Source organism: Pseudomonas sp. Z003-0.4C(8344-21) (genome assembly GCF_900104975.1).
Taxonomy (GTDB): Bacteria; Pseudomonadota; Gammaproteobacteria; order Pseudomonadales; family Pseudomonadaceae; genus Aquipseudomonas; species Aquipseudomonas granadensis.
This window is the reverse complement of record NZ_LT629756.1, coordinates 172647-229080: the sequence shown is the minus strand read 5'-3', so window position 1 is coordinate 229080 and position 56434 is coordinate 172647. Positions and strand designations below refer to the sequence as shown.

General features: G+C 60.5%; 54 protein-coding genes (2 of these 54 only partly in view). 30 read left to right on the top strand and 24 right to left on the bottom strand.

Annotation, left to right across the window (positions count from 1 at the left end):
* The 3 genes from tag to BLU24_RS01015 all read left to right on the top strand — a co-directional run.
* A protein-coding gene (gene tag, locus BLU24_RS01025; protein WP_093096444.1) for a DNA-3-methyladenine glycosylase I crosses the window boundary here: on the top strand, positions 1-283 show its 3' portion. It extends 275 nt beyond the left edge of the window; only the last 283 of its 558 coding nucleotides appear in the window; its start codon lies off the left edge, out of view; its stop codon occupies positions 281-283.
* Between the two features lie 41 nt (positions 284-324).
* Positions 325-1212: a lysophospholipid acyltransferase gene (locus BLU24_RS01020; protein WP_093096440.1), complete on the top strand. Its 888-nt coding sequence runs from the start codon at positions 325-327 to the stop codon at positions 1210-1212.
* 79 nt (positions 1213-1291) lie between these two features.
* A complete protein-coding gene (locus BLU24_RS01015) occupies positions 1292-1531 on the top strand; it encodes a PilZ domain-containing protein (RefSeq protein ID WP_093096436.1) in 240 nt (79 codons plus the stop codon).
* 3 nt (positions 1532-1534) lie between these two features.
* Here BLU24_RS01015 and BLU24_RS01010 read toward each other — a convergent pair whose 3' ends face one another.
* The 5 genes from BLU24_RS01010 to def form a co-directional block, all read right to left on the bottom strand.
* Positions 1535-1852: a tetratricopeptide repeat protein gene (locus BLU24_RS01010; RefSeq protein ID WP_172833305.1), complete on the bottom strand. Its 318-nt coding sequence runs from the start codon at positions 1850-1852 to the stop codon at positions 1535-1537.
* A 147-nt stretch (positions 1853-1999) separates the two neighbouring features.
* Entirely contained in the window at positions 2000-3376 is a 1377-nt protein-coding gene (gene trkA / locus BLU24_RS01005) for a Trk system potassium transporter TrkA (protein ID WP_007911861.1), read from the bottom strand.
* A gap of 22 nt (positions 3377-3398) precedes the next feature.
* Positions 3399-4709 carry a 16S rRNA (cytosine(967)-C(5))-methyltransferase RsmB gene (gene rsmB / locus BLU24_RS01000; protein WP_093096430.1) on the bottom strand — a complete coding sequence of 437 codons (1311 nt, stop codon included), beginning with the start codon at positions 4707-4709 and terminating at the stop codon, positions 3399-3401.
* Positions 4706-5665 (bottom strand): methionyl-tRNA formyltransferase, encoded by a 960-nt coding sequence (gene fmt / locus BLU24_RS00995; RefSeq protein WP_093096423.1) that lies wholly within the window; start codon positions 5663-5665, stop codon positions 4706-4708. The genes rsmB and fmt overlap by 4 nt, the downstream gene beginning before the upstream one ends.
* A 58-nt stretch (positions 5666-5723) precedes the next feature.
* The gene (gene def, locus BLU24_RS00990) at positions 5724-6230 is read right to left on the bottom strand and encodes a peptide deformylase (RefSeq protein ID WP_090287876.1); all 507 of its coding nucleotides are present in this window, start codon (positions 6228-6230) and stop codon (positions 5724-5726) included.
* A 161-nt stretch (positions 6231-6391) separates the two neighbouring features.
* Here def and BLU24_RS00985 point away from each other — a divergent pair, with 161 nt between their 5' ends.
* The 4 genes from BLU24_RS00985 to BLU24_RS00970 all read left to right on the top strand — a co-directional run bounded on the left by BLU24_RS00985 (position 6392) and on the right by BLU24_RS00970 (position 10124).
* Positions 6392-7417: a LysM peptidoglycan-binding domain-containing protein gene (locus BLU24_RS00985; RefSeq protein WP_093096418.1), complete on the top strand. Its 1026-nt coding sequence runs from the start codon at positions 6392-6394 to the stop codon at positions 7415-7417.
* 79 nt (positions 7418-7496) lie between these two features.
* Entirely contained in the window at positions 7497-8597 is a 1101-nt protein-coding gene (gene dprA, locus BLU24_RS00980; protein ID WP_442965760.1) for a DNA-processing protein DprA, read from the top strand.
* 54 nt (positions 8598-8651) lie between these two features.
* Positions 8652-9209, top strand: a complete 558-nt coding sequence (locus BLU24_RS00975; RefSeq protein WP_090287880.1) for an L-threonylcarbamoyladenylate synthase — start codon at positions 8652-8654, stop codon at positions 9207-9209.
* A 240-nt stretch (positions 9210-9449) separates the two neighbouring features.
* A complete protein-coding gene (locus tag BLU24_RS00970) occupies positions 9450-10124 on the top strand; it encodes a hypothetical protein (protein ID WP_093096414.1) in 675 nt (224 codons plus the stop codon).
* A 64-nt stretch (positions 10125-10188) separates the two neighbouring features.
* Here BLU24_RS00970 and BLU24_RS00965 read toward each other — a convergent pair whose 3' ends face one another.
* A complete protein-coding gene (locus BLU24_RS00965) occupies positions 10189-11166 on the bottom strand; it encodes an NADPH:quinone reductase (RefSeq protein WP_093096410.1) in 978 nt (325 codons plus the stop codon).
* Between the two features lie 153 nt (positions 11167-11319).
* Between BLU24_RS00965 and hemF the strand changes: the two genes are divergently transcribed.
* Both hemF and aroE read left to right on the top strand, forming a co-directional pair.
* Entirely contained in the window at positions 11320-12234 is a 915-nt protein-coding gene (hemF, locus tag BLU24_RS00960; protein ID WP_093096405.1) for an oxygen-dependent coproporphyrinogen oxidase, read from the top strand.
* Positions 12235-12243: 9 nt separating this feature from the next.
* Positions 12244-13065, top strand: coding sequence for a shikimate dehydrogenase (aroE, locus tag BLU24_RS00955; RefSeq protein WP_093096401.1), 822 nt, complete (start codon positions 12244-12246; stop codon positions 13063-13065).
* Positions 13066-13180: 115 nt separating this feature from the next.
* Here the strand turns inward: aroE and BLU24_RS00950 are convergent, their stop codons facing one another.
* The 3 genes from BLU24_RS00950 to betC form a co-directional block, all read right to left on the bottom strand.
* The gene (locus BLU24_RS00950; protein WP_093096397.1) at positions 13181-14749 is read right to left on the bottom strand and encodes a SulP family inorganic anion transporter; all 1569 of its coding nucleotides are present in this window, start codon (positions 14747-14749) and stop codon (positions 13181-13183) included.
* Between the two features lie 269 nt (positions 14750-15018).
* Positions 15019-15939, bottom strand: a complete 921-nt coding sequence (gene choX / locus BLU24_RS00945) for a choline ABC transporter substrate-binding protein (protein ID WP_090287891.1) — start codon at positions 15937-15939, stop codon at positions 15019-15021.
* A gap of 15 nt (positions 15940-15954) precedes the next feature.
* A complete protein-coding gene (betC, locus tag BLU24_RS00940; protein ID WP_093096393.1) occupies positions 15955-17469 on the bottom strand; it encodes a choline-sulfatase in 1515 nt (504 codons plus the stop codon).
* A gap of 114 nt (positions 17470-17583) precedes the next feature.
* Between betC and BLU24_RS00935 the strand changes: the two genes are divergently transcribed.
* Complete coding sequence (locus tag BLU24_RS00935) at positions 17584-18534, top strand: choline sulfate utilization transcriptional regulator (RefSeq protein WP_093096387.1); 951 nt, start codon at positions 17584-17586, stop codon at positions 18532-18534.
* Between the two features lie 4 nt (positions 18535-18538).
* Here the strand turns inward: BLU24_RS00935 and BLU24_RS00930 are convergent, their stop codons facing one another.
* On the bottom strand, positions 18539-19201 hold the full coding sequence (locus BLU24_RS00930; protein WP_093096382.1) for an NAD(P)-dependent oxidoreductase: 663 nt from the start codon (positions 19199-19201) through the stop codon (positions 18539-18541).
* A gap of 80 nt (positions 19202-19281) precedes the next feature.
* Here BLU24_RS00930 and BLU24_RS00925 point away from each other — a divergent pair, with 80 nt between their 5' ends.
* From BLU24_RS00925 to BLU24_RS00865, 13 genes are all read left to right on the top strand, one after another.
* Positions 19282-19608: a DOPA 4,5-dioxygenase family protein gene (locus BLU24_RS00925; protein WP_093096378.1), complete on the top strand. Its 327-nt coding sequence runs from the start codon at positions 19282-19284 to the stop codon at positions 19606-19608.
* Between the two features lie 397 nt (positions 19609-20005).
* Positions 20006-21313 (top strand): CitMHS family transporter, encoded by a 1308-nt coding sequence (locus tag BLU24_RS00920; RefSeq protein ID WP_093096375.1) that lies wholly within the window; start codon positions 20006-20008, stop codon positions 21311-21313.
* An 85-nt stretch (positions 21314-21398) separates the two neighbouring features.
* On the top strand, positions 21399-22148 hold the full coding sequence (locus BLU24_RS00915) for a TerC family protein (RefSeq protein ID WP_090287902.1): 750 nt from the start codon (positions 21399-21401) through the stop codon (positions 22146-22148).
* 262 nt (positions 22149-22410) lie between these two features.
* Positions 22411-22908 carry a PAAR domain-containing protein gene (locus tag BLU24_RS00910; protein ID WP_093096372.1) on the top strand — a complete coding sequence of 166 codons (498 nt, stop codon included), beginning with the start codon at positions 22411-22413 and terminating at the stop codon, positions 22906-22908.
* 17 nt (positions 22909-22925) lie between these two features.
* Positions 22926-24086: a DUF2515 family protein gene (locus tag BLU24_RS00905; protein ID WP_093096368.1), complete on the top strand. Its 1161-nt coding sequence runs from the start codon at positions 22926-22928 to the stop codon at positions 24084-24086.
* Positions 24083-24736, top strand: coding sequence for a hypothetical protein (locus BLU24_RS00900; protein ID WP_231990180.1), 654 nt, complete (start codon positions 24083-24085; stop codon positions 24734-24736). The genes BLU24_RS00905 and BLU24_RS00900 overlap by 4 nt, the downstream gene beginning before the upstream one ends.
* A 316-nt stretch (positions 24737-25052) precedes the next feature.
* Positions 25053-26711, top strand: a complete 1659-nt coding sequence (locus BLU24_RS00895) for a Na/Pi cotransporter family protein (protein WP_090287905.1) — start codon at positions 25053-25055, stop codon at positions 26709-26711.
* A gap of 165 nt (positions 26712-26876) precedes the next feature.
* Positions 26877-28268: a M16 family metallopeptidase gene (locus tag BLU24_RS00890; RefSeq protein ID WP_093096363.1), complete on the top strand. Its 1392-nt coding sequence runs from the start codon at positions 26877-26879 to the stop codon at positions 28266-28268.
* Positions 28269-28459: 191 nt separating this feature from the next.
* Positions 28460-29488, top strand: coding sequence for a DUF5924 family protein (locus BLU24_RS00885; RefSeq protein WP_093096359.1), 1029 nt, complete (start codon positions 28460-28462; stop codon positions 29486-29488).
* 54 nt (positions 29489-29542) lie between these two features.
* Positions 29543-30691, top strand: coding sequence for an ABC transporter permease (locus BLU24_RS00880; RefSeq protein WP_093096355.1), 1149 nt, complete (start codon positions 29543-29545; stop codon positions 30689-30691).
* Positions 30688-31491 (top strand): ABC transporter ATP-binding protein, encoded by an 804-nt coding sequence (locus BLU24_RS00875; RefSeq protein ID WP_093096351.1) that lies wholly within the window; start codon positions 30688-30690, stop codon positions 31489-31491. Before BLU24_RS00880 ends, BLU24_RS00875 begins: the two co-directional genes overlap by 4 nt.
* Position 31492: 1 nt before the next feature.
* A complete protein-coding gene (locus tag BLU24_RS00870; protein ID WP_090287914.1) occupies positions 31493-32431 on the top strand; it encodes an MlaD family protein in 939 nt (312 codons plus the stop codon).
* Entirely contained in the window at positions 32428-33051 is a 624-nt protein-coding gene (locus tag BLU24_RS00865; protein ID WP_093096348.1) for an ABC-type transport auxiliary lipoprotein family protein, read from the top strand. The genes BLU24_RS00870 and BLU24_RS00865 overlap by 4 nt, the downstream gene beginning before the upstream one ends.
* Positions 33052-33168: 117 nt before the next feature.
* On the opposite strand, the gene BLU24_RS00860 is transcribed toward BLU24_RS00865, so the two are convergent.
* The 5 genes from BLU24_RS00860 to BLU24_RS00840 form a co-directional block, all read right to left on the bottom strand.
* Positions 33169-34398 carry a nucleoside recognition domain-containing protein gene (locus tag BLU24_RS00860; protein WP_093096343.1) on the bottom strand — a complete coding sequence of 410 codons (1230 nt, stop codon included), beginning with the start codon at positions 34396-34398 and terminating at the stop codon, positions 33169-33171.
* A gap of 201 nt (positions 34399-34599) precedes the next feature.
* The gene (gltP, locus tag BLU24_RS00855) at positions 34600-35931 is read right to left on the bottom strand and encodes a glutamate/aspartate:proton symporter GltP (RefSeq protein WP_090287919.1); all 1332 of its coding nucleotides are present in this window, start codon (positions 35929-35931) and stop codon (positions 34600-34602) included.
* Positions 35932-36636: 705 nt separating this feature from the next.
* The gene (locus tag BLU24_RS00850) at positions 36637-37101 is read right to left on the bottom strand and encodes an inhibitor of vertebrate lysozyme family protein (protein ID WP_090287921.1); all 465 of its coding nucleotides are present in this window, start codon (positions 37099-37101) and stop codon (positions 36637-36639) included.
* A gap of 2 nt (positions 37102-37103) precedes the next feature.
* The gene (locus BLU24_RS00845; RefSeq protein ID WP_003177151.1) at positions 37104-37268 is read right to left on the bottom strand and encodes a DUF1328 domain-containing protein; all 165 of its coding nucleotides are present in this window, start codon (positions 37266-37268) and stop codon (positions 37104-37106) included.
* A 74-nt stretch (positions 37269-37342) separates the two neighbouring features.
* Positions 37343-37630 (bottom strand): hypothetical protein, encoded by a 288-nt coding sequence (locus tag BLU24_RS00840; protein ID WP_093096338.1) that lies wholly within the window; start codon positions 37628-37630, stop codon positions 37343-37345.
* A gap of 429 nt (positions 37631-38059) precedes the next feature.
* On the opposite strand from BLU24_RS00840, the gene algB reads away from it, so the two are divergent.
* Both algB and BLU24_RS00830 read left to right on the top strand, forming a co-directional pair.
* Complete coding sequence (gene algB, locus BLU24_RS00835) at positions 38060-39406, top strand: sigma-54-dependent response regulator transcription factor AlgB (protein WP_093096334.1); 1347 nt, start codon at positions 38060-38062, stop codon at positions 39404-39406.
* A 10-nt stretch (positions 39407-39416) separates the two neighbouring features.
* The gene (locus tag BLU24_RS00830; protein WP_093096328.1) at positions 39417-41207 is read left to right on the top strand and encodes an ATP-binding protein; all 1791 of its coding nucleotides are present in this window, start codon (positions 39417-39419) and stop codon (positions 41205-41207) included.
* Between the two features lie 27 nt (positions 41208-41234).
* On the opposite strand, the gene BLU24_RS00825 is transcribed toward BLU24_RS00830, so the two are convergent.
* The 7 genes from BLU24_RS00825 to BLU24_RS00790 all read right to left on the bottom strand — a co-directional run bounded on the left by BLU24_RS00825 (position 41235) and on the right by BLU24_RS00790 (position 48544).
* Positions 41235-42848: an EAL domain-containing protein gene (locus tag BLU24_RS00825; protein WP_172833231.1), complete on the bottom strand. Its 1614-nt coding sequence runs from the start codon at positions 42846-42848 to the stop codon at positions 41235-41237.
* Between the two features lie 76 nt (positions 42849-42924).
* On the bottom strand, positions 42925-43707 hold the full coding sequence (locus BLU24_RS00820) for an N-acetylmuramoyl-L-alanine amidase (RefSeq protein ID WP_093096315.1): 783 nt from the start codon (positions 43705-43707) through the stop codon (positions 42925-42927).
* Between the two features lie 101 nt (positions 43708-43808).
* Positions 43809-45866, bottom strand: a complete 2058-nt coding sequence (locus BLU24_RS00815; RefSeq protein WP_093096310.1) for a GGDEF domain-containing protein — start codon at positions 45864-45866, stop codon at positions 43809-43811.
* Positions 45863-46741, bottom strand: coding sequence for an endonuclease/exonuclease/phosphatase family protein (locus BLU24_RS00810; RefSeq protein WP_093096303.1), 879 nt, complete (start codon positions 46739-46741; stop codon positions 45863-45865). The genes BLU24_RS00815 and BLU24_RS00810 overlap by 4 nt, the downstream gene beginning before the upstream one ends.
* A gap of 14 nt (positions 46742-46755) precedes the next feature.
* On the bottom strand, positions 46756-47397 hold the full coding sequence (locus BLU24_RS00805; RefSeq protein WP_090287938.1) for a thiol:disulfide interchange protein DsbA/DsbL: 642 nt from the start codon (positions 47395-47397) through the stop codon (positions 46756-46758).
* Between the two features lie 199 nt (positions 47398-47596).
* Entirely contained in the window at positions 47597-48208 is a 612-nt protein-coding gene (locus tag BLU24_RS00795) for a c-type cytochrome (RefSeq protein ID WP_090287941.1), read from the bottom strand.
* Positions 48209-48238: 30 nt separating this feature from the next.
* Positions 48239-48544, bottom strand: coding sequence for a c-type cytochrome (locus BLU24_RS00790; RefSeq protein ID WP_016772347.1), 306 nt, complete (start codon positions 48542-48544; stop codon positions 48239-48241).
* 191 nt (positions 48545-48735) lie between these two features.
* On the opposite strand from BLU24_RS00790, the gene yihA reads away from it, so the two are divergent.
* Positions 48736-49383, top strand: coding sequence for a ribosome biogenesis GTP-binding protein YihA/YsxC (yihA, locus tag BLU24_RS00785; protein ID WP_093096291.1), 648 nt, complete (start codon positions 48736-48738; stop codon positions 49381-49383).
* 401 nt (positions 49384-49784) lie between these two features.
* Here yihA and polA read toward each other — a convergent pair whose 3' ends face one another.
* Positions 49785-52589 (bottom strand): DNA polymerase I, encoded by a 2805-nt coding sequence (gene polA / locus BLU24_RS00780; RefSeq protein ID WP_093096288.1) that lies wholly within the window; start codon positions 52587-52589, stop codon positions 49785-49787.
* A 74-nt stretch (positions 52590-52663) separates the two neighbouring features.
* On the opposite strand from polA, the gene BLU24_RS00775 reads away from it, so the two are divergent.
* The 3 genes from BLU24_RS00775 to BLU24_RS00765 all read left to right on the top strand — a co-directional run bounded on the left by BLU24_RS00775 (position 52664) and on the right by BLU24_RS00765 (position 55231).
* Positions 52664-52954: a DUF2782 domain-containing protein gene (locus BLU24_RS00775; protein ID WP_090287949.1), complete on the top strand. Its 291-nt coding sequence runs from the start codon at positions 52664-52666 to the stop codon at positions 52952-52954.
* A 58-nt stretch (positions 52955-53012) separates the two neighbouring features.
* Positions 53013-53966 (top strand): homoserine kinase, encoded by a 954-nt coding sequence (locus tag BLU24_RS00770; protein WP_093096283.1) that lies wholly within the window; start codon positions 53013-53015, stop codon positions 53964-53966.
* A 317-nt stretch (positions 53967-54283) separates the two neighbouring features.
* Entirely contained in the window at positions 54284-55231 is a 948-nt protein-coding gene (locus tag BLU24_RS00765) for an IS110 family transposase (protein ID WP_093096277.1), read from the top strand.
* A 43-nt stretch (positions 55232-55274) separates the two neighbouring features.
* Here the strand turns inward: BLU24_RS00765 and znuA are convergent, their stop codons facing one another.
* Positions 55275-56195: a zinc ABC transporter substrate-binding protein ZnuA gene (gene znuA / locus BLU24_RS00760; protein ID WP_093106346.1), complete on the bottom strand. Its 921-nt coding sequence runs from the start codon at positions 56193-56195 to the stop codon at positions 55275-55277.
* Between the two features lie 66 nt (positions 56196-56261).
* Here znuA and BLU24_RS00755 point away from each other — a divergent pair, with 66 nt between their 5' ends.
* Positions 56262-56434, top strand: partial view of a Fur family transcriptional regulator gene (locus tag BLU24_RS00755; protein ID WP_090287953.1) — the 5' portion only. Its footprint extends 310 nt past the window's final position; 173 of the gene's 483 nt are visible here — the first part of the coding sequence; its start codon is at positions 56262-56264; the stop codon falls past the right edge of the window.

The window sequence follows — 56434 nt, the reverse complement described above, 5'->3', positions numbered from 1 at the left end:
CAATGCCGCGCGGCGTAACGCGCAGGCCTGGCTGGCGCTGGAAGACCCGGTGGCGTTGCTCTGGTCGTTCGTTGGCGGTCAGCCGATCGTCAATCATTTCAAGGATCGCAGCGAAGTCCCGGCGATTGCCCCCGAAGCGCTGGCGATGAGCAAGGCCCTGAAAAAAGCCGGGTTCACCTTCGTCGGCCCGACCATTTGCTACGCGTTGATGCAAGCCTCGGGCATGGTCATGGACCACACCCAGGACTGCGACCGCTACGCGCAGTTGGTCAACGCCGGGTAGAATGCCCGCCTCGCGCACAGCACAAAGATCAGGAGTGACCTGTGGAAAAGTTTAAAGGCGCCTTGCTGGTAGGCGCTCTGCGGCTGTTTGCCCTGCTGCCATGGCGGGCCGTGCAGGCCGTGGGTTCGGCGATTGGCTGGATCATGTGGAAGACCCCCAACCGTTCCCGCGACGTGGTGCGGATCAACCTCGCCAAATGTTTTCCAGAGATGGACCCGGCCGAACGCGAGCGTCTGGTCGGTCAGAGCCTGAAGGACATCGGCAAGTCGCTGACCGAAAGTGCCTGCGCGTGGATCTGGCCGGCTCAGCGCTCGATCGATCTGGTTCGTGAAGTTGAAGGACTCGACGTTTTGAAAGAGGCGCTGGCCTCAGGCAAAGGCGTGGTCGGCATCACCAGCCACCTGGGTAACTGGGAAGTGCTCAACCACTTCTATTGCAGCCAGTGCAAACCGATCATTTTCTACCGCCCGCCCAAGCTCAAGGCGGTGGATGAACTGCTGCGCAAACAGCGCGTGCAACTGGGCAACAAAGTGGCCGCATCGACCAAGGAAGGCATCCTCAGCGTCATCAAGGAAGTGCGCAAAGGTGGTGCAGTGGGCATTCCTGCCGACCCGGAACCGGCCGAATCCGCCGGGATCTTCGTGCCGTTCTTCGCCACCCAGGCGCTGACCAGCAAGTTCGTGCCGAACATGCTCGCCGGTGGCAAAGCAGTCGGCGTGTTCCTGCATGCCCTGCGTCTGCCCGACGGTTCTGGCTACAAGGTGATCCTCGAAGCTGCGCCCGAGGCCATGTACAGCACCGATACCGCTGAGTCCTGCGCGGCGATGAGCAAAGTGGTCGAACGCTACGTTGCGGCGTATCCAAGCCAGTACATGTGGAGCATGAAGCGCTTCAAAAAGCGTCCACCGGGTGAAGCACGCTGGTACTGAGTAACCGACGAAATTGGCATGATCTGTGGATAACCAATCACTGAAGTTATCCACAATCGTTCATTCAAGGGCGCAGCAGATGTCCGAACAGCGCAAATCGTTTCGTATCAAGATCACCCACGACAGCCTGGGCGAATGCCTCGGGCAGACGCGCAATCTGTCGCCCACCGGCGTTTACGTTCAGCATCCGCGTCTGGCGTCGTTGCCCGAAGGGGCGGTGGTGTATGGTCAGGTGCAGGACTTACCCACAGGTGCGCCGCGGGTGCGTATGGAAGTGGTCACGGTGGATGCTGAAGGCATCGGCTTGCGCTATTTGTAAGATTTACCGGGCCTGACGCTCGAGCTTCTTCAGAAACACCGACATTTCCTTTTCGGCCTGCTTGTCGCCATGGGCGCTGGCCGCTTCCAGCCCCTGTTCCCAGGCTTTCCGCGCGGCAGCAGAATCACCCAGCGCCAATCGGGCCTTGCCCAATAATTTCCATGCCGCCGAATATTTCGGATCGAACGCCACGCAGTGCTGAAAATGCTCGGCGGCCTTGGTATGTTCGCCCATATCCAGATAACCCTTGCCCAGGCCAAAGCGCAGCAGAGCGTTATCCACACCCTTGGCGAGCATTTTTTCCAGAGATTCAAGCATCAGTGGATTCCTTTTCAGAGACTGTCAGCTATTGATGAGTGGACGCTGGAACGCCATCGCTAGCAGCTAGCTCCCACAGTTGGAATGCGTTTCACCTGTGGAAGCTAGCCTGCTAGCGATGGCGCCAGTCTGATCAGCCGATAATCCGGATCAGAAGAAGCTCAACCCCACATGAAACAGCTTCTCCACATCGCGAATATGCTTTTTATCCACAAGGAACAGAATCACGTGGTCGCCCGCTTCGATCACCGTGTCGTCGTGGGCAATGATCACTTGTTCATTGCGGATCACCGCGCCGATGGTGGTGCCCGGTGGCAGGCCGATTTTTTCGATCGGTTTACCGATGACCTTGCTCGACTTCGCATCGCCGTGGGCGATGGCCTCGATGGCTTCCGCCGCGCCGCGCCGCAATGAGTGCACGCTGACGATATCGCCACGGCGCACGTGCGCCAGCAAGGTTCCGATGGTCGCTAGCTGCGGACTGATCGCGATGTCAATATCGCCACCCTGGATCAGGTCGACGTAGGCCGGGTTGTTGATGATCGTCATGACTTTTTTCGCGCCGAGCCGTTTGGCCAGCAGCGAAGACATGATGTTGGCTTCGTCATCGTTGGTCAGAGCAAGGAAGATATCCGCGTCGGCGATGTTCTCTTCCAGCAGCAGGTCGCGGTCCGAAGCGCTGCCCTGCAGCACCACGGTGCTGTCGAGCGTGTCGGAGAGATAACGACAGCGCGCCGGGCTCATCTCGATGATCTTCACCTGATAACGGCTTTCGATGGCTTCGGCCAGGCGCTCGCCGATCTGCCCGCCTCCGGCGATGACGATGCGTTTGTAGGTTTCGTCGAGGCGGCGCATTTCGCTCATCACCGCGCGAATGTTCTCACGGGCGGCGATGAAGAATACTTCGTCGTCGGCCTCGATCACCGTGTCGCCCTGCGGCAGGATCGGCCGGTCACGGCGGAAAATCGCGGCGACGCGGGTTTCGACGTTCGGCATGTGCTCACGCAATTGGCGCAATTGCTGACCGACCAGTGGTCCGCCGTAATAGGCGCGCACCGCCACCAGTTGCGCTGCGCCTTCGGCAAAGTCGATCACCTGCAAGGCACCCGGATGCTGGATCAGGCGCTTGATGTAGTTGGTCACCACCTGCTCGGGGCTGATCAGCACGTCGACCGGAATCGCCTCGTTCTGGAACAGTTGTTCTTCGCGATTGAGATACGACGCTTCGCGCACCCGGGCGATTTTCGTCGGGGTGTGGAACAGCGTGTGGGCGACCTGGCAGGCGACCATGTTGGTCTCGTCACTGTTGGTCACCGCCACCAGCATGTCGGCGTCGTCGGCACCGGCCTGACGCAGCACCGAAGGCAGCGAGCCACGGCCTTGCACGGTGCGGATGTCGAGGCGATCGCCGAGGTCGCGCAGGCGCTCGCCGTCGGTGTCCACCACGGTGATGTCGTTGGCCTCGCTGGCCAGATGTTCTGCCAGCGAACCGCCGACCTGTCCTGCACCGAGGATGATGATTTTCATCCAGTCACTCCGTTGATTCCGTTTAGCCGCGCGCGGCAGCGATCTTGATCAGCTTGGCGTAGTAGAACCCGTCATGCCCGCCTTGCTGGGCCAGCAGTTGGCGACCATGGGGCTGTTTGATGCCGGCCGCAATGGCCAGATCCAGCTCCCGGGCTCCGGGCGTGCGCTCGAGAAACGCAGCAATCACTTCAGTATTTTCGGTCGGCAGCGTCGAGCAGGTGGCGTACAGCAGGATGCCGCCGATGTCGAGGGTTTGCCACATCGCGTCGAGCAGTTCGCCTTGCAGTTGCGCGAGGGCGGCGATGTCGTCGGCTTGCCGCGTCAGCTTGATGTCCGGATGACGGCGGATCACCCCGGTGGCCGAGCACGGTGCGTCGAGCAGAATGCGCTGGAACGGTTTGCCATCCCACCATTTCGCCGTGTCGCGGCCATCGGCGGCGATCAGCTCAGCGCTGAGGCCGAGGCGTTCAAGGTTTTCCTTCACCCGCACCAGACGCTTGGCTTCCAGATCCACCGCCACTACGCCGGCCAGCGCCGGTTCGGCTTCGAGAATATGGCAAGTCTTGCCGCCGGGCGCGCAGCAGGCGTCGAGCACGCGTTGGCCCGGCGCCAGATCGAGCAGGTCGGCGGCCAGTTGCGCGGCTTCGTCCTGCACGCTGATCCAGCCCTCGGCGAAACCCGGCAGGCTGCGTACATCAGCGGCGGCTTCGAGGACGATGCCGTCGCGGCTGTATACGCAGGGCGTTGCGGCAATCCCGGCCTCAGTCAGTAGGCCAAGATAGGCATCGCGGCTGTGATGACGGCGGTTGACCCGCAGGATCATCGGCGGATGTGCGTTGTTTGCCGCGCAAATCGCTTCCCATTGCTCAGGCCAGAACGCCTTGAGGGATTTTTGCAGCCAGCGCGGGTGAGCTGTGCGCACCACCGGGTCGCGCTCCAGTTCGGCGAAAATCGTTTCGCTTTCGCGCTGGGCATTGCGCAGCACCGCGTTGAGCAGGCCTTTGGCCCAGGGCTTTTTCAGCTTGTCGGCGCAACCCACGGTTTCGCCGATGGCGGCATGGGCTGGCACGCGGGTGTAAAGCAGTTGGTAGAGACCGACCAGCAGCAACGCCTCGACATCGGCGTCGGCGGCCTTGAACGGTTTCTGCAACAGCTTCTCTGCCAATGCCGACAGGCGTGGCTGCCAGCGCGCGGTACCGAAGGCCAGATCCTGAGTGAAACCGCGATCGCGGTCCTCGACCTTGTCCAGTTGCGTGGGCAGCGAACTGTTCAGCGAAGCCTTGCCGCTGAGCACGGCGGCAAGTGCCTTGGCGGCGGCCAGACGCGGGTTCATTGTGCGTCCACCGCAGCACCGAGCACGGTGCCGACGGCGAATTTCTCGCGACGGCTGTTGAACAGGTCACTGAAATTCAGCGCTTTGCCGCCGGGCAGTTGCAGGCGGGTCAGGCAAAGGGCCTGTTCGCCGCAGGCAACGACCAGACCGTCCTTGCTGGCGCTGAGGATTTCACCCGGCGCGCCTTTGCCTTCGGCGAGATTCGCCGCCAGCACTTTCAGCGCTTCACCGTTGAGGGTGCTGTGGGTGATCGGCCATGGATTGAAGGCACGCACCAGACGTTCCAGTTCAACCGCCGGACGGCCCCAGTCGAGGCGTGCCTCATCCTTGTTCAGCTTGTGGGCATAGGTGGCGAGTTCGTCGTTCTGCACTTCGCCTTCCAGGGTGCCGGCAGCGAGACCAGCAATGGCCTGGATCACAGCGGGCGGGCCCATTTCGGCGAGGCGGTCATGCAAAGTGCCGCCGGTGTCTTCGGCGCTGATCGGCGTGACGACCTTGAGCAGCATCGGCCCGGTGTCGAGCCCGGCTTCCATGCGCATCACCGTCACGCCGCTTTCTGCATCACCGTGTTCCACGGCACGTTGAATCGGCGCCGCACCGCGCCAGCGTGGCAGCAGCGAGGCGTGGCTGTTGATGCAGCCCAGACGCGGAATATCCAGCACCGCTTGCGGCAGGATCAGGCCGTAAGCGACTACCACCATCAGGTCCGGCTTCAGCGCAGCCAGTTCAGCCTGAGCATCGGCATTGCGCAAGGTCGGCGGCTGCAACACCCGGATATGGTTTTCCAGGGCGAGCTGTTTGACCGGGCTCGGCATCAGTTTCTGCCCGCGACCGGCCGGACGATCCGGCTGGGTGTACACCGCAACGATCTCGTACGGGCTGTTCAGCAAGGCCTTGAGGTGTTCGGCGGCGAATTCCGGGGTGCCGGCAAAAACGATGCGCAATGGCTCAGTCATGAAGGGCGTCTCATAAAATGAAAAAAGGCTTGCCGCAGCAAGCCTTTGAAGAGGGGCATCAAGCGTTCTGGCGGTGCAGCTTTTCCAGCTTCTTCTTGATCCGGTCGCGTTTGAGCGTGGACAGGTAGTCGACGAACAATTTGCCGTTGAGGTGGTCGCATTCGTGCTGGATGCACACTGCAAGCAGGCCTTCGGCGATCAGCTCATAGGGCTTGCCGTCGCGGTCCAGCGCCTTGATCCTGACCTTTTGCGGGCGATCGACGTTTTCGTAGAAACCGGGTACCGAGAGGCAGCCTTCCTGGTATTGGTCCATGTCCTCGGTCAACGGTTCGAACTCGGGGTTGATGAACACCCGTGGCTCGGTCCGGTCTTCGGAGAGGTCCATCACCACGATGCGTTTGTGCACGTTGACCTGGGTCGCGGCAAGGCCGATGCCCGGCGCTTCATACATTGTTTCAAACATGTCATCGACCAACTGACGCACTTCGTCGTCCACTACAGCCACAGGCTTGGCGATAGTGCGCAGACGCGGGTCCGGGAATTCGAGGATGTTTAAAATGGCCATAGGCTTTGATTGCTGCACACGTTGAGTAAAGTCGGGTCGATGGCCTGGCAGGTCCGAAGATGCAGGCTACCGTTGTGAAGCGTAGCTTGTGCAGTTTGCCCAAGCGAGCCACGGGGGCTCTGACGGTTCACGCGAACGCATATGATAAAGGGATTCACGGCATGAGGAAAACACTACTCGCCCTGCTGCTTCTGGCTTCGGCCGGCGCTGCGCAAGGGCAAGTGCAACTCAGGGATGGTTTTCCACAGCAATACACGGTGGTTTCAGGGGATACGCTCTGGGACATTTCCGGCAAATACCTGCGCGAGCCCTGGCAATGGCCGCAACTGTGGCGGGCCAACCCGCAGATCGATAACCCCAACCTGATCTATCCCGGCGACACGCTGACGCTCAGCTACGTCAACGGCCAGCCACAACTGAGCGTCAACCGCGGCGAGTCGCGCGGCACCATCAAGCTCTCGCCACGCATTCGCACCAGCCCGGTGGCCGAGGCGATTCCGAGCATTCCGCTGAAGTCCATCAACAGTTTTCTGTTGAGCAACCGCATCGTCGACAAGGCCGAAGATTTCGACAAGGCACCGTACATCGTCGCCGGCGATGCCGAGCGCGTGCTCAGTGGCACCGGTGACCGCATCTTTGCCCGTGGCCATTTCGACCCGGAACAACCGGTGTACGGCATCTTTCGTCAAGGCAAGGTCTACACCGACCCGCAGACCCAGGAGTTTCTCGGGATCAACGCCGACGACATCGGCGGCGGCGAAATCGTCGCGACCGAGGGTGACGTCGCCACCCTCGCGCTGCAACGCACCACCCAGGAAGTGCGCCTCGGCGACCGTTTGTTCAGCGGCGAAGAGCGCTCAATCAACTCGACTTTCATGCCCAGCGCCCCCGCCCGCGACATCAACGGGGTGATCATCGACGTACCGCGCGGCGTGACGCAGATCGGCGCGATGGACGTGGTTACGTTGAACAAGGGCAAACGCGACGGCCTCGCCGAGGGCAATGTGCTGGTGGTGATGAAAACCGGCGAAACCGTGCGCGACCGCATCACCGGCCAGCCGCTGAAAATTCCCGACGAACGCGCTGGGTTGCTGATGGTGTTCCGCACCTACGACAAACTCAGCTATGGCCTGGTACTCAGCGCATCGCGCTCACTGGCGGTGCTCGACAAGGTGCGTAATCCGTAGCTTGCTCAACAAGTTACCAACAGAGTTATCCACAGCTTGTTCCGAAAGGTTCGGGCCTTATAACGATCAAGGATGATCCATGATGTCCCCTGTCTGTACGCCAGTTTCCCCGGCAGAACTGGAAGCGCGTCTGCGCCTGCACCGCATGCCGGATATCGGTCCCAAGCGCTTCGCCAAATTGCTGGAGGCCTTCGGCTCGGCCTCCAAAGCCATCAGCGCGCCGGCCAGCGCCTGGCGCTCGCTGGGTCTGCCGGCGGCGTGCGCCGAGGCGCGGCGTTGCCCCACGGTTCGCGACGGCGCCAGCCACGCAATGCGCTGGCTAGAGCGGCCGGGCCAGCATTTGCTGATGTGGGACCAGGCGGATTATCCGGCGCTGCTGGCGCAGATTCCGGATCCGCCACCCTTGTTGTTCGTCGCCGGCGATGTGCAGATTCTGGAAAAACCGCAACTGGCGATGGTCGGAAGTCGCCGCGCTTCCCGTCCGGGCATGGACACCGCCGCAGCGTTTTCCCGCAGCCTCGCCGGGGCCGGTTTTGTCATCACCAGCGGGCTGGCACTGGGCATCGATGCGGCTGCCCATCAGGCGGCGCTGGACGTTGGCGGGCTGACCGTCGGGGTACTCGGCACCGGCCTGGAAAATTTTTATCCACAGCGCAATCAGCAGCTGGCCGAGGCGATGATGGCGTCCGGCAGCGCGGTGCTTTCCGAGTTTCCGCTGGACGCCGGGCCGACCCCGAGCAACTTTCCGCGGCGCAACCGGATCATCAGCGGTTTGTCGCTGGGCGTGCTGGTGGTCGAAGCCAGCGTCGCCAGTGGCTCGCTGATCACCGCTCGCCTGGCGGCGGAACAGGGGCGCGAGGTTTATGCGATTCCCGGGTCGATTCATCATCCGGGCGCACGCGGCTGTCATCAGTTGATCCGCGATGGCGCGGTGCTGGTCGAAACCATCGAACACATCCTCGAGGCCCTGCGGGGCTGGCAGCATGTGTCGCCGTCCACTGATTCAGCGAACGCCGACCATCCTTTGCTCGCCCTGCTCCACGCCGCCCCGCACACCAGCGAAGCGCTGGCCGGCAGCAGCGGCTGGGCCTTGCCCAAAGTACTGGCGGCGCTGACCGAACTGGAAATGGACGGCCGGGCGGTGTGCGAAAACGGTCGTTGGCTGGCCAGGACACGCTAGGTTTTACCAACAAGATCGGTAAACTGCGCGAAACCTGATTGCGGAGATTTTTTCATGGTCAACAGTTGGCGTGTGCAACAAGCCGCGCGAGAGATTCGCGCCGGGGCGGTGATTGCCTATCCAACCGAAGCCGTCTGGGGGCTGGGCTGCGACCCGTGGAACGAAGAGGCGGTCGACCGGCTGCTGGCGATCAAGAATCGCTCGGTGGTCAAGGGGCTGATTCTGGTCGCCGACAACATTCGCCAGTTCGACTTCCTCTTCGAAGATTTCCCGCAGGAATGGATCGACCGCATGGCCAGCACCTGGCCGGGGCCGAACACCTGGCTGGTGCCGCACCAGGGCTTGCTGCCCGAATGGGTGACGGGCATCCACGACACCGTGGCGCTGCGGGTCAGTGATCATCCGCAAGTGCGCGACCTGTGTTCACTGGTCGGGCCGCTGATTTCCACGTCGGCCAACCCGCAGGGTCGCCCGGCCGCGCGCACGCGGTTACGGGTCGAGCAGTATTTCCGTGGGCAGATCGACCTGGTGCTCGGCGGGCAACTGGGTGGACGCAAGAACCCCAGCGTGATCCGCGACCTGGCGAGCGGCAAGGTCATTCGTCCCGACTGATCCGCCTCCAAACATCAAAAGATGTACGTACTCCTCGGCGTGATGACGAGGAGTACTACGCATGCCTGCGATTAGTCCTGCAACGGGGCTGCTCATCGTGTCGGAAAAGTCGCCAACTACCCGGATTGATTGACTTTTCCCACCTGATTATCAGACCGCCTGGCGTGGCGGAATCGCCAAAAGCAACCATCCTTTCCCTGCACTCGAAACACTTCGATAAGTAAAGGACGCGGAGAAAGAATGGACACTACGGATTTACAACTCACGGATTACCTGCAAACGCTTCAAGCGACGTTAAAGAGTCATCACGAAGGTTGCCGTATCGTGACGCTTGAAGCGGGATCGGATACTCAGGATTTCGATCGGTTCATCGATCGGCAATTTCGGCTGCGGCTGCAGCATTACATGCTGTCCTCACGTGCGCGGCTGCTCGAAACGCAACTGGCGATCAAGTCGCGCAGTACGCACTTTCTGCTGTACCGGCACGATCAACTGCTGGCGGTATTGCGTGCCACTCCGGCACCGTTCGAATGGGCGTTGCTGGCGCAACAACATGTGTCGCCCACGGTGGCGCTGTCACGGCATGTCGAATTCAGCCGTTTGATCTCGTACACGACCCATCAACTGCCCATCGCGGTCAACGGTCTGTTGGCCGCCGCTGCCGAGTGGGCGATCAGGAATGGCTACCAGGGCGTCACCGCACTGTGCCGGTCGCAACAGCTGCGTTTTTACCAACGCTTCGGCCTGATGCCGATCGCTTCCAATGCCTTGCACATCGACCATCGCGCACGCGGCGATTACTGGGTGTTGTCAGCCGAGTGGCGGCAGATCCTCGCGGCGGTGCAACAGCCGGATCAGGCTATGGTCAGCCATGTGGTGCAGAAGCCGATGGAGTGTCATCCGCCAGGTTTCTGAAGAGGTTCGCACGTCTCGCCAGCCATGGCGCCAAGCCCTGGCTGGCGAGACGCCGATGGGTTTGTCAGGGCAGCAGGACGGTGGAGCCGGTGGTGCGCCGCGCCGACAGTTCGGTTTGCGCTTTCGCCGCCTCGGCCAGTGGATAACGCTGGCTGACGTCTACCTTCAGTTTGCCGCTGCTGATCATCTCGAACAGCTCGTCGGCCATGCGCTGCAGGTTTTCGGCGTTGTTGGCGTAGGTCGCCAGGGTCGGCCGGGTGACATACAGCGAGCCTTTGGCAGAAAGTATGCCCAGGTTCACCCCGTCCACCGCGCCGGAAGCGTTACCGAAACTGACGACCAGGCCCCGTGGCGCGGCGCTGTCGAGGGACGTTAGCCATGTGTCCTTGCCGACACCGTCATAAACCACCGGGACTTTTTTGCCGTCGGTCAATTCCAGCACGCGCTGGGCAACGTTCTCGTGGCTGTAATCGATCGTTGCCCAGGCGCCATTGGCTTTGGCCAGTTCGGCTTTTTCTTTGGAGCTGACCGTACCGATCAGCTTCACGCCAAGCGCTTTGGCCCACTGGCAGGCCAGCGAGCCGACGCCACCGGCCGCAGCGTGAAACAGAATGGTTTCGCCACCCTTGAGTTCATAGGTCTGGCGCAGCAGATACTGCACGGTCAAGCCTTTGAGCATGACGCCGGCAGCCGTTTCGAAGCTGATGTCCTCTGGCAGGTGCACCAGATTGTCCTGGGGCAGCACGTGCAACTCGCTGTAGGCGCCGAGCGGTCCGGTGCCGTAGGCCACGCGATCGCCGACCTTGAAGCGGGTGACGTCGCTGCCCACTGCATCAACGATGCCCGCACCTTCAGCGCCCAGTCCGGACGGCAACGCCGGCGGCGGATACAGGCCGCTGCGGAAATAGGTATCGATGAAGTTCAGGCCGATGGCCTTGTTCGCCACCCGTACCTGATTCGGGCCGGGTGCGGCGGGTTCGTAATCTATATATTCGAGCACTTCGGGACCGCCGTGGGCGCGGAACTGGATACGCTTTGCCATCTGCCTGCTCTCCTTGGGGCTTTTTGTAAGCCCCCTATCCAACTCCCATGCTTGATCTTCGTCAACTGCGGCGCGCCGTTCTGCGATGGTATGCTACGCGCCCATTTGCGCCGCCCCGCCTGCCGGGGGCGCCGCCCGATTCAAGGTGAAGCCATGACGACCCGCACCGACGCCGTAAAGGCCTATCTGCTCGACCTGCAAGACCGCATCTGCGCCGCTCTGGAAACCGAAGACGGCGGCACGCGCTTCGTCGAAGACGCCTGGACCCGGCCCGCCGGCGGTGGCGGTCGTACCCGGGTGCTGGAGAACGGCGCGCTGGTCGAAAAGGGCGGGGTCAATTTTTCCCATGTCTTTGGCAGCGGTTTGCCACCCTCGGCCAGTGCTCACCGGCCGGAACTGGCCGGCCGCGGTTTTGAAGCCCTCGGCGTATCGCTGGTGATCCACCCGCACAACCCGCACGTACCGACCTCCCACGCCAACGTGCGGTTTTTTATCGCCGAGAAAGAAGGCGAAGAGCCGGTCTGGTGGTTCGGCGGCGGCTTTGACCTGACCCCGTATTACGGCAATGAACAAGACTGCATTCATTGGCATCGCGTTGCCGAACAGGCGTGTGCGCCGTTCGGTGCTGACGTGTACCCGCGTTACAAGGCCTGGTGTGACACCTACTTTCATATCAAGCATCGTCATGAGCCGCGCGGCATTGGCGGGCTGTTTTTCGATGACCTGAACGAATGGGACTTCGACACCAGCTTCGCCTTCATGCGCGCAATCGGCGACGCCTATATCGAGGCGTATCTGCCGATCGTGCAGCGCCGCAAGAATGATCCGTTCACCGCCCAGCAGCGTGAGTTCCAGGAATTCCGTCGTGGCCGCTACGTCGAGTTCAATCTGGTGTACGACCGCGGCACGCTGTTCGGTCTGCAATCGGGTGGGCGTACCGAATCGATTCTGATGTCCCTGCCGCCGCAAGTGCGCTGGGCTTACGACTGGAAGGCCGAGCCTGGCAGCGAAGAAGCGCGCCTGACCGAGTACTTTCTGCAAGACCGCGACTGGCTCGCCGAAGCCTGAGGACCTTTGATGGATCGTTACGTCGTTTTCGGCAACCCGATCGGCCACAGCAAGTCGCCGATGATTCACCAACTGTTCGCGCAGCAGACCGGCGAGCAGCTTGAATACCGCACCTTGCTGGCCCCACTCGATGACTTTGTCGGCTGCGCCATGGCGTTTTTTCAAGAAGGCCGCGGCGCCAACATCACTGTGCCATTCAAGGAAGACGCCTATCGCCTGGCCGATAGCCTGACCGCCCGAGCGCAACGCGCCGGTGCGGTAAATACCTTGAGCAAACTGGCCGATGGCACGCTGCTCGGTGACAACACCGATGGTGCCGGGCTGGTGCGCGATCTGACGGTGAATGCCGGCTTCAGCCTGGCGGGCAAACGCATCTTGCTGCTGGGTGCCGGTGGCGCAGTGCGCGGTGCGCTGGAGCCGCTGCTGGCGGAGAAACCGGCGTCGCTGATCATTGCCAATCGCACCGTGGACAAGGCCGAGCTGCTGGCCGAATCGTTTGGCGATCTGGGCCCGGTGTCGGCCAGCGGTTTCGACTGGTTGCGCGAGTCGGTCGACGTGATCATCAACGCCACCTCGGCCAGCCTCACCGGTGACGTGCCGCCGATTGCCGCGAGCCTCATCGAACCGGGCAAGACCCTGTGCTACGACATGATGTACAGCAAGGAGCCCACCGCATTCTGCCGTTGGGCGAGTGAACATGGCGCCGCGCTGTCGATGGATGGTCTGGGGATGCTGGCAGAGCAGGCCGCCGAGGCGTTTTACCTGTGGCGCGGTGTGCGCCCGGACACGGCGCCGGTTTTAGCTGAGTTGCGCCGCCAGCTGACGCAGTGACCTCTGTAGGAGTGAGCCTGCTCGCGATAGCGGAGTATCAGTCAATACATGGGTGTCTGAAAAATCGCTATCGCGAGCAGGCTCACTCCTACAGGGGGACGCGGTGTTTGTTTGATCAGTCTTCAAAGCGGATCGGGCACTTCTCCGCACCTTCAAGCTTCCTCAATTCCTCCACCACCTGCGGCCGCGCGCCACGCAAGGTCAGGCTGCGGTTCTGGCGCAGCAGGCGTCGCGCCTCCTGGTGCAGCATTTCCACCCCTGAGTAGTCGATGAAGTTGATCTGCTGCGCTTCGACCACTACCCGTTCGCCGTGCATGCGTTGCAGGCGCACTTGCAGGTAATGGCTGGCGCCGAAAAAGATCGACCCGCCCACCCGCAGCACATCGTCTTCGCCGTCGCGCCAGTGTTGCACGCGTGGTTGCGAGGTGCGCTTGAGGTAGAAGAACAGCGAAGCCAGCACGCCGGCATAAATGGCGGTCTGCAATTCCAGCAGCAACGTGGCGAGGCAGGTCAGGGCCATGACGACGAATTCGGCGCGGCTGACCCGCAGCAATGCCCGAATGGCGCGATGGTCAATCAGGCCCCAGGCAATCAGCAGAATGCTCCCGGCCATCGCCGGGATCGGAATGTGCGCGATCAGCCCGGCGCCAAAGATCGCGAATAATGCCACCCACAGTGCCGAAAACACCCCGGCCAGCGGCGAGCAGGCGCCCGCCTCATAACTCAGGCCTGAGCGGGTAAACGAGCCGGCGGACAGCGAGCCAGAAAAAAACGCGCCGACGATATTCGACAAGCCCTGTGCACGGACTTCCTGGTTGGCATCGAGCAACTGTTGCGACCGCGCGGAAATCGAGCGCGCGATCGACAGGCTGGTGACCAGGCCAAGCATGCCGACTGCCACGGCGCTGGGTAGCAGACGCAAAATCAGATCGAGGTCCAGTGGCAAGGCACTGAACGGCGGCAAACGCCCGACGAAGGCGCTGACCAGATGCACATGGCCGAACATCGCCGGCCACAGCCAGACCAGCACACTGGCCATTACGAGGGTGATCAGCAGCGTCGGCCAGCGCGGCAGCCAGCGTTTGAGCACGATGCCGACCAGCGCCGTGGCCACGCCCAGTACCAGCGAAGGTTCATCCACAGCCCGCAGATGCTCAAGCAGATCCATCAGGCTTGCCAGCGCTGTGGTATTGGCGGGCAATTCCAGCCCCAGCAGGTTGGGCAACTGGCCGATAGCAATCACTACCGCCGCGCCGAGGGTGAAACCCAGCACGACTGAATGCGAAACGAAATTCACCAGCGCGCCGAAGCGCAACAGACCGAGCAGCCACTGGAAGATTCCGGCGAGCAAGGTCAGCAGCAGAATCAGCGTAATGTAGTCCTGCGATGCCGGCACGGCCAAGGGACTGACGCTGGCAAACAGCACAATCGAAATCGCTGCGGTCGGGCCGCAGATCAGATGCCAGGACGAACCCCACAGACAGGCAATCAGCACCGGGACAATCGCTGCATACAAACCGTACTCCGGCGGCAGGCCGGCGATCAGCGCATAGGCAATTGACTGGGGTAACGCCAGAATCGCCCCGCTGAGCCCGACGATCAGATCCCGTCCGACGCTGGCGCGGGTTTGCCGTGGCAGCCAGGTGAGGAAAGGGAAGAGAGAGTGGCGGCTGGGGAAGGCCATGGGTCCTCGCGGTTGGGGTTTTGTTCAAGGTTATCAGGGTGTCAGGGAGAAGGCCCTCACCCTAGCCCTCTCCCAAAGGGAGAGGGGACTGACCGAGGTGTTTGGACTGGCTACATCGACCTGAGGAATCAGCGTCGAACTCATGTCTCGAATCAAACAACGATAGGCTCCCTTTCCCCCTCGCCCCCCTGGGGGAGAGGGCTGGGCGGGCGGCGTTCCGATGAGGGGGCAAAGATCTCGAGCTGATCACTGATCCAGCAACCCCTCGATCAAAGCTTCGCCTTCACCGCCGCCAACGCATCCTTGCCATCCGCCGTCTTCACCCCATCCAGCCATTTGTCCAGCACCGCCGGGTTGGCCTTGATCCACGCCTTCGCCGCCTCGGCATTGCTGATCTTCTTGTTCACCACCTCGGCCATGATGCTGTTTTCCATGTCTTGAGTGAACGCCAGGTTGGTCAGCAACTTGCCCACATTCGGGCAGGCTTCGGCGTAACCTTTGCGCGTCAGCGTGTAAACACTGCCGGTGCTGCCGAAGTACTTCTCGCCGCCCTTCAGGTAATGCATTTTCAGCTGCACGTTCATCGGGTGTGGGGTCCAGCCGAGGAAGGTGACGAACTTCTGCTTCTTCACCGCGCGCGAGACTTCCGCGAGCATCGCCTGTTCGCTGGACTCGATCAGCTTCCACTGGCCCATGTCGAAGTCATTTTTCTTGATGATTTCCTGCAGCGAAATATTTGCCGGCGCACCGGAGCCGATGCCGTAGATCTTGCGGTCGAACTTGTCGGCGTGTTTGTTCAGGTCAGCAAAATCATGCACACCGGCATCCCACACGTAATCCGGCACGGCGAGGGTGAACTCGGTGCCTTCGAGGTTCTTCGCCAGTTGCGTGACATCACCGGTGGCGACGAATTTGTCGTAGAAGCCCTGCTGAGCCGGCATCCAGTTGCCCATGAACACATCGACCTGGCCGTCCTTCAGACCGCCGAAGGTGATCGGTACGGCGAGGGTGTCGACCTTGGCCTTGTAACCCATGCCGTCAAGCAGAAACCCGGTGATGGCGTTGGTCGCTGCGATGTCGCTCCAGCCCGGATCGGCCATTTTCACCGTGTCGCAGCTTTGCTCGGCAAACGCCGAGGCGCTGCTCAATGCGATCAGGCCAACCGTCACAACTGTGGATAACTTGCCCATGGACTTCCCCTTACATTATTGGTTTTGGCAGGGTTGTGGATAACGTGCTTTGCGTTCCAGATCATCGAGGTCGATGTGGTTGCGCATGTACTGCTGACTGGCGTCCACCAGCGGCTGGTGATCCCAGCTCTTCAGCTTGCCGAGGGTCAGGGCTTGCGCGACGAAACGGCGGCGGCGCTGACTGGCGAGCACTTGGCCGTGGATCGTCGAAATGTCCCATTTGGCCCGCGCTTCGGCGAGAAAGTCTTCGAACAGTTGACGATGTGCCGGCGACTGGCTGAGTTCTTCCAGTTCGCGCGGATCGTTGTCTACGTCGAAGAGTAGGCAAGGGTCGCTTTCGCTGTAGATGAATTTGTAGGCGCCGCGACGGATCATCATCAACGGGCTGACGGTGCCTTCGGCCATGTATTCGCCGAACACTTCATCGTGACCGCCCTGCCGTTGCAGGTGCGAAACCAGCGAGCGGCCATCCAGCGGCAGGCCCGGTTCGAGTGTGCCGCCGGCCAGTTCGACAAACGTCGGCAGCAGGTCGGCGGTCGACACCGCGGCGCTGACCCGGCCGGGATCGAACAACCCCGGTGCGCTGATCAGCAGCGGCACACGGGCAGCCATCTCGTACCAGTGCATTTTGTACCAGAGGCCTTTCTCGCCAAGCATGTCGCCATGGTCGCCGGAGAACACCACGATGGTGTCATCCAGCAAACCGGTATCTTCGAGGGTTTGCAGCAGTTTGCCGACGTTGGCATCGATATAGCTGCACGCACCGAAGTAAGCGCGGCGCGCATCGCGAATCTTGTCCACAGGCAAAGGCTTGTCCCACAGGTCGTACACCTTGAGCAGGCGTTGCGAATGTGGATCGAGTTCGTGCTGGTCCGGCGTCGCGGGCAGCGGGATATCGGCATCGTCGTACAAATCCCAGAAAGGCTTGGGAATCGTGTACGGGTCGTGGGGGTGAGTCATCGAAACGGTCAGGCAGAACGGCTGTTCGCCGTCCTCGCGAATGTGATCGAACAGATATTGCTGAGCCTTGAACACCACTTCCTCATCGAAATCGAGCTGGTTGGTGCGCACGCAGGGCCCGGCCTGCAGGACCGACGACATATTGTGATACCAGGTCGGCCGTACATCTGGCTCGTCCCAGTTCACGGCCCAACCGTAATCGGCCGGGTAAATATCGCTGGTCAGGCGTTCTTCATAGCCGTGCAATTGATCCGGGCCGCAGAAATGCATCTTGCCCGACAGAGCGGTGCGATAGCCGAGGCGGCGCAGGTAGTGGGCGTAGGTCGGGATGTCAGCGGGGAAATCGGCAGCGTTGTCGTAAGCGCCGATCTTGCTCGGCAACTGGCCGCTGACCAAGGTGAAGCGCGACGGTGCACACAATGGGCTGTTGCAGTACGCGGCATCGAACACCACGCCTTGTTCGGCGAGGCGCGACAAATTCGGCAGTTTGATCGGCGACGGGCCGTAGAACGGCAACATTGGCGCGGCCATTTGATCGGCCATGATGAAAAGAATGTTCTTGCGCTTCATGTGATCGCGGCATTCCATAGTGAATATTTATGCGACATTGCTGCAATCGAGCATGGAGTCCATGCTCTGTTCGGTAAAGCCTGCGCCAGACAATGACTAGGATAAGCACAGCTTATGTATGAAGCTCTCGGGGACTTGTCGCTTGACCTGTTGCGCGCCTTCGAGGCGGCTGCTCGACATCGCAGCTTTACCGCTGCGGCGGTCGAGCTCGGCACCACGCAACCGGCAATCAGTCAGCAGATCAAAAGGTTGGAGGAACAGCTCGGCACACGCTTGTTCGATCGCATCTATCGCGGCATCGAGCTGACGGAGGTCGGCGTGATCCTGTTCGAGCAGGTCAGCCTTGGCTTGCAAAACATCGATGCCGGGTTGAGCGCGATCAGCACGCAGCAGCAACACGAGGTGCTGCAAGTCGCCACGGACTTCGCCTTCGCCGCGTATTGGCTGATGCCACGCCTGCATCGTTTCCACGAAGCCAACCCACAGATCGATGTCAGCCTGGTGACCAGCGAGCGCAACCACAACATGCTGCGCACCGACATCGACGTGGCGGTTCTGTTTGGTGACGGGCGTTTCAAGCAGGGCGAAAGCCATTGGCTGTTCAGCGAAGAAGTGTTTCCGGTGTGCAGCCCGCTGTTGCTCAAGGGGCGCCCGCTACCGTTGCCCGCGCCGGCATTGCTGGAGTTTCCGCTGCTGCACTTGCGTGGCGAGAACAGCAGCAACTGGTTTGACTGGAGTGGCCTGTTTCGCGAGCTGGGCCTGGCCACCGCGCCGGCGCCGGGACAATTGCGTTTCGACAATTACACGCTGCTGATTCAGGCAGCGATCGGTGGCCAAGGCGTGGCGATCGGCTGGCGCCACCTTGTGGATAACTTGCTGACGCAAGGTTTGCTGTGTCGACCGCTCGCCGAAACCACCCTGTCACGCCTTGGTTATTACGTGGTGCTGCCGCCACGCAAACGCCGAAGTGCGTTGATTCAGTTATTTGTCGATTGGCTGATGGCTGAGCAGGCCAGCAGCGCTGCCTCGTTCAACGGACTGGCACTGCCTTCGATTGCCATCTGAAGCGCTAGTCCGACGCTGCGACAAAATTCACATGCTCGCGGATATGCAGATTCAGCCTTAACTCGTCGGCAATCCCCACCGCCACGCGATTCAAGCGCTCCAGCGGCTCGGCCAGGCCCGGCTCGAGATTGCCGCCAACCTGACTGAAATGCTCAATGGTCAGCCCCGCTACCCCGTGGGGCGCGTTGACCAGTGTCCAATGCAGCGAACTGCTTTGCAGCGCCTCGCGAATTTCTTCCGCAGCGTGGCGTTGCAGGCGATCGTCGACGTCTGCCTCGTCGAGCACGGCAAAGTCACCCACCAGAAACAACCGCTCAACACTGGCCAGTTGCAAGCCATCGATCAGCGCATCCACCGCCAGCACTTGCTCGACCGGGCCGAGTACCACCGAGCGCTCGACGTGATCGCTGCTGAACGGCAACCCCGGCGCATCCAGTAGACAGATGACCGCGGTGCTGCCGGCCACGCTCTGATTGACCCGCTCCGGGTCGAACAGATCACCGGTTTTGGTGCGCAAACCCGGGCGTGGCGCCAGTGCGGTGAGATCGTCGAGAATGGCAATCACTTCGTGCTGGCGCCGCAGCAGTTCAGCCATCAACGCGCTGCCCAGGCTACTCATGGCACCATAGAGCACCACTTTTACCGCCGGGGTTTCGGCATTCTTCATGGCTGTTTTCCTTGTTCTGGGCCCATATGGCCTGTGACGGTGGAAAACCCCGAGGGTTCGAACCGATCAGAGGATTTGCGATGCACGCGATCAAGGGTTATCACGCCCACGTCTATTTCGACGCCGATACCATCGACCAGGCGCGCGCCTTGTGCGAAGAAGCCGCGCAGACGTTTGCCTTGAAAATGGGCCGCGTCCACGAGCGCCCGGTGGGCCCGCACCCGGACTGGAGCTGCCAGTTGGCCTTCGGCCCGGAATTGCTCGGCGATGTCCTGCCGTGGCTGGCGCTCAACCGCCACGGCCTGGTGGTGTTTCTGCACCCCGATACCGGCAATGATTTGCTCGACCACAGCGACCATGCGATCTGGATGGGCGCGATGCGGCCGTTGGATTTGTCGGTTTTTTGAACAGCACCGATTGCAGCTAAAACATCAGCGGATGTGTCGGCAGTGGCAGTCGCTGCTGTGCGAGAAACGGCGCTTCAAATGCCCTTCCCCCGTGTTTATTGGCTCAGAGTCCACTTCAGCGGGCGAATGACCGTTCATTCATAGCTTTGCCCAGCGAAAGGTAGCTGAAAGCTTCCCCGATTAGGATCGCCCCACTCCCGGCAACAGACCGGTTGGCCAACGCCTGCGATGACCCGCTCGCCCCGGCCCATTTAACAACAACAATTGGTGATTCTGATGTCTTCTGCAACCCGCCTCTTCGCTGTCACTCCGCCCGTACGTTTCGCGTTTGCCGTTCTGCGCTGATCGCGCCTGATCCGCTCACCCAACTCGCCGCGCTACGCCTGGAGTATTTCCCATGCTGACTTTCCTTGGCTTTGCCATGGTCATCACGTTCATGTTCCTGATCATGACCAAGCGCCTGTCTGCGCTGATCGCGCTGATCATCATCCCGATCCTGTTCGCCCTGTTCGGCGGTTTTGCGCCGAAGATCGGCCCGATGATGCTCGAAGGCATCACCAAGCTGGCGCCGACCGGCGTGATGCTGATGTTTGCCATTTTGTATTTCGCCCTGATGATCGACTCCGGCCTGTTCGACCCGGCCGTGCGCAAGATCCTCAAACTGGTCAAGGGCGACCCGCTGAAAGTTTCGGTCGGCACCGCCGTACTGGCGCTCGTCGTTTCCCTCGATGGTGACGGCGCGACCACTTATATGATCTGCGTGGCCGCCATGCTGCCGCTGTACAGCCGCATCGGCATGAGCCCGCGGATCATGGCCGGTCTGATCATTCTCGCCGGTGGCGTGATGAACATGACCCCATGGGGCGGCCCGACTGCCCGCGCCGCGAGTGCGCTGCATGTCGATCCGTCGGATATTTTCGTGCCGATGATTCCGGCGATGGCTGCCGGTGTAGTGGCGATCCTGCTGATTGCCTATTTTTACGGCAAGCGTGAGCGTGCGCGCCTTGGTGAGCTGCATCTGGTTGGCGACGAGATCGATCACAGCGAAATCAGCGTCTCGCAATTCCCCGATGCGCGCCGGCCGAAACTGATCTGGTTCAACGCCGCGCTGACTTTCGGCCTGATGTGCACGCTGATCGGCGGCCTGCTGCCGTTGCCGGTGCTGTTCATGGTGGCGTTCAGTATCGCGATGATCGTCAACTACCCGTGCCTGCAGATGCAGAAGGATCGCGTCGCCGCGCATTCCGGCAGCGTGCTGGCAGTGGTCGGTCTGATCTTTGCGGCCGGTATCTTCACCGGTATCCTGTCCGGCACGGGCATGGTCGATGCGATGTCGAAGAGCCTGTTGGCGGTGATTCCGGAGTTCCTCGGCCCGTACCTGGCGGTCATCACGGCGCTGGTGAGCATGCCGTTCACCTTCTTCATGTCCAACGACGCGTTCTACTATGGCGTGTTGCCGGTGTTGGCCGACGCGGCCAGTCACTATGGAATCACTGCAGTGGAAATGGCCCGTGCCTCGATCGTCGGCCAGCCCGTCCACTTGCTGAGCCCGTTGGTACCGTCGACCTATCTGTTGGTGGCGCTGGCGGGTATCGATTTCGGTGATCACCAGCGTTTCACCTTGAAATGGGCGATCCTGGTGTGTATCTGCATTCTGATTGCTGCGCTGCTGTTGGGGACTTTCCCGGTGTTCAGCACTCTATAAGCCCAAGACTCACCGATTCGGGTCCTGGCTTCGCGGTTTGAAGCCCGGACCTTTTTCGGTTTAACAATTGCTCAAAGGAATACACATGGAATGGCTGACCAACCCCGAAATCTGGGTTGCCTTCTTCACCCTGACCGCCCTGGAAATCGTCCTCGGCATCGATAACATCATCATGATCTCGATTCTGGTCAGCCGCATGCCCAAGCACATGCAGCAGCGTACCCGAATCTTCGGTCTGGCTCTGGCGATGATCACGCGGATCCTGTTGCTGCTGTCGATCACCTGGGTCATGCGCCTCACCGCCGATCTGTTCGAAGTATTCGGCCAAGGCATTTCCGGCCGCGACCTGATCCTGTTCTTCGGTGGCCTGTTCCTGTTGTGGAAAAGCTCCCAAGAGATGTACCACGCGCTGGAAGGCGAAGAAGACAGCGACGACGCGCCTTCGGGCAAGGGCGGCAATTTCCTCTACACCATCATCCAGATTGCGATCATCGACATCGTCTTCTCGCTGGATTCGGTGATCACCGCCGTCGGTATGGTTTCCCATGTACCGGTCATGGTCGCGGCGATCATCGTGGCGGTGCTGGTGATGATGCTGGCCTCGGGCAAGATCAGCGAATTCATCGACAAGCACCCGTCGCTGAAGATGCTCGCGCTGTCATTCCTGCTGGTGGTCGGTACCGTGCTGATCGCTGAATCGTTCGACGTGCATGTACCGAAAGGCTACGTCTACTTCGCCATGGCGTTCTCGCTGGCGGTCGAAGCGATCAACATCAAGATGCGCGGCGCGATCGCTCGCAAGAAGAAACAGCAGGATCCAGTGAAACTGCGCTAGAACACTGCATAGCTTCACGCCTTGTAGGAGTGAGCCTGCTCGCGATAGCGGTCTGTCAGTCAACGATGATGTTGAAGCTGACGGCCCTATCGCGAGCAGGCTCACTCCTACATTTGTTTCTGGGTTCAGCCATTCGATTGTGGTGCTCCCACGTTTGTCCTGTGCAGCCAGGAACGCCGTTGCTACCGGGCACAACGGTTGACGCTCAAGGCTCTGGCCGTTAGCTTCCCCCGCTCGGCTCAACGACATACAAGGAACGTTCATGTCTGGAAAACCCGCCGCGCGCGTCACGGACCCGACCACTTGCCCGATTCCCGGCCACGGCACCAACCCGATTGCCAGCGGTTCCGGCGACGTCTTCTTCAACGGCCTCGCCGCTGCCCGCCTCGGCGACAAATGCACCTGCGGCCAAGCGCTAAGCGGCGCCTTTTCGTCGACAGTGTTCATTAACGGCAAGAACGCCATGACCCTCGACAGCACCGCCAGCCATGGCGGCGTCGTGGTGGGTGGCTCCGGTAACGTGATCATCGGCAGCTCGCACACCCCTGCGCCGTTCGTGCCGCCGTTGCCGATCATCGGTCAGCCCCTGGTCGAATTCAAAGCCGTCAGCGCTGGTAACGGCGAACCCATCGCCGAACAAGGCTACGAAATCGAAACCGCCGAAGGCCGCATCGTCAAAGGCCTGACCAATGCGCAGGGCATGACCCAGAGCGTCGCGACCCTGCAGCCCGATCTCGCCGTTGTACGCTGGATCGCCTGACCTTCAAGGACGAAACGATGACCGCACAATGCATCGCGCCAGACGACCTGGACATGAAAAAACTCTGGGACAGCACCTGCGAGCTGCCCACCTGCAAACGCGAGACCAGCACCACCGGCCCCAACCCGAAAACCCGCGTCGAAGTCCCGCTGCTGACCTGCAATTGCCTGTGGCGGCGCTTCCAGAAAGAAGCCGAAGAATGGGTCGCCCCCGGCGGGGTCCTGATCGCCGACCCCCAGGCCCGCAACCGCAAGATCAACGCCGCGTATGCGCAGTTGTGGCTGGCGGATAATCGTTTTCAGTGGGCGGGGTTGGCGGCGTTTGCTTCGAAGCAGGTGGGGTGTGGGCTTTTGCATGCTGCAAAGTTGCAAAAGGGCATTGCCGCTGAAAAAGAGGCTCATCGAAAGTTGCGTGAAGCGCCAGCGGAGACGCTATACGAGGGTTTTGGATTCAAGTTCAGCCGTACTGATCCCAAGGTTCAGGCCGAAGTTGATAAGACCACGTCAGAAAATCCGGTTCCTACTGCTGACATCACCTTAGGCGACAGTTCCAGATCGCTGGTTCAACAGCAACTGGATTACGTTTACGAAATGCTTGCGTTGGGCAACACGGCCTTATTTCTGGACGTGTATCCGTTGCACCGCTTTTTTATGGTACGTGGATACAAGGAAATGGAGAAATGCCTACGAAGTCGGCCGGAAATCGCCAAAGATGTGATGTGGCCAATCGCTAAAACCGTTCGTTTCGGGGTCGCCCATAAAGAGATTTTTGATACGTTTGCAGCCATTGATGCAGGAAATATCGCCGACAGCGTTAACTCCATGGCCGCTCACGAGCAGATCAATATTCTGCAACCTGCCATGTATGACGACGTGCATTTCGCCTCTCTCATCCGCGGCACCCACGCTTCAGACTTGGTATCTGTCGTCACTGGCTTGCTTTCGGGCGTACCAGAAGGCATACAACTTACATTGGCGAGTCAGTGCAAAGCGCCCGACAGCCGAAGCGTCACGTTCAGCAGCAATCCGTTCGCAAATTTGGCGGACAAGGATCAACGAATGAAATTCGTTCTGCGTGCGGCTGCTCAATTCAATAATTTGCTGAAAAACCCGACGACAAAAAGTCAGTTGCAAAGCTCCATCAGTGATATCGCTGATGGCAATGGAGTGCGTCAGTGACTCAATCGAAGCGACGGTTTTTGATATTGTTTTTTTTCGCTCTTCTGGTCGCAGGGGGCTTGATGTACTCCAGCTGGGGTACGAAAACCTTATCCGTTCATATCGGAAAACCTTACGAACAGGTGATCAAGGACTCAACCTTTTCGGTTGAAGACAAAACGGCAATCTATCCTGGTGATCCTAATGACCCGACGGATCCCCCTCGTCCCGGCTCTACATGGATCAGCAGCCCGACGATCATTGAGTTCGACGACCCTGTTCATGGTTTCAAACTTCCCCTGACCGTGTTCGGTGCCGTTACTTATGCGAGTCAGAAAGTCTCGACACTGACGACGTCGCCGATGACAGAAACCTTGCCGTTTGCAGAAGCTCTGGATCGATTGATTGCTACGCAAAATATCCTCAAATCGCGGGGGTGGAAGATTGAGCCTTTGGAAGACAATGACTGGTTCAGCGTGGACTCCGCTCCCAAGCGTGAGCGGCTACAGGCCACACTCTTTGATCAGCCTGTAGGCATTGATTTGTACGTACCGGGAAAGTACAGCTTACTGCTCTTGATCAAGTGCTACGCAAACTGTGACAGGGTAGATCCGAGGACTGCAAAATATTTGATTGATATTAGTGTGGGTCGGGATCGAAGCGGGGCATGAAAAGTCGCCACAAGCTGATCCTGCACGGTCAAATCTGTAGGAGTGAGCCTGCTCGCGATAGCGGTCTGTCAGTCAACGATGATGTTGAAGCTGATGGCCCTATCGCGAGCAGGCTCACTCCTACATTTGTTTGTGCTGTATTCAGAAGGTACCGACAAACCCGTTTTTCATGACACTTTTGTTTCAATCCGCGCTTTAGCTGTGCAATGCTGGCGCCGAGACCGTTCGCCAACTACAGCTTAAGTATCAAGAACGTAGAAACCGCGCGGTGCCGTCCACTTGCCCCTCTGGGGCGCTGCTATCAGAGGGGGTCTGCATGCTCACCCTGCTCAATCTTCTTTCTGCCGTGGCCCTGCTGATCTGGGGCACGCACATCGTCCGAACCGGCATTCTGCGGGTGTACGGGACCAATCTGCGGCATGTGATCGGCCAGAACATGTCGAAGAAATGGCTGGCGTTCGTCGCCGGTATTCTGGTCACGGCGATGGTGCAGAGCAGCAACGCTACGGCAATGCTGGTGACCTCTTTTGTCGGTCAGGGCCTGATGGCGTTGACGCCGGCGCTGGCAACGATGCTGGGGGCCGATGTCGGTACGGCGCTGATGGCGCGGGTGCTGACGTTTGACCTGTCGTGGCTGTCGCCGTTGCTGATTTTCCTCGGGGTGATTTTCTTCCTGTCGCGCAAACAGACGCGGCTCGGGCAGATGGGCCGGGTGTCGATAGGTCTGGGGCTGATCATTCTCGCGCTGCAACTGATTGTCGAAGCGGCGGCACCGATCACACAGGCCCAAGGGGTAAAGGTAATTTTCGCTTCGCTGACCGGCGACATTTTGCTCGACGCCCTGGTCGGCGCGTTGTTTGCGATGATTTCCTACTCCAGCCTCGCCGCCGTGCTGCTCACCGCCACCCTCGCCGGGGCCAGTGTGATCAGCCTGCCGGTGGCGATCGGTCTGGTGATCGGCGCCAACATCGGCAGCGGCATCCTCGCGTTCATGAGCACCAGCATGCAGAACGCTGCTGGCCGACAAGTGGCGCTGGGCAGCCTGTTGTACAAACTGATCGGCCTGCTGCTGATCATTCCGGTACTCGATCCGCTGGTGCATTGGATCGACAGCCTCGATTTCAGCCCGCAGGAAATGGTCATCGGCTTCCACCTGCTCTACAACACCGCGCGCTGCCTGATTCTGTTGCCGAGCGTCGGGCCGATGGCGCGGCTGTGTGCCTGGCTGCTGCCGGAGCGGCCGGAAGTTAACGGCACCGCCAAACCGCGACACCTCGACCCGACGGCGCTGGTCACGCCGAGCCTGGCGCTGGCCAATGCTGCGCGAGAAACCCTGCGCATCGGCGACCTGCTCGACAACATGCTTGATGCTACCCTCGATGTGTTGCGCGGCAAGCAAACGGCGGTGACCCAGGAAATGCGCCGGATCGCCGATGACATCGAGTCGCTGTACAGCGCCATCAAGTTGTATCTGGCGCAAATGCCCCGCGAGGACCTTGGCGAGCGCGACAGTCGACGTTGGGCCGAGATCATCGAACTGGCGATCAACCTCAAGCTCGCTGCCGACCTGATCGAACGCATGCTGCGCAAGATCCAGCAGCAGAAAACCTCGCAGCGCCGCTCGTTCTCCGAAGAAGGCCTGGAGGATCTGGCCGGGTTGCACCAGCAATTGATCGCCAACCTGCGCCTGGGGCTGTCGGTGTTTCTCAGCGGCGATCGCGAAAGCGCCCGCCAGTTGTTGCGCGAGAAACGCCGCTTTCGCGCACAGGAGCGGCGTCTGGCTCATGCGCATGTCAGCCGTTTGCAACGCAAGATCGTGCAGAGTATCGAAACCAGTTCGCTGCACCTTGAGCTGATCGCCGACATGAAACGCTTGAATTCGCTGTTTTGCGGCAGCGCCTATGTGGTGCTGGAAACGGCGGATACCGGCGCGTTGGCGGTGGACGATATGACGGACATTACGCATTCGCCTTGAACGACTGGGGCTGGGGTCAGTCAGTTACAGTGGTTCAGCCTTGAGACCGCTATCGCGAGCAGGCTCACTCCTACAAGGGATCGCATTCCAAATGTAGAGTCAGTCAGCCCGCGAAGGCGGCTGACCACGACACGGATCTCCACATCAGCCGTATGGAAGCCTGTTATGCGTTGCCTGTTGTTCGTCTGTCTGTTGCTCGGTTCCCTGCCCGCCCTTGCCCTGGATCGGTTTCAGGTCGAAGGCTATGCGCTGCCCAACGGTTTGCAGTTGCTGCTCAAACCCGGCACCGAGCGCGGCCATGTGGCGATCCGGCTGGTGGTCGGCGTCGGTCTCGACGATTTCGACTGTGATGAAAAAGAGCTGCCGCACTTGCTTGAGCATCTGCTGTTCAGCGGCATCGACGCCACCGGCGAAGGCGGACTGGAAGAACGCATGCAGGCGCTGGGCGGTGACTGGAATGCGTTCACCAGCAATGCCGACACCACGTTCGTCATCGAAGCGCCGGCGAAAAACCAGCGCAAGGTACTCGACCTGTTGCTCGATCTGCTGACCCAGACGCGCATCGACGACAACGCGATCAACGCCGCCAAGCGCGTGGTTGAACGCGAGGACGGTGGCCATTACACCAAACTGCGGCGGTTTCTCGATCGCCAGGATCTGGGGCACTCCGCCAGCAATCAACTGGCTGTCGAGCTGGGTCTGAAATGCCCGCAACGCGCCGAGGTCGAGCACCTGACCCAGGCGCAACTGGAGCAGGTCCGCAAAGCCTGGTATGCGCCAAACAACATGACACTGATCGTCGTCGGCGAACTCGACAAGCTGTTGCCGGCCTATCTCGAGCGCACCTGGGGCGCGCTCGAAGCGGTCGACCCGAGCGAGCATCGGCCACTGCCGGACATTCGCGCCAGCGCCGCCCATGAGCGCACCCTCACCCGCGGTTTTATCGGCGACAACGCCAAGCTGCACTGGCTGGTGCCGGAGCCGGTGCTCGACGATCAGTACGACCAGACCTTCGACATCCTCAAGGATTACCTCGACTGGGCGCTGTACCGGCAGATCCGCCTCAATCACGGTTTGTCCTACGGGCCGTGGGCCGAGCGCGAAGTGTTCGGCGGCGTCGGTTTCATGAGTCTCAACGCCGATCTGGATCGCGACGACGTCGACGAAGCAATTCAGGTGCTCGAAGACCTCAAGGCCGATCTGCTGAAGAACGGCCTCGACCCTAAGACCTTCGCCCGCATCAAACAGGCCTCCATCGCCCATCAGGCCTGGGCCGTGCAGGGCAACAGCGCGTTGGCCGACTATTACTGGAGCGCCCTGGCCGATTACCAGGACGGCCGCTTCGCCAATCCTGCCCGCGAACTGCAAGGCGTGACGCTGGAAGCGGCGAACAAGGCCATGCGCGAGTTGTTGTTGCAGCCGGGCTATTTGCGCATCGAGAAACCGTTGATCGGTGACGATCAGGTGCTGTGGATAAGTGCCGGTGGGTTGGGTGTGGTGTTGCTGATCGTGATTGGCTGGCGTGTGAGTAACCGCCGAAAAACCGCCGAACACTAATCCCCCTGTAGGAGTGAGCCTGCTCGCGATAGCGGAATTACATTCAACATTGATGTTGGCTGATATGGCTATCGCGAGCAGGCGAAGGCCTACAGAGGTATGCGTCGATTTAAGTGAGCCCAAACTCGCCACATCGCCCGGCTGACGCTACTCTGTCGAAGTATTTCCCCACTCTGTCGTGAACCGTCCCCATGTCGAAAATTCCCCTCCTGATCCAGCGCCTCCTCGAACTGATGAAGCGCTACCCCGGGGTCATTGCGCTGGGTGGTTTCATCTCCGGGGTCGGCAGTTTCATGCTGGTCGATCGCCAGCAGGGGCTGGCGAGCTGGATCACGGTGATCATGCTGTTGAGCTGGATCTGGCTGATGCTGGAAAACACCCTGACCGGCCTGTTCACACGGATCTTCAAACGCGAGATTCCCCAGCCGCTGCTGCGCTACGCGACGCAGATGATCCATCAGGAAAGCCTGTTTTTCGTCCTGCCGTTTTTCTTCATCACCACCACTTGGAACAGCGGCCAGTTGTTTTTCACCGGCCTGCTCAGCGTCGCCGCCCTGATCTCCATCGTCGACCCGCTGTATTACAAATGGCTGGCGCCACGGCGCTGGGCGTTTCTGGCGTTGCACACCCTGACCCTGTTCGCCGCCCTGCTCACCGCGTTACCGGTGATCATGCACCTGACCACCGCGCAGAGTTTCAAATGGGCGCTGGGCATTTCCGTGTTGTTGTCGTTTCCGAGCCTGGCGTCGATCTTCCCGATCCGTACGTTGCGCAACGCCTTGGCCATTCTGTGCATCACCGTGGGCATTGGGGGTGTTGGCTGGGTGCTGCGCTCGTGGGTGCCGCCGGCGACGCTGTGGATGACCGATGTGGCGATCAGCACCACCTTGCAGGATCGCACCCCGGGCGCCAGCCTCGACACGGTCAGCGCCGAGCAGATCCGCGCCGACGGGCTCTACGCCTACACCGCGATCAACGCGCCGCGCGGCCTCGATGAGCGGATCTACCACGTCTGGCAGTTCAACGGCAAAGAGGTCGACCGCATCGCTCTCGATATCCACGGCGGGCGCAAGGAAGGTTACCGGGCGTGGACGCACAAGCAAAACTTCCCCGGCAACCCGGCAGGCAAGTGGCAGGTGCGGGTGCTGACCGAAGACGGTCAACTGATCGGTGTGCTGCGTTTCGCCATCACCGACAGCACACCGGCCAAAGAAAAGTAATCCGGTTCGTGCTATTACGTAGGCTCTTGTAACAGCCGTACAAGCACGGAGCTTATGATCAGCAGCCCAACGCCCGGCAGTGCCCGCCTGGACACCTCGCTCAGCCCTGCCCGCTTGCGGGTCAGCGGCGACTGGACGCTCGCCCATTACACGGCGCTCAAGCACCTGAGCGAAAAGCTCCACGGCCAGTACGACGCCAATACCCCGATCGATCTCAACGACCTTGGCGCGCTCGACACCGCTGGCGCGTCGTTGCTGGTGGAATTGCTCGGCGCCGAACGCCTCGGCAAATCCGCGGAACACCCCGATTGCACCCTGGCTGCGGCTGATCGTGCCTTGCTGCAGACGGTGTATTGCTCGCTGAGCGATTTCTGCGTGCCGCTCAAGGAACCGGAAGTCAGCGTCAGCGTGCAACTGCTCACGCGCATCGGCCGCGCCGTCGACACCGTGTGGCAAGACACCCTGCAACTGCTCGGCTTCGTCGGCCTGATCCTCGAAACCCTGGCGCGCGGGCTGCTGCGCCCCAAGCGCTGGCGCATCACGCCGATGATCGCGCACATCGAACAGACCGGCCTCGACGCCGCGCCGATCGTGGCCTTGCTGACGTTTCTGGTGGGCGCCGTGGTGGCGTTTCTCGGCGCTACGGTGCTGGCCGGTTTTGGCGCGACGATTTTCACTGTGGACCTGGTCGGCTTCTCGTTCTTGCGCGAGTTCGCCGTGCTGCTGACGGCAATCCTGATGGCCGGGCGCACCGCCAGTGCGTTCACCGCGCAGATCGGCTCGATGAAAGCCAACGAAGAAATCGACGCGATCCGCACCCTCGGCCTCGACCCGATGGAGCTGCTGGTGGTGCCGCGGGTTTTGGCGATGCTCGTAGCGCTGCCGATGCTGACCTTTCTGGCAATGCTTTCGGGGATCATTGGTGGCGGTGTGGTGTGCGCGGTGTCGCTGGATATCTCGCCAGCCATGTTCCTCTCGCTGCTGCAATCGGACATCGGTGTGCAGCACTTTCTGGTCGGCATGGTGAAGGCGCCGATCTTCGCTTTCCTGATCGCCGCGATCGGTTGTCTGGAAGGCTTCAAGGTCAGCGGCAGCGCCGAATCGGTCGGTGCGCACACCACTTCCAGTGTGGTTCAGTCGATTTTCGTGGTGATCGTGCTCGACGCGGTGGCTGCGCTGTTTTTCATGGAGATGGGCTGGTGAGTCGTCTACCCCGCGCGCCCTCCGGGGCGGTGATTGAAGTGCGTGGCCTGTGCAATCGCTTTGGCAGCCAGAGCGTGCACGAGAACCTTGATCTGGATGTGTACAAAGGCGAAATCCTCGCCGTGGTTGGCGGGTCCGGCACCGGCAAATCGGTGCTGCTGCGCAGCATTGTCGGGCTCAACCGGCCCAGCGAAGGTGTCGTCAAAGTGTTCGGGCAGAACCTGCCGAATCTGGCCGAACATGAACGTTCGTTGATTGAACGGCGCTTTGGCGTGCTGTTTCAGAAAGGCGCGCTGTTTTCCTCGCTCACCGTTACCGAAAACGTCGCCCTGCCCCTCATCGAACACGCCGGCCTCAGCCGCCACGACGCCGAGCATCTTGCAGCGGTGAAGCTGGCGCTGGCCGGGCTGCCGTTGTCGGCGGCAGACAAATATCCGGCGTCGCTGTCCGGCGGCATGATCAAACGCGCGGCGCTGGCCCGCGCTTTGGCACTGGATCCGGACATTCTGTTTCTCGACGAACCCACCGCCGGCCTCGACCCGATTGGCGCGGCGGCTTTCGATCAGTTGATCCTGACCCTGCGCGATGCGCTCGGCCTCAGCGTGTTTCTGGTGACCCACGACCTCGACACGCTCTACACCATTACCGACCGCGTGGCGGTGCTGGCGCAAAAGAAAGTGCTGGTTGCCGGACCGATCGACGAAGTCTCGGAAACCGACGACGCGTGGATTCACGAATACTTTCACGGCCCACGTGGCCGCTCGGCGCTGGACGCCGCCAAACTGCTCAACGAGGTCTGACATGGAAACCCGAGCCCATCATGTGTTGATCGGCCTGTTCACGGTGATCGTGGTGGCAGGCGCCCTGCTCTTCGGTCTGTTCCTGGCCAAGTCCAGCGTCGACACCGAGTTCAAGGATTACGAAGTGGTGTTCAACGAGGCGGTCAGTGGTCTGTCCAAGGGCAGCTCGGTGCAGTACAGCGGGATCAAGGTCGGCGACGTAGTCAGCCTGCGCCTCGACCCGCAAGACCCGCGCCGGGTGCTGGCGCGGATTCGTCTGGCGGGCGACACGCCGGTGAAGGAAGACACCCAGGCCAAACTGGCGCTGACCGGGATCACCGGCACCTCGATCATCCAGCTCAGCGGCGGCACGCCCGAGAGCCCGAAACTGCGCGGGCATGACGGTCAATTGCCGACCCTCATCGCTTCGCCCTCGCCTATCTCGCGCCTGCTCAATGACAGCAGCGATTTGATGACCGGCATCAGCGCGTTGCTGCAAAACGCCAATCACATGTTCTCCGCCGAGAACGTCGAGCGTGTGAGCAAGACCCTCGCCCATCTCGAACAGACCACCGGCACCATCAACGACCAGCGTGGCGACATCAAGCAGGCCATGCAGCAACTGGCGAGCGTCGGCAAACAGGCCGGCAGCATGCTCGAACAGACCTCGCTGCTGATGCGCAACGCCAACGGCTTGCTCAACGATCAGGGCAAGCAGGCCCTGGGCAGCGCCGAGCAGGCGATGAAGTCCCTGGAGCAAAGCAGCGTGACGATCAATGGCCTGCTCAGCAAAAACCAGAACTCGCTGGATAACGGCATGCAGGGTCTCAATGGCCTGGCGCCGGCGATCCGCGAACTGCGCGAGACGCTGACCTCGCTGCGCGCCATCTCCCAACGCCTCGAGGCCAACCCCAGCGGCTACCTGCTGGGCAGCGACAAGAACAAGGAATTCACCCCATGAAACTGACCCGAATCGCCCTCCTCTTCGCAGGTCTGACCCTGCTCGGCGCATGCTCGATTCTGCCGCAGGCAGAACCCTCGGACGTCTATCGCCTGCCCGCCGCACCGGCCCCCGCCTCGGCCAATGCGCTGACGCAGTCGTGGTCGTTGCGGCTGAACAAATTGCAGGCCAGCGAAGCGCTGAACCGGCCGAGCATCGCGGTGATTCCACAGGGTGACGTGATCAGCAGCTACAAGGGCTCGCGCTGGAGCGATCCAGCCCCAGTGCTGCTGCGCAACCGCCTGCTCGACGGTTTTCAGCGTGACGGCCGGGTGACGTTGCTCAGTACCGATGACAGTAATTTTCAGGCGGATCTGGAACTGGGCGGCAGTTTGCAGGCCTTTCAGACCGAGTATCAGGGCGCCCAGGCCAGCGTCGTGGTGCGCGTCGATGCGTTGCTGGTGCGCGGTTATGACCAGCGGATTCTCGCCAGTCGGCGCTTTGAAGAGCGCCAGCCGTTGAGCGCTGTGCAGGTACCCGCAGTGGTGGCCGGGTTCGGTCAGGCCAGTGATCGGCTTACTGCCAAAGTCGTGGCCTGGGCGGTCGAACAAGGCCAGAAACTGGCCCCGCAACCGCGCTGACACACCACAATTCCTGTAGGAGTGAGCCTGCTCGCGATAGCGGTCTATCAGTCACCGATTATGGCGATTGATACACCGCTATCGCGAGCAGGCTCACTCCTACAATGGGATCTGTGATTAGCCGAAGAACCAGTAGCAGACAGCGATAGCGCCAACCACCCCGGCAAATTCCGCCAGCAACGCACACCCCACCGCATGCCGCGCGCGCTGAATCCCCACCGCGCCGAAATACACCGCCAGCACATAAAACGTCGTTTCGGTACTGCCCTGCAGCGTCGCCGCCACCAGCGCCGGGAAGCTATCCACGCCTGACGTTTGCATGGTTTCAATGAGCATTGCCCGTGCGGCACTGCCGGAAAACGGTTTGACCATCGCTGTCGGCAGCGCATCGACGAAGCGCGTGTCCCAACCGGCCCACTCGACCAGATGACGGATGCCGTCGAGGCCGAAATCCAGCGCACCTGAAGCGCGCAATACACCCACCGCGCAAAGCATCGCCACCAGATACGGCAGCAGATTTTTTGCCACGTCGAAGCCTTCTTTCGCGCCTTCGACAAACGCTTCGTAGACCTTGACCTTGCGCAGCGCGCCGATCACCAAAAACAGCATGATCAAGCCAAACAACGTTAGGTTGCCGAGGATCGAAGACAATCCCGCCAGCGCGGTGGCCGACAGGGTACCGAGCAAGGCCATGAAACCGCCAAGGGCGAGGGCGCCGGGAATCAGGTAGGCCAGCACCACCGGGTCCCAGATGCGCAGACGCTGCATGAACGCCACCGAGAGGAAACCGACAATAGTCGAGCAACTGGTCGCCAGCAGGATCGGCAGGAATACCAGGGTCGGGTCGGGCGCGCCTTGCTGGGCGCGGTACATGAAGATCGTCACCGGCAGCAGGGTCAGGGAGGAGGCGTTGAGCACCAGGAACAGGATCTGCGCGTTGCTGGCGATGGTGGCGCTGGGATTGAGCTCCTGCAGCGCCTTCATGGCTTTCAGGCCGATGGGCGTCGCGGCGTTGTCGAGGCCCAGACCATTGGCGGCGAAGTTCAGGGTGATCAGGCCGAGGGCAGGGTGGCCGCGTGGGACTTCCGGCATCAGCCGCAGAAACAGCGGCCCGAGCACTTTGGCCAGCCATTCGACAATCCCGGCCTTCTCGGCGATGCGCAGAAAACCCAGCCAGAGAGTGAGGGTGCCGAACAGCAGCACCATGACTTCGACCGAAAGCTTGGCCATGGCGAAGATGCTTTCCACCATCGCTGCGAAGATCCCGGCGTTGCCGCCGATCAGCCACTGCGCCAGCGCCGACACGGCTGCCACGATGAAGAAGCCAAGCCACAGGCCATTAAGCATCAGTCAAATCCCCCGAAGAATGCCGCGAATGATAGCGGGGTGGCCAGAAACGACAAACCCCGGATTGCTCCGGGGTTTATTGGTATGGCTTACATCAATCATTGTGGGAGCGGGCTTGCCCGCGATGGCAGTGTGTCATTCAGCGAATAGTTTGAATGTGCCACCCTCATCGCTGGCAAGCCAGCTCCCACAGGGTCTGCATTAATTTTTCGAGATTTCACCAGCCGGCAATTTTTCCTTGCTGCGCCAGTGCGGCAGGGAGTTCCAGTAGCGCTCGCCTTTGGCATCGTCGTACATGCCTTCCCAACGCGAGATCACCAATACCGCCAAGGCGTTACCAATCACGTTCAGTGCGGTACGGGCCATGTCCATGACACGGTCGACACCGGCGATGAACGCCAGACCTTCCAACGGAATACCTACGCTGCCCAACGTTGCCAACAACACCACGAAGGACACGCCCGGTACGCCGGCGATGCCTTTGGAGGTGACCATCAGGGTCAGCACCAGCAGTAGTTGCTGGCTGATCGACAGGTCGATGCCGTACAGCTGTGCGATGAAAATTGCCGCGATCGACTGATACAGGGTCGAGCCGTCGAGGTTGAACGAGTAACCGGTCGGCACCACGAAGCTGCAGATGGCTTTCGGTGCACCGTAGGCTTCCATCTTCTCGATCACCCGTGGCAGCACGGTTTCCGAGGAAGCGGTGGAGTAGGCCAGCACCAGCTCATCCTTGAAGATGCGCATCAGCTTGAGCACCGAGAAGCCAAACAGTTTGGCGATCAGGCCCAGCACCACGAAGGCGAAGAAGGCGATGGCGACGTAAACCAGAATCACCAGTTTGGCCAGCGGCACCAGGGACGCGAAGCCGAAGTTGGCGACGGTCACCGCGATCAGTGCGAACACGCCGATCGGCGCATAGTTCATGATCATGTGGGTGACCTTGAACATGCTTTCCGAGACGCCCTGGAACATCTTCACCAGCGGCTCGCGCAGGTCCGACTGCAGGCTCGACAGGCCGAGACCGAACAGCACCGAGAAGAAGATGATCGGCAGCATTTCACCGCGGGCCATGGCCGCGAAGATGTTCGACGGGATCAGGTTGAGGATGGTTTCGATGAACGCATGTTCATGCTGCACTTCGGCGGCGGTCGCCTGGTACTTGGAGATATCCACCGTGCCCAGGGTGCTCATGTCGATGCCGGTGCCCGGATGGAACACGTTGGCCAACACCAGGCCGACAACGATGGCGATGGTGGTGACAATTTCGAAATAGATGATGGTTTTGAGACCGATACGCCCGAGCTTTTTGGCGTCGCCGACGCCGGCGATGCCGACGATCAGCGACGAAATGACGATCGGGATCACGATCATCTTGATCAGACGGATAAAGATATCGCCTGCCGGTTGCAGGACGTTGCTGATCCACCAGGCCTTCTCGGCGCTAAAGTGGTTGAGCAACGCACCCAGTGCAATCCCCAGAACCAGACCGATGAGGATCTGCCAGGCGAGGCTGATTTTTGCCTTCTTCATTATCTTTACCCTTACTTGCGTTTGACTCAGGCACATGCAGGAACTGGAACGCTGATCAGCGGAAAAGTCTGTGCATCTGCCTCCGTATAAGGTGCCCCGAATCGCGTGTTTACGGCTCTTCGGCAGGCGAAAAAAGGCGCAACTATTCCGATGCAAGGTTGCGCCGTCTAATGCCGTAAACGCCTACCCTATGCCGAATCGGCATGAGCTTTTTCAATTGAAACTGGCGTCCCAACCGGTTCGATTGTGACATTTCAGCCGGCATAAGTGCCGTAAACCGGCCATTCCAGCGTAGATCGGTCGATTCGCGGGGGAAAAATATCGGCAGAAATTTTGCGAAAAAGCCTACGTGAGGAGACTAGAGGTCCCACTGTTTAAACGGTTTCTTTGTCGATATACGGTCGTCAGGAAACACCGTAATATTTACACGCGCAGTGTCGACGATAAAAAGGCCGTGAAGGGCGCGCTGGATCAAGCTTTTTGCGGGTGGGGAAGCTCAGCGCAAGTCCGCCGAGCCATGATTGGCCGACGAACCTGCGACGCAGCTTTTACCTGCCCTGACCCGGCCCTTGCGCAGGCACTCCCTGTACCCGTAGGTCACTCCGACCCTGCAACAGTCAGAACGTCCCGGCCCCCTGGTCATGCACCGACCCTCCTCGGGTGGGCGCAATGGAAAGCAGCAGGGCTGCTGCCTTCATGTTCGAATCAGTACCACTTCGGATCTTTCTTCAGGGTTTCCATCAGCAGATCCTGCATACCCTGGTCAGGCTTGCCGAAGAAGCGGTAAGTGGCGTGTCGCGTCGGCGACTTGTCCTGCGGCAGACCTTCCGGTACATCGACCAGCATGGCGTAGGCGTCGTCCTTGTCGAAGCTGAAGGCGACGATCAAGCGATGGTTCAGACACTTGTCCTGATTTTCGCAGAGCGGGCCCACCAGATACTTGTCGCCGTCTTCAGTGACGGCATGCATCTGTTGCTCCGAAGTGCCGGAGAGGTTGATGACCCATTCCGGTACGCGCTCTTCCTTTTTGATAACGCTTTCCCAGGTCTCACGATACTGCTCATCGGCAGCGAGCAGTTCGTTGACCCGGGTCTGGCCGTCATTGGCCGCCATCGCCATGGCACTGCCGCCCAGAAGCAGGGCGGCGGCCAGCGTCTTCAAGACTGTCATTGTTAACCTCGGCCGCGACGGCCAAAGAAGAAGGAAGCGATGAACATCACCAGGAACACGACAAAGAGAATCTTGGCGATACCCGTGGCGGTGCCCGCGATACCACCGAAGCCCAGTACGGCGGCGATGATGGCAATGATCAAGAATGTAATTGCCCAGCTCAACATGGTGATTCTCCTTACTTCTCTATTTAGGGGTGTTACGTGTTCCGGCGCGGCGCGCCCGAATCGGTTTTAGCGAGTCAGAAAACCCAACGTTCTTCGCGAGGCAGTTGATCGAGCGGTTGTGCCTGATCGACTTCCATCATGCGCATCGTGGCGCGCTCGTCCTGAGTGCTGCTGACGGCGCTGAAATGGCTCTGCGTCGCATGCTGCATCGACACCAATGGCGCTTCCGGCTGCTGGCTGTTTTCCCAGCGCAGGTATTGCTGGCAGGCGATCAGGGTGATCAGCAGCGCCAGCACAGCGAACAGACCTTGCTGGATATGCAGTGGCGAGAGACGCATGTGGGCGGCACGTTGGCGAGTCATCCTGGGTTCCTCACTCTTGTTCGGTTGGGGCAGTGCTGATCTGCCCGGGCTGAAACAGTTATTGCAGCCTGCATGCCAGTTTTTGATTGATTAAAAATCCCTTTAAAATCAATAAGTTATAGATATATGAAAAAGCCTCAGCGACGCATCCTGCACGATGGGGTTATCCAGCGTCGTGCGGATTGCACGATTATTTCGTAGGAGATTTCGGTCTTACGGAATGAAGAGCACGCCGCAGATGTCAGAGCTGTACGCAGGACAAGCCCTGCAAAACCGTGGCGGATTAAAAAATCAACAAAATCAACGTATTGGCCGTATCGGCTGGAGAGGGCTACCCTCCTATGGCTTGCATCGTTCAGAATAAACCATGCAACTTGCCCGATTTTTCCGGGACTAACCCAAGACCAATCACTATGGAGCGTAGGAAAAATGGAATCTGCCACTGAGCATCAAGGCCGCATTCTGCTGGTGGACGACGAATCCGCCATCCTGCGTACCTTCCGTTATTGCCTCGAAGACGAAGGTTATACGGTGGCCACCGCCAACAGCGCGGCTCAGGCCGAGGCATTGCTGCAACGTCAGGTGTTCGATCTGTGCTTCCTTGATTTGCGTCTGGGTGAAGACAACGGTCTGGATGTACTGGCGCAAATGCGTATCCAGGCGCCTTGGATGCGCGTTGTCATCGTTACCGCGCACTCGGCTGTCGATACCGCGGTGGATGCCATTCAGGCCGGCGCGGCGGACTATCTGGTGAAACCGTGCAGCCCCGACCAGTTGCGTCTGGCCACCGCCAAGCAACTGGAAGTGCGCCGATTGTCGGCACGCCTTGAAGCGCTGGAAGGCGAAATCCGCAAACCGAAGGACGGCCTCGACTCCCACAGCCCGGCCATGAAGGTCGTACTCGAGACGGCCCGCCAGGTTGCGAGCACTGACGCCAACATTCTGATTCTCGGCGAGTCCGGCACGGGTAAGGGCGAACTGGCCCGCGCGATTCACGGCTGGAGCAAACGCGAGAAAAAATCCTGCGTAACCATCAACTGCCCGTCGCTGACCGCCGAGTTGATGGAGAGCGAACTGTTCGGCCACAGCCGCGGCGCCTTTACCGGCGCCAGCGAAAGCACCTTGGGCCGAGTCAATCAGGCTGACGGCGGTACGCTGTTTCTCGACGAGATCGGCGATTTTCCCCTGACGTTGCAGCCGAAATTGCTGCGTTTCATTCAGGACAAGGAATACGAACGGGTAGGCGACCCGGTCACGCGCCGCGCCGATGTGCGGATTCTGGCGGCGACCAACCTTAACCTCGAAGACATGGTGCGCGACGGGCGCTTCCGTGAAGACCTGCTCTATCGCCTCAACGTCATCACGCTGCATCTGCCGCCACTGCGTGAGCGCGCCGAGGACATCCTGACCCTGGCCGACCGCTTCCTGGCGCGCTTCGTCAAAGAATATGCGCGCCCGGCGCGTGGTTTCAGTGACGAGGCCCGCGAGGCGCTGCTTGGCTACCGTTGGCCCGGCAACATCCGTGAGCTGCGCAACGTGGTTGAGCGGGCCAGCATCATTTGCCCGCAGGAACGTGTGGAAATCAGCCACCTCGGCATGGCCGAGCAACCGGCCAACAACGCGCCACGGGTCGGCGCCGCACTGAGCCTCGACGAACTGGAAAAAGCTCATATCGGCGCCGTCCTCGCCACCGCCGGCACCCTCGACCAAGCCGCCAAGACCCTGGGTATCGACGCTTCGACCCTGTATCGCAAGCGCAAGCAGTACAACCTGTGAGCGCCCGACGATGAAACTGGCGATGAAGTTGCGGACCCGTTTGTTCCTGAGCATCTCCGCACTGATCACCGTGGCCTTGCTCGGGTTGCTGCTCGGGCTGGTCAGCGTGATGCAGATGGCCGGAACCCAGGAAGCGTTGGTGCGCAGCAACTTCGTCACCCTTGAACTGGGGCTCAAGTTACGTCAGACCTTGGGCGATCAATTGATCATCATGCTCGCGGAAAAGCCTGACCCCGTCGCGTTCGAGGCCTCCAAACAGCATTACTTCCAGTTGCTTGACGAAGGCATCGCCAAAGAGCAGCACGATGAAGAGCGCCAGTACGGCTTCAGCCAGGCCAAGGCCGACTACCTGAGTTTCCTGCAAGCCTTCGATCTGTCGCGTGACCCGAGCAACGCCGCAAGCTCCAGCGCCGATTTCCGCGAGCGCTTCAATATTCTGCGCAACGGGCTGATCACCGAACACAAACACGCACTGGATAAAATCAACGGCGTACAAAACGACGCACGCGATCGCGCCCTGTTGATCGCTGGCCTGCTCGGGCTGGTGGGGCTCGCCGTACTGATTATCGGATTTGTCACGGCCCACGGTGTGGCCCGGCGTTTTGGCGCGCCGATCGAAGCGCTGGCGCAAGCGGCGGACGAAATCGGCAAAGGCAAATACGACGTGACTCTGCCGGTGTCCTCATCGCTGGAACTGAATCAGCTGACCAAACGTTTCGGCCAGATGGCCGAGGCCTTGCGCGAGCACCAGGCGACCAACGTCGATGAGCTGCTGGCCGGGCAGCAACGCTTGCAGGCGGTCCTCGACAGCATCGATGACGGCTTGTTGATGATTGATCGCCAAGGGCAACTGGAGCACCTCAATCCGGTCGCCCAGCGGCAACTGGGTTGGGAAGACGACCGTCTCGGTCAGGGCCTGGGCACCGCCCTCGGCCGGCCTGAGCTGGATGCGCAGCTGCAACTGGTGTTGCGCGGCGGCACGCTTGAGCGCGCGCCAGACGATCTGAGCATCGAAGTCGACGGCGAATCGCGGTTACTGACCTACAGCCTGACGCCGGTCAGCCATACCCAAGGGCACATCCTTGGTGCGGTGATGGTGCTGCACGATGTCACCGAGCAGCGTGCGTTCGAACGGGTGCGCAGCGAGTTCGTCCTGCGCGCCTCCCACGAGCTGCGCACGCCGGTCACCGGCATGCACATGGCGTTCGGCCTGTTCCGCGAGCGGGCAAAATTCCCGGAAGAGTCGCGCGAAGCGGACTTGCTCGACACGGTCAACGAAGAAATGCAGCGCCTGATGCAGTTGATCAACGACCTGCTCAACTTTTCGCGCTACCAGAACGGCTTGCAGAAACTCACGCTCGCACCGTGTTCCATCGAGGACCTGTTGGAACAGGCGCAACTGCGTTTCGCCGAGGCGGCAGAGGCCAAGGGCATTGCCTTGAAGGTCGAAGTGCAGGGACCGTTGCCACGCTTGCAGGCCGATCAGGCGCAACTGGATCGGGTCCTCGACAACCTGATCGACAATGCCTTGCGTCACACCGCCCGCGACGGGCAAATTCGCTTGCAGGCGCGTCGGCATGGCGAGCGAGTGATCATCAGCGTCGAAGACAATGGCGAAGGTATCGCCTACGGGCAGCAAGGGCGAATCTTCGAACCGTTCGTGCAGGTCGGCCGCAAGAAGGGCGGCGCCGGGCTCGGGTTGGCGCTGTGCAAGGAAATCGTCCAGTTGCACGGCGGCCGCATGGGCGTGTATTCGCGGCCGGGGCAGGGCACGCAGTTTTATATGGCCTTGGCCGTTTAGGCACTGTTCCATACCGCCTGGGCGTTTTCAGGCTTCATCGTCCATGCGCCGCCCGACGAGGCGGCGACCACGGGTGATCAGTTCGATGAATTGCACCGCACTCAGCGCATGAGCGAACAGCCAGCCCTGGCCGAACTTCACCCCTTCACTGCTGAGCAATTGCGCTTGCGATTCCAGCTCGATGCCTTCGGCAATCACCTTCAGATCCAGTGCCTGGGCCATATGAATAATATGCGGCGCGACGCCGCTGCTTGCCGCGTCATGACCCAGGGCGTCGATGAACGCCTTGTCGATTTTCAGACAATCGACTGGCAGCGTTTGCAGGTAGGCGAGGCTGCAATAGCCGGTGCCGAAATCGTCTATCAGTACCTGATGGCCGACATCGCGCAAGGCTTGCAGATTTTCCCGTGCCACCACCACATCGATCAGGCCGCGCTCGGTCACTTCGAAGGCAATCTGCCGCGCCGCGACCCGGTGCAAGGTCAGCAGACGCGCCATGACCTGGCCGACGCGCGGCACCATCACGTCGCAGGCGGCGAGGTTGACCGAGATATAAAGCTGCGGATTGGCCCGCAATAAGTGACCCAGTTGCTCCAGCAAGCGTTGCAGGACGAAGTCGGTCATCTGGCGAATCTGTCCGGTATTTTCTGCCATCGGGATAAACAGGTCAGGGCTGGTCAGCGTGCCGTCCGGTCGCCGCCAGCGCAGCAGGGCTTCGGCGCCGACACAGTTGCGACTGTCGAGATCGAAAATCGGCTGATAGAGCACCTGCAACTCACCGCGCCGAATCGCGCCGTGCAGCTCGGCGTCGAGCGACTGGCGCTGGCGCACCAGCAAGAACACGCAGAAGCCAACGAAGGCGCCGAGCACCACGCACAGCGGAATCACCCACCACCATACGACCGGAATGTGCATGCCGGTGCGTGGCGCGATCAACACCAACTGATATTCCGGGCTGTCGGTGGGCATACGGTAAATCAGGCGGGTATGTGTGACTTGCAAGGCAGCGCTGGCTTTCGGCGGCCACGGTTCGGTAGGCGGCCATATCTGCGCCTGGCCCAGCACCGGGATGGCCCGAGTGCCGTGGTCGAGTACGACCAGCAGGCTGCTGCCGGGCGACAGGTCGACCATGTCGGTGAGGTGCCCGCGCGAGGTGGCCACGCGGAAGTTGCCGCGCCCGAGCATCAGCGCCGCGCGGTTTTCATCAGGTTCTGTAGTGGTGTTCAGCCAATAGCTGTAAGTCGGGCCTGTGATGTCCGGTGCGCGAGCACTCGACAGGCCTTCCTGCCGCGGACGGTTGGAGCAGGTGCGTGAGGCGTCCATGTAGGCCGCTTCATACACGAAGCGATAGTTGAAGGTGACTTGTTGCAGGGTGGCGATCATTTCATCGTCGCAGCTGCGCAATGGCTGAGCTTCAAGATCGTCGAGGCTTTCGCGCAACTGGCCGAACAGTTGTTCCAGACGCACCAGAAAACGCTCACCCTGGGCGTTCATTTCCTGGCTTTCATTCTGCTCGACTTGACGCATCGCCACGAACATTCCGCCGGCAATCAGCAGGCTGGCACTGAGGACAGCCGCAATCATCGCCAAAAACACCGGGCGATAAAACCAGCTACGCAGCGTCTCTCGGGTAGCAGCCATCAGGGGATATCCGAAGAATTACCAATGAGTTATAGCTGCTGATTGTGAATTTGCGCTGACCGTCGGGCGGGCGTCATTATTTTGTCTGATTGAGGACCAGCAGCAGCGCCGCCGTTTGCGCGTCCGGCGTGCCGTCGAAGCGTGCAGGGCGATAGTGCATTTGAAACGCCGCGAGGACATGCCGGGTGGCGATGTCCAGTTCGCCGGTCTGCGGCGTGTCGTAGCCCACGCGCGCCAGCTGCGCCTGGAACCAGCTGATATTCGGCAGCTCGCCGCTGCTGAATATTGCTTGCTGACGCGCCACCGCTTGTTCGTTCGGCCACCGGCCAAGGCCTTCGGCGGCGAGACGCTTCCATGGAAACAATGGACCCGGATCGAGTTTGCGCAGCGGCGCGATATCGCTGTGACCGATGATGTGCTGCGGGCTGATACCGTTGCGCTTGCTGATGTCCTTGAGCAGGGCGATCAGCGATTGAATCTGTGCTTCGCTGTACGGGTACCAGAGGCGCCCGGTCGGGGTGTCCTTGAAACCGGGGTTGACGATTTCGATGCCGAGCGAACTGGAGTTGAGCCACGTACGTCCCTGCCACTGGCTTTCCCCGGCGTGCCAGGCGCGCTGGTTTTCATCCACCAGCTTGTAGACGGTGCCGCCCTTGTCGTCGCCGATCAGGTAATGGCTGCTGACTTCACCGTGGGTCAGCAGCTGCAGGGAACGTTCCAGCGAGGCCGAGGTGTAGTGCACGACAACGAACTGGATGCGGCTATCGAAGTTGGCCGAAGGGTGGCTGGTGTCGTAGCGCGGGCCGCTCGCGCAACCGGCCAAGACGAGCAACGAAGCAATAAGGGCGAAAAATTTCATGGCAGAAAGGAGTACACGGGAGACGATAATGCAACAGTGTAACGTAATGCCTTGCGTATCGACGGTCAGCGAGCGGAATTAAACAAAATGGAACAATTTGCTCAACCCAGCTCGACCCGGTTGCGACCTGCATTTTTTGCCCGATACAACGCCTGATCGGCTCGTTTCAGCACCACATCGCTATGTTCGCCGGCTCTGAATGACGCGAGGCCCATGGAAATGGTGATCGTCACACGCTCGCCTTTGAAGTGAAACGGGCAGGCTTCGACCGCCGCTCGCAATGCTTCCAGCAATTTTGCGCCGACTGCTGGCGGTGTGGCGGGCAGTAGCAGAACGAATTCCTCACCGCCAAAACGCGCGATGAAGTCAGAACCGCGCAGGCGTTTGCGCAACACCGTGGCTATGATCTTCAACACTTTGTCACCGGCCAGGTGGCCATAGCTGTCGTTGATTCGCTTGAAGTGGTCAAGGTCGAGCATCGCCAGGCTCAGGGTGTTGCCGTGCTGCTGCCATTGCTTGATTTCGTGTTCGAGGCGTTCGCTCCAGGCCGCGCGATTGGGCAGGCCGGTGAGCGGGTCGATCAGGGCTTTCTGCCGTTGTTCTTCAAGATGTTCGCGAAAGCCCAAGGCCTCCTGCTCCATGTGCGCCACCCGTTCGGACAAGCCTTTGAGCCGCGCCGCCACTTCCTGTTCGCGGGCGTCGCGCTGCTGGCGGTGCTGGTCCATGGTGCCGAGCAGGCCTTCTAAATGGTTCTCCAGCACTTGCTTGAGGTCGTCCAGGTCCGCCGCTTCCTGCACGCTGGTCTGCAAACCGTCGACCTGCTCGCGGATCTGCGTGTCCATCGCCCGCGCTGCCGAGCTGTTGTCGGCGTGGCCGTCGCTGGCGGCTTGCAGGTTGCTCTGAAATGCTTCGAGGCGTTCATTGAGTTGCTGCAGATACGCTTCGAACTCGTGCTGGCCGCTGTCGGTGATTGCCAGCATCAGTGTCGCGAGATCGTCGAGGATCGGGATCAGTTCGTACCAGTTCAGACCGTGTTTGAGCCGATCGCGCATCGCTTCGGCTTGCGGACGATGACGTTCCGGGAGGGTCAGGTCATCGAGCAGGCCGATCAGGGTGTCTTCGATGTGCCGGGCGACAGAGCTGTAGGACGGCTCCGGGGAATCCGGCAGGGCGAACAGGATGTCCTGCTCGGACTGCTCCGGGTCGATCGCAGCCAAGGCCTGGGCGATCGGCTCGGGCAAAGGCAGGCTGTCGAGCATCAGCGGCACCGAGTCGCCGGGATGAATCAGTTCGTCGGGGTTGTCTGCGCCGGGCGGCTGAACGGCAGCCGTGGCGAACACGGGCACGGGTTCGAAGGGCTTTGCTGGCGGCTCGGTCGGGTGAGCGGCGACATCGCTGGCAACCGTGGGCGGCACGAAAGCCACCACTTGCTGCGGTTCTATTGGGGTCTGCGCTGCCGCCAGGGGCGTTTCGTCAGGCGCCGCACTGATCGTGGCAGCGGGTGCGACTGTCATCGGCGCGGTCGGTACTGGTGGCACCAGCTCGGGTTCGGACTGTGCTGCTGCCCCGGCCTGGAAGGGCGGCATAACCTCTGCGGCCGATGTGGCTGCTTCTGGCGCCGGCGTTTCCGGGTTATCGCGATTGCCGAACAAGCGTTGCAGCAAGCCCGGACGACCGGGTTCTGCCGGGGTTTCCAGCTGGCTCAGCGCCTTGCCTTGCAAGCCACTCAGTTCGCTGAGCAACAACGGCATTTCCCGCGCCGAGCTGACGCGGCCGTCCAGTTGCTTGGCGAATTTCTTCAAAGGCTGCGCGACTTCACGCGGCAGCGGCAAGGCCTGTAGCTGCGTGACCAGCGACGTCAGTGCGGTGCTGACCTGTTCGATACGGGTTTCCCGGCGCTGCTCGGAGTCGAGCACGGCTTTTTCCAGGCGTGGCAGCAGGGCGGCGAGGCCGGCGTCCATGTCGTCGGTGCGCACCACGTCGCGCATCTCTTTCATGCATTGATCGACAGCCTTGTCGGTGCCTTCCGCCGCCAGGGTGCTGCGCACCAGACCGCGACGCAGCAAATCGAGGCGGGCGGCCCAGCGCCGTTCGAGCTTGTCCTGTTGTTCGATGCTTTTGAGGTATTTCTCTTTCCAGCGCTGGGCGTCGTCGCTCATTCAGGGCTTCCGCGAAGGTCAGGACTCAACGCGGGCAATGCATCGGCCGTGAGCGAACCCGGCAGACGAATCTCTACCGCGACCGGCAGGTGATCGGAAATCGGTTGTGCCAGCACTTCGACCTTTTCCAGAGTCAGGGTCGGGCTGAGCAGAATATGATCAAGGCAGCGCTGAGGACGCCAGCTGGGGAAGGTCGCTTCCACCTGCGGGGCCAGCAGGCCAAGATCGCGTAACGGGGAGTGTTGCAGCAGATCGCTGGCGTGGGTGTTCATGTCGCCCATCAGGACTTGGTGCTTGTAGCCACCGATCAGCTCACGAATATAGGCCAGTTGCAGGCTGCGCGTACGCGCGCCAAGGGCCAGGTGCATCATCACCACCACCAGCGCTTCCGGACCTTCGCCGAAACGCAGCAGAATTGCCCCGCGACCTTTCGGCCCGGGCAGCGGGTGATCTTCGATCGCCCACGGCTTGAGTCGACTGAGCACGCCGTTGCTGTGCTGCGCCAGTCGGCCGAGGTTGCGGTTGAGTTGTTGATACCAATAGGGGAAGGCGCCGAGCTGGGCCAGATGTTCGACCTGATTGACGTAGCCCGAACGCAGGCTGCCACCATCGGCTTCCTGCAGGGCGACCAGATCGAAGTCGCCGAGCAGATCACCGATCTTTTGCAGATTGCCCGAGCGCCCGGTGTGCGGCAGCAGGTGCTGCCAGCTGCGAGTCAGGTAATGCCGATAGCGCTCGGTGCTGATGCCGACCTGGATGTTGAAGCTGAGCAAGCGCAGACGCTGGTCCGCGGGCAAGCCCGTGGACGCCAGGTGATGCTCGTTGACCTGCGGATCATGCAGGCCAACGCTGCGTTCAGACTTCCAGCGGCGCATGGCGAGGGCCGCGCTTAGTTGGCAGCCGCCTTGGTGGCCGCGCGCTCTTTGGCGACGAGGTCGTCAGCCAGCTTCAGCGCTTGTTCGGCACCCCCGGCCGAGCCGATGTCGAAACGGTATTTGCCGTTGACGATCATGGTTGGCACGCCAGTGATTTCATACTTCTTGGCCAGCTCACGGGCCTTGACGATCTGGCCTTTGATGGCGAACGAGTCGAAGGTGGCGAGGAACTTGTCCTTGTCCACGCCTTGAGTGGCAAGGAAGTCAGCCATGTCGTTCTTGTCGGTCAGCTTCTTGTGTTCTTTCTGGATCGCGTTGAATACCGCCGCGTGAACCTTGTGCTCGACACCCATCGCTTCGAGGGTCAGAAACATCTGGCCGTGAGCGTCCCAAGGGCCGCCAAACATGGCCGGGATGCGCACGAAGTTGACATCGGAAGGCAGTTTTTCAACCCATGGATTGATCACCGGCTCGAACGCGTAGCAGTGCGGGCAGCCATACCAGAACAGCTCGACCACTTCGATCTTGCCAGGCACTGCAACCGGAACCGGGTTGGCCAGTTCGACATAAGGGGCGGCAGGGGCTTCAGCGGCCTGGGCGGTGACGCCGAACAGGCTGGCAGCGACGAGGGCGGCGCTGATGATCAGATTACGCATGCTTTACTCCTGAACAATTTGGGTCGCCTCGCTCGACCTGTTTTCAGACAGGTCCCGGCGGGCATGAGTGCTGTAGTGTAACGGCAGCGGCCACAAAAAAGGGCGGCCAAAGCCACCCTTTTTATACTTGCTGCGATGGATTAATCGAGCGTTAACGTTGCCGGAGATGTCCGTCTCGCTCAGCGCCCGAAACCACGCCTCAGTGCAGGCCCTGGATGTAGCTGGAAACGGCCGCGATGTCTTCGTCGCTCAGCTTGCGGGCGATGGTGCGCATGGTCATCGCGTCACCGTCATTGGCCCGACCGCCTTCTTCCTTGCGGAAGTCGGTCAGCTGTTTGGCAATGTATTGCGCGTGCTGGCCGCCCAGATGCGGGAAGCCGGCGGCGGCGTTGCCAGAACCGTTCGGCGAGTGGCAGCCGGTGCAGGCAGGCAAGCCTTTGTCCAGGTTGCCGCCACGGAACAGCGCTTCACCGCGTGCGACGAGTTTCGGATCGGCGGCGCCGACGCTGCCTTTCTGGCTGGCGAAGTAGGCGGCGAGGTCAGCCAGGTCCTGATCATTGAGGTTGGTCAGCAGACCGGTCATTTCCAGCACGACCCGCTTGCCGTCCTTGATTTCTTTCAGTTGCTTGGTCAGGTAGCGTTCGCCTTGCCCGGCCAGTTTCGGAAAGTTGGGTGCCATGCTGTTGCCGTCCGGGCCATGGCAGGCTCCGCATACGGCCGCTTTTGCCTGGCCTGCTGCGGCATCGCCAGCAGCATGGGCGAAGCCTGAAATTCCCACGGTCAACAGCAGACTCACGATCAGTTTGTTCATCAGCTAATCCAACTACGGCTAAGGGTTAAGTTATGGACCGGGTTTACTCTCGCTCATCCACAGGATGATGGCCTGGTAATCCTCGGCACTGCAGTCCATGCACAAACCACGCGGCGGCATCGCCTTGAAACCCTGGGTCACGTGTTGCACCAGCGTCCCCATACCTTTCGCCAACCTCGGCGTCCAAGCTTCCTGATCGCCTCTTGCGGGCGCCATGGGTAGTTGGCCGGAATGACAGGCACCACAAACACGGTTGTACACTGCTTCCGGATCCTGTGTAGCCTGTGCGCTGTAAAGCGGCATCAAGACTCCGGCAGCCAGCAGCCATTTCGTCATAAAACGACCTTTTCAGGGTTGAGAGCGATCTGCGTTCTAATGCGCAATCAAGGTTTGTCGCTCTCGTGAACTTCATCCTTCGCTGGGACAAAGCACACACAAAATCTGCGGCATTATATACTGGCGTCACTGAAACGGAAGCGACACCGCGTTCCGCGCCCAATCCCGGCGCCGCCCACATCGGAAATCCCATGCAACTCAAGAATCCCATCCTCGGCCTGTGCCAACAGTCCACGTTCATGCTCAGTGCCGCCAAAGTCGATCAATGCCCTGACGACGAAGGCTTCGAAGTGGCGTTTGCCGGTCGTTCCAATGCCGGTAAATCCAGCGCATTGAACACTTTGACGCACGCCAGCCTGGCGCGGACCTCGAAAACGCCGGGTCGCACACAGCTATTGAATTTCTTCAAGCTAGACGATGATCGGCGTCTGGTCGACCTGCCGGGCTACGGTTACGCAAAAGTACCGATCCCGCTCAAGCAACACTGGCAGCGTCACCTTGAGGCTTACCTCGGTGGCCGGGAGAGTTTGAAAGGTCTGATTCTGATGATGGACATCCGCCATCCAATGACTGATTTCGACCTGCTGATGCTCGACTGGGCCGTCGCGGCCGGCATGCCGATGCACATCCTGCTGACCAAAGCCGACAAGCTCACCTACGGCGCGGCAAAAAACACGCTGCTGAAAGTACAGTCGGAAATCCGCAAAGGCTGGGGCGACTCGATCACCATCCAGCTGTTCTCGGCACCAAAACGCATGGGCCTGGAAGAGGCCTACACCGTCCTGGCCGACTGGATGGAACTGGCAGACAAAAACACCGAGGCCGCTGCTGCGGAGTAAGGCGAGTTCAAAACTGTCTGTGGTGCTGTCAGGCAAGGCAAAGGCATCGCTAAAGAGCGGAGTTTAGGGGACCTAAATGAGCATTTTTAGCGGTGCCTTTAACGCAGCATGACGGCATCACAGCCAGTTTTGGGGCAAAAAAAAGCCCCGGGATTCATTGGGGAGGTCGAATTCCGGGGTTCAAGTTCCGAACCGCTAGGGCGGGGTTCAGATATCTGCCAACACTTAACACAACATAGGAGCATCGAAGGGCTTCACCAGCCATTCAGTACCTCTGAGTGTTCAGTCGCCAGATTAGTTCAGATTTTTTTCGAAAAGTTTGGAATAGCTTCCAGCGCATTCGGGTCTAAGCCCGTTTTCAACGGGTTTGCCGCGACCTTGGTCGCGGCAAGACATGCACCTCAGTGCGCCTCGTCCCAGTTATTGCCCACACCGACTTCAACCAGCAACGGCACATCCAATGTCGCCGCTTCGCTCATGTGCTGACGAATCTCGGCGCTGACCTGCTCGACCAGATCCTCACGCACCTCCAGCACCAGTTCATCGTGCACCTGCAGGATGACCCGGGCATCGAGCCCGGACGTCGTCAGCCAGTTATCTACCGCGACCATGGCTTTCTTGATGATGTCGGCGGCAGTGCCCTGCATCGGCGCGTTGATCGCCGTGCGCTCGGCGGCGGCGCGTTCCTGCGGCTTGTTGGAGTTAATCTCCGGAAGGTACAGGCGACGGCCGAAGAAAGTCTCGACGTAACCCTGATCCGCCGCCTGCGCGCGGGTGCGCTCCATGTACTCGCGAACCCCCGGATAACGGGCGAAATACGTGTCGATGTAGGCCTTGGCGGTCTTCGTGTCGACGCCGATGTCCTTGCCCAGTTTTTGCGCGCCCATGCCGTAGATCAGACCAAAGTTGATCGCCTTGGCGCTGCGCCGCTGGTCGGAACTCACCTCCTGCAGCTCGACCTTGAACACTTCGGCAGCGGTGGCGGTGTGCACGTCCAGGTTGTTGCGGAAGGCGTTCATCAGGCCCTCGTCGCGCGACAGGTGCGCCATGATCCGCAGTTCGATCTGCGAATAGTCCGCCGCCAGCAGTTTGTAACCTTTCGGCGCCACAAAAGCCTGGCGGATGCGCCGACCCTCAGCGGTGCGTACCGGAATGTTCTGCAGGTTCGGATCGCTGGAAGACAGGCGACCGGTCGATGCCACGGCTTGATGATAGGAGGTATGGATACGTCCGGTGCGCGGGTTGATCTGCTCCGGCAGGCGATCGGTGTAGGTGCTTTTCAGCTTGCTCATCGAACGGTGCTCCATCAGCACCTTTGGCAAGCGGTGATCGTCCTCGGCGAGTTTCGCCAGCACTTCTTCGGCGGTGGACGGCTGGCCTTTGGCAGTCTTCTTCAGCACCGGCAGGCCGAGCTTTTCGTAGAGGATCACGCCCAGCTGTTTCGGCGAACCGAGATTGAATTCTTCACCGGCGATTTCGAACGCTTCGCGCTCCAGCGCGACCATCTTGTTGCCCAACTCGATGCTCTGAATACCCAACAATTCCGCGTCGACGAAGGCGCCCTGGCGCTCGATGCGCGCCAGTACCGGCACCAGCGGCATCTCGATATCGGTCAGTACGCTGGCGAGACTCGGGATAGCGTTGAGTTTCTCCACCAGCGCCTGATGCAGGCGCAAGGTGATGTCGGCGTCTTCGGCTGCGTACGGCCCGGCCTGTTCCAGCGCGATCTGGTCGAATTTCAGCTGCTTGGCGCCTTTGCCGGCAATGTCCTGAAAGCTCACGGTGGTGTGGTCCAGGTATTTCAGCGCGAGGCTGTCCATGTCGTGGCGGGTCGCGGTGGAGTTGAGCACGTAGGACTCGAGCATGGTGTCGTAGGCAATCCCGCGCACACTGATGCCTTGGTTCTGATCACCACCGATGGCGCAGTTGGCGAGGATGTTCATGTCGAACTTGGCGTGCTGGCCGACTTTCAGCTTGTCTGGATCTTCAAGAATCGGTTTCAGCGCGCGCAACACGCTGTCGCGATCCAGTTGCTCCGGCACGCCGATGTAGGAGTGGGTCAGCGGGATATAGGCGGCTTCGTTGGCTTGTACGGCAAACGACAGGCCGACCAGTTGCGCCTGTTGCGCGTCGATACCGGTGGTTTCGGTGTCGAAGGCGAACAGCTCGGCGTTGCGCAGTTTTTCCAGCCAGACGTCAAAGCGTGCCTGATCGAGGATGGTTTCGTACGCGGCCTCAGCAGGCGCAGCGGCAGCCTCGGCGAGTGGCGCGCTGAACAGATCATGCGCGGGCGCCGGTTCGGCCGCCGCGCTGAGTTCCAGTCGCTTGGCGTCGCGATCGAGGTCGTTCAGCCAGCTCTTGAATTCCAGCAGGGTGTACAACTCGTACAGTTTGGCTGGGTCTTCCGGGCCCATCTGCAAATCGTCGAGGCCGATATCCAGCGGCACGTCGATCTTGATGGTCGCCAGTTGGTAGGAGAGGAATGCCATCTCCTTGTGCTCTTCGAGCTTGGCCGGCAGAGTCTTGGCGCCGCGAATCGGCAGGCTCGGGACGATGTCGAGGTTGGCGTACAGCTCAGTGAGGCCGCCATTGACCCCGACCAACAGGCCGGATGCGGTTTTCGGGCCGATGCCGGGAACGCCCGGAATGTTGTCGGACGAATCGCCCATCAGCGCCAGATAATCGATGATCTGCTCCGGTGCGACGCCGAATTTCTCCTTCACGCCCTCCACATCCATCGAGCTACCGGACATGGTGTTGACCAAGGTAATGTGGCCGTCGACCAGTTGCGCCATGTCCTTGTCGCCGGTCGAGATGATCACCGGACGATCAGCCGCCGCGCTGCTTCGGGCGAGGGTGCCGATGACGTCGTCGGCCTCGACCCCGTCCACGCACAGCAGCGGGAAACCGAGGGCGATCACGCTCTGGTGCAGCGGCTCGATCTGCACGCGCATGTCGTCGGGCATGCTTGGGCGGTTGGCTTTGTATTCGGCGTACATCTCATCGCGAAATGTCCCGCCCTTGGCGTCGAACACCACGGCGAACGGGCTGTCCGGGTACTGCTTGCGCAGACTCTTGAGCATGTTCAGCACGCCCTTGACCGCACCGGTCGGCAGGCCTTTGGACGTGGTCAGTGGTGGCAGCGCGTGGAAAGCGCGGTACAGGTAAGACGAACCGTCCACCAGGACGAGGGGGGCTTGGCTCATGAGCAGGATCAACCTTTTCGGCGGGTCCGGGGCTAGAATAGCGGGACCGTTGACGACAAAGGGACAAGGTTATCATGCGTACGTTAAATCGCTTGCTGCTGGTCGGTCTGATTGCTGTCTCTCCGTTGGCCGCGATGGCGGCGGATGATGCGCCGGGGGGAGACCCTGAGGTCACCATCCGTACGGACGGCGACAAGACCATTCAGGAATACAGCCGGAATGGCTTCGTCTATGCGATCAAGGTCACACCCAAGAAAGGCAAACCGTATTTCCTGGTGCGCGCCGATGGTTCGGACGCCAATTACATCCGGTCTGACCAGCCGGATATGCTGATTCCGTCGTGGGAAATCTTTACCTGGAAGTAAGATTCCCGACTTTTAATCGGCGTCGCCTCGCGACGCCTGAACTGAGCAGTTTTTAACCATGTCTGTGTTCACGCCCCTGGCTCGGCCCGAGCTGGAAACCTTTCTCGCCCCTTACGGGCTTGGCCGTCTACTCGATTTCCAGGGGATCGCCGCCGGCAGCGAAAACACCAATTTCTTCATCAGTCTGGAGCAGGGCGAATTTGTCCTGACCCTGGTCGAGCGCGGGCCGGTGCAGGAGATGCCGTTTTTCATCGACCTGCTCGATGTGCTGCACCAAGCCGATCTGCCGGTGCCCTATGCGCTGCGCACCACGGACGGCGTGGCCTTGCGCGAGTTGAAAGGCAAACCGGCGCTGTTGCAACCGCGTCTGGCCGGCAAGCACATCAAGGTCGCCAATGCCCAGCATTGCGCGCAGGTCGGCGAGTTGCAGGCGCATCTGCACCTGGCGACTCAGGGCGAGCGCATGATCAAGCGCAAGACCGATCGTGGCCTGGACTGGATGCTGGAGGAGGGTGGCGAATTCTTATCGCACCTGAGCGGTGAACCGCAGGCCTTGCTGCAAAAGGCGCTGGCTGAAATCACCGTGCAGAAGGAGCGGATTCTGGCGTTGCCTCGGGCGAACATTCACGCCGATCTGTTTCGCGATAACGCCATGTTCGAAGGCACTCACCTGACCGGGCTGATCGACTTCTACAACGCCTGTTCGGGGCCGATGCTCTATGACGTGGCGATTGCCTTGAATGACTGGTGTTCGAGCGAAGACGGCGTGCTCGACGGGCCGCGCGCCCGCGCATTCCTCGGCGCCTATGCGGCGCTGCGTCCGTTCACCGCGGCGGAGGCCGAGTTGTGGCCGACGATGCTGCGCGTCGCGTGTGTGCGGTTCTGGCTGTCACGCTTGATCGCCGCCGAGCAGTTTGCCGGGCAGGATGTGCTGATTCACGATCCGCAGGAATTCGAGCAGCGGTTGGCGCAGCGGCAGCAGGTCAATACACCGTTACCCTTCGCCCTTTAAAAGCTTCGCGAGCAGGGTTTCGATGATTCCTGTGGGAGCGAGCCTGCTCGCGAAGGCGGAGGTCCATTCAGCATGTATGTTGACTGACCCAGCGCTTTCGCGAGCAGGCTCGCTTGTATGGTAGGACTTGAAGGGAGGAGGAGGGACAAGGCTCGATTCTGACTGTTAGCGCAGTACAGACCGTGGGAGATTTTCACCCTCCTCCTTTCACCCAAGCGCCGATAAAGAATGCATCTGGCCTAGACCGACGATAGGAACAAGCCTGCGCCTCTGGGTGAACCCTTCAAGTGTTCAAACCTTAGCCCGGAGGATTTCTCATGGCAATGCCCGTCGCTACTACCCAGTCGATTGTCGGGGTTGATGTCGCCAAAGACGAACTGGTGATTTATCACGTCGAATCAGATCGGCTCGAGACAATCTCCAATACCAAAACGGCGATCAAGAAATGGCTCAAGACCGTTGCCAAACCAGTAGCAATCGCCATCGAAGCCACCAATATTTATCACCAGGAGTTCGCCGAGCTGGCGCACGCGGATGGCTGCAGGATCTATATGGTTGGCGGTTATGAACTCAGTCATTACCGCAAAGGCGTGAACGTTCGCGCTAAAACTGATGCGCTGGATGCTCGTTTATTGGCCCGCTATCTGACAAACGAAGGGGACCATTTGCGCCCTTGGACACCGCCGTCTCCGCTGTATTGCCGGCTCATCAGTCTGTTCCGGCGTCGTGCGGCTCTGGTTCAGGCTCGTGTCAGCCTCAAGCAGAGCTGGGAGAATGAGCCGCTGCTCAAAACCGCTTTCAAGAATCAGATAAGCGCCATGCAAAGGCTGGAAACCTTGCTTGAAAAAACGATCCTGACGCAGATAGAAGAAGCCGGTTTGGGCGCACAGCTCAAGCGCTGCATGAAGGTCGAAGGCATCGGTACGTTGACTGGCGCCCGCTTGCTCGCATCCTTTCAGCGTGGGGACTTCAGGAATGCCGACGCTTTCATCGCTTTTCTAGGCATGGATCTGCGCATAGCGGACTCAGGCAAAAAGAAAGGCCGGCGCTGCCTGACCAAACGAGGCGACCCTGAGGCACGTCGATTGCTGCACAACGCTGCAATGGCGGCCAGTCGGACCTCGGTGTGGAAAGGGTTTTATGAGGCTATGAGAGGGCGTGGTTTGAGCACTACCCAAGCACTGGTCGCACTAGCCCGCAAGCTTGCACGGGTGGTATTTGCTCTGTTGAAAAACCAGAGCGAATACTCACCCAAAGGCGTTTAGGGGCTAGGCATGAACCATAGAATCTCCCACAAGGATTTCGGTGTCAGAGCGATTCTAGGCACCCAGCCAGATCATTGCCGAGCTTTTCCAGCATCTGCTCATAACCCTGAGCCGTCGCCGGCGTGTAACCCCCCAGCGCATCCAGCTCCGCCAGCTTCACCGGCAGGCCGGCGACCAACGTCTCCGCCAGACGCGGACGCAGCGGTGGTTCGCTGAACACACAGGTCTTGCCGACTTCCTGCAAGCGCGTGCGCATCGCCGCGACATGCTGGGCGCCCGGCTGCACTTCAGCCGCTACTGCGAACACCCCGGCGTGCTTCAGGCCATAGGTGTCTTCAAAATAATCAAACGCCTCGTGAAACACGAAGTAAGGCTTGCCCTCGACACTGGCCAGGCGCTGTTTCAGGCGTTGATCCAAGGCATCCAGACGCTCATCGAACGCCTTGGCATTGCGCTGATAACGCTCGGCATTGGCCGGGTCGGCAGCGCTCAGGTCGGCGGCCATTTTATCGGCGATCACCCGCGCATTCACCGGCGACAGCCACAAGTGCGCGTCCAGCGAGCCCGGGCGGTGATCGTGATCATGGTCGTCGGTTTCTTCGGCGTGGGAATGGTTGTCCTGGGCGAAATGTCGCAGTTTCAGCCCCGGCAGATCCTGCACCGCGACGCTTGGCAGCTTGCGGCCATTGAGCACGCGCGGCAGGAAACCTTCCATGTCCGGACCGATCCAGTACAGCAGATCGACCGACTGCACCTTCCGTACGTCGGATGGGCGCAGCGCATAGTTATGCGGTGAGGCACCCGGTGGGAGCAGCACTTCGGGAACCGCCACACCGTCCAGCACGGCTGCGGCAATCAGCTGCAACGGCTTGATGCTGGTGAGCACTTTGACTTCGGCCTGAGCCGAACCGATCAGCAGGAAACTGGCGATAAAAGCCACAAAAACAGAAAAAAGTCGGGACACGATGACCACTCAAGGAGGCGAGAACGGGTAACATAATAACGTCTCTATCAAAACTCGTCGCCGCCCATGCCTATTACACCGATCGCCAGCCGTCCCCACGACCACTCACATTGCGTGCACAGCGCTCTGTCCGAGGCCGATACCTTGTGCGCCCAGAAGGGCCTGCGCTTGACTGCCTTGCGCCGGCGGGTGCTGGAGCTGGTCTGGCAGAGCCACAAGCCGCTGGGCGCCTACGACAT

What these genes read in the sequence shown, in the direction of transcription:
- BLU24_RS00790 (WP_016772347.1), bottom strand. Translation starts at nt 48,544, where the DNA reads ATGACGAAATGGCTGCTGGCTGCCGGAGTCTTGATGCCGCTTTACAGC.
- BLU24_RS00810 (WP_093096303.1), bottom strand. Translation starts at nt 46,741, where the DNA reads ATGCGCCGCTGGAAGTCTGAACGCAGCGTTGGCCTGCATGATCCGCAG.
- BLU24_RS00830 (WP_093096328.1), top strand. Translation starts at nt 39,417, where the DNA reads ATGAAACTGGCGATGAAGTTGCGGACCCGTTTGTTCCTGAGCATCTCC.
- BLU24_RS00935 (WP_093096387.1), top strand. Translation starts at nt 17,584, where the DNA reads ATGTATGAAGCTCTCGGGGACTTGTCGCTTGACCTGTTGCGCGCCTTC.
- BLU24_RS00870 (WP_090287914.1), top strand. Translation starts at nt 31,493, where the DNA reads ATGGAAACCCGAGCCCATCATGTGTTGATCGGCCTGTTCACGGTGATC.
- BLU24_RS00845 (WP_003177151.1), bottom strand. Translation starts at nt 37,268, where the DNA reads ATGTTGAGCTGGGCAATTACATTCTTGATCATTGCCATCATCGCCGCC.
- BLU24_RS00775 (WP_090287949.1), top strand. Translation starts at nt 52,664, where the DNA reads ATGCGTACGTTAAATCGCTTGCTGCTGGTCGGTCTGATTGCTGTCTCT.
- BLU24_RS00930 (WP_093096382.1), bottom strand. Translation starts at nt 19,201, where the DNA reads ATGAAGAATGCCGAAACCCCGGCGGTAAAAGTGGTGCTCTATGGTGCC.
- BLU24_RS00825 (WP_172833231.1), bottom strand. Translation starts at nt 42,848, where the DNA reads ATGGCTGCTACCCGAGAGACGCTGCGTAGCTGGTTTTATCGCCCGGTG.
- BLU24_RS00925 (WP_093096378.1), top strand. Translation starts at nt 19,282, where the DNA reads ATGCACGCGATCAAGGGTTATCACGCCCACGTCTATTTCGACGCCGAT.
- BLU24_RS00860 (WP_093096343.1), bottom strand. Translation starts at nt 34,398, where the DNA reads ATGCTTAATGGCCTGTGGCTTGGCTTCTTCATCGTGGCAGCCGTGTCG.
- BLU24_RS01015 (WP_093096436.1), top strand. Translation starts at nt 1,292, where the DNA reads ATGTCCGAACAGCGCAAATCGTTTCGTATCAAGATCACCCACGACAGC.
- def (WP_090287876.1), bottom strand. Translation starts at nt 6,230, where the DNA reads ATGGCCATTTTAAACATCCTCGAATTCCCGGACCCGCGTCTGCGCACT.
- polA (WP_093096288.1), bottom strand. Translation starts at nt 52,589, where the DNA reads ATGAGCCAAGCCCCCCTCGTCCTGGTGGACGGTTCGTCTTACCTGTAC.
- betC (WP_093096393.1), bottom strand. Translation starts at nt 17,469, where the DNA reads ATGAAGCGCAAGAACATTCTTTTCATCATGGCCGATCAAATGGCCGCG.
- BLU24_RS00950 (WP_093096397.1), bottom strand. Translation starts at nt 14,749, where the DNA reads ATGGCCTTCCCCAGCCGCCACTCTCTCTTCCCTTTCCTCACCTGGCTG.
- dprA (WP_442965760.1), top strand. Translation starts at nt 7,497, where the DNA reads ATGATGTCCCCTGTCTGTACGCCAGTTTCCCCGGCAGAACTGGAAGCG.
- BLU24_RS00885 (WP_093096359.1), top strand. Translation starts at nt 28,460, where the DNA reads ATGTCGAAAATTCCCCTCCTGATCCAGCGCCTCCTCGAACTGATGAAG.
- fmt (WP_093096423.1), bottom strand. Translation starts at nt 5,665, where the DNA reads ATGACTGAGCCATTGCGCATCGTTTTTGCCGGCACCCCGGAATTCGCC.
- BLU24_RS00820 (WP_093096315.1), bottom strand. Translation starts at nt 43,707, where the DNA reads ATGAAATTTTTCGCCCTTATTGCTTCGTTGCTCGTCTTGGCCGGTTGC.
- BLU24_RS00795 (WP_090287941.1), bottom strand. Translation starts at nt 48,208, where the DNA reads ATGAACAAACTGATCGTGAGTCTGCTGTTGACCGTGGGAATTTCAGGC.
- BLU24_RS00965 (WP_093096410.1), bottom strand. Translation starts at nt 11,166, where the DNA reads ATGGCAAAGCGTATCCAGTTCCGCGCCCACGGCGGTCCCGAAGTGCTC.
- BLU24_RS00850 (WP_090287921.1), bottom strand. Translation starts at nt 37,101, where the DNA reads ATGACAGTCTTGAAGACGCTGGCCGCCGCCCTGCTTCTGGGCGGCAGT.
- BLU24_RS00985 (WP_093096418.1), top strand. Translation starts at nt 6,392, where the DNA reads ATGAGGAAAACACTACTCGCCCTGCTGCTTCTGGCTTCGGCCGGCGCT.
- BLU24_RS00815 (WP_093096310.1), bottom strand. Translation starts at nt 45,866, where the DNA reads ATGAGCGACGACGCCCAGCGCTGGAAAGAGAAATACCTCAAAAGCATC.
- algB (WP_093096334.1), top strand. Translation starts at nt 38,060, where the DNA reads ATGGAATCTGCCACTGAGCATCAAGGCCGCATTCTGCTGGTGGACGAC.
- choX (WP_090287891.1), bottom strand. Translation starts at nt 15,939, where the DNA reads ATGGGCAAGTTATCCACAGTTGTGACGGTTGGCCTGATCGCATTGAGC.
- BLU24_RS00865 (WP_093096348.1), top strand. Translation starts at nt 32,428, where the DNA reads ATGAAACTGACCCGAATCGCCCTCCTCTTCGCAGGTCTGACCCTGCTC.
- BLU24_RS00880 (WP_093096355.1), top strand. Translation starts at nt 29,543, where the DNA reads ATGATCAGCAGCCCAACGCCCGGCAGTGCCCGCCTGGACACCTCGCTC.
- BLU24_RS00905 (WP_093096368.1), top strand. Translation starts at nt 22,926, where the DNA reads ATGACCGCACAATGCATCGCGCCAGACGACCTGGACATGAAAAAACTC.
- BLU24_RS00975 (WP_090287880.1), top strand. Translation starts at nt 8,652, where the DNA reads ATGGTCAACAGTTGGCGTGTGCAACAAGCCGCGCGAGAGATTCGCGCC.
- BLU24_RS00915 (WP_090287902.1), top strand. Translation starts at nt 21,399, where the DNA reads ATGGAATGGCTGACCAACCCCGAAATCTGGGTTGCCTTCTTCACCCTG.
- BLU24_RS00770 (WP_093096283.1), top strand. Translation starts at nt 53,013, where the DNA reads ATGTCTGTGTTCACGCCCCTGGCTCGGCCCGAGCTGGAAACCTTTCTC.
- BLU24_RS00910 (WP_093096372.1), top strand. Translation starts at nt 22,411, where the DNA reads ATGTCTGGAAAACCCGCCGCGCGCGTCACGGACCCGACCACTTGCCCG.
- BLU24_RS00890 (WP_093096363.1), top strand. Translation starts at nt 26,877, where the DNA reads ATGCGTTGCCTGTTGTTCGTCTGTCTGTTGCTCGGTTCCCTGCCCGCC.
- aroE (WP_093096401.1), top strand. Translation starts at nt 12,244, where the DNA reads ATGGATCGTTACGTCGTTTTCGGCAACCCGATCGGCCACAGCAAGTCG.
- hemF (WP_093096405.1), top strand. Translation starts at nt 11,320, where the DNA reads ATGACGACCCGCACCGACGCCGTAAAGGCCTATCTGCTCGACCTGCAA.
- yihA (WP_093096291.1), top strand. Translation starts at nt 48,736, where the DNA reads ATGCAACTCAAGAATCCCATCCTCGGCCTGTGCCAACAGTCCACGTTC.
- BLU24_RS00840 (WP_093096338.1), bottom strand. Translation starts at nt 37,630, where the DNA reads ATGACTCGCCAACGTGCCGCCCACATGCGTCTCTCGCCACTGCATATC.
- BLU24_RS00895 (WP_090287905.1), top strand. Translation starts at nt 25,053, where the DNA reads ATGCTCACCCTGCTCAATCTTCTTTCTGCCGTGGCCCTGCTGATCTGG.
- BLU24_RS00920 (WP_093096375.1), top strand. Translation starts at nt 20,006, where the DNA reads ATGCTGACTTTCCTTGGCTTTGCCATGGTCATCACGTTCATGTTCCTG.
- rsmB (WP_093096430.1), bottom strand. Translation starts at nt 4,709, where the DNA reads ATGAACCCGCGTCTGGCCGCCGCCAAGGCACTTGCCGCCGTGCTCAGC.
- BLU24_RS00970 (WP_093096414.1), top strand. Translation starts at nt 9,450, where the DNA reads ATGGACACTACGGATTTACAACTCACGGATTACCTGCAAACGCTTCAA.
- BLU24_RS00805 (WP_090287938.1), bottom strand. Translation starts at nt 47,397, where the DNA reads ATGCGTAATCTGATCATCAGCGCCGCCCTCGTCGCTGCCAGCCTGTTC.
- gltP (WP_090287919.1), bottom strand. Translation starts at nt 35,931, where the DNA reads ATGAAGAAGGCAAAAATCAGCCTCGCCTGGCAGATCCTCATCGGTCTG.
- trkA (WP_007911861.1), bottom strand. Translation starts at nt 3,376, where the DNA reads ATGAAAATCATCATCCTCGGTGCAGGACAGGTCGGCGGTTCGCTGGCA.
- BLU24_RS00765 (WP_093096277.1), top strand. Translation starts at nt 54,284, where the DNA reads ATGGCAATGCCCGTCGCTACTACCCAGTCGATTGTCGGGGTTGATGTC.